We start from the raw sequence: 57,671 nt of genomic DNA, 5'->3' as shown, positions 1-57,671 counted from the left end.
TCGGCGAGCTGCTGGGTCTGGTCGGGCAGACCGGTGAGCTGCTGCTGGGCGCCCGACAGGGCGCCGGCCAGCTGGGAGGCGCCGCCCGACAGGGTGCTCGCCCCGGAGCTGAGGGTCTGGTTCGCGCCGGCGAGCCGGTTCGCCCCGTTCACGACGTCCGTCGTGCCGTCGGACACCTGGTGGGCGCCGGTGGCCAGCCGGGAGGCGCCGTCGGCGAGCTGCTGGGTCTGGTTCGGCAGGTCGGCGGTCCGGGTCTGCAGCTGGCCGAGGCCGTCGGCGAGGCCCTGCTGGCCGGTCGCCAGGGTGTCCATGCCGTCCGCCAGCGTGCCGGCGCCGTCGGCGAGTCGGGAGGCGCCGTCATCGGCGCTCGTCGTGCCGGCGGACAGTTCGTCGGCCCCGTCCGCCGCTGTCGACAGCCCGTCATGCAGAGTCCCCATGCTCGTGAGGACCGTGTCGACGTAGGTCTGGGTGATCTGCTGGCCGAGCGAGCGCTCGGCGGCGTCGGCCAGTGTCGTGCCGACCTGGGCGTCGAGCAGCGGGGAGTCGGCCGCCGTGGTGATCGTCACGGAGGCCTGGGTGACGGCGCCCGCGTCGTTCCCGGCCACCGAGGTGGCCTTCGCCGAGAAGTCCGAGGGGATCTCGACGGCGACCGAGTAGTCGCCGTCGGCAAGGCCCTGGGAGGCGTCGTCTGCGGTGGTGAGCACCCAGTTGTAGTCGTCGCCGCTCGCGTTGACGAGCTCCTTGGCGAGCTGGCGGCCCATCGGGCGCACCTGGCCGTCGACGGTGACCGGGGTGTCGTCGTTCACGACGGCGGCGTTCACCTTGTCCAGTTGGGATCCGGGGTCGTGGAAGGCGAGCACGAGGACGCCCATGAGGAGGGCGGGCACGCACAGCAGCGCCACCCAGGTGCGCCAGGAGGCGCGTCCCCGCAGATTGCCGATCGTTCGTGCTCTCATCGTGAGGCCTCCTCGAGAAGGATGGTGGATCGGGCGGACCGCTCGTCCGCGCCGGCGGTGTCACCGGTGCGCTGCGGCGCCGGGCGGGCGTGCTGCGGCGGCGGCTCCATCGGGATCTCGACCGGGACCGCGCCGGCGGGCAGCACGTGAGCGACCGAACCGGGGTTCGCGCCGGTGAGCAGGACGCAGGCTCCGTCCGCGACGAGCCGGCCGATGAGCTCGCGGGCCCGGGCCGTGCGGTTCGCGCCGATGACGGCGTCCGCGTCGTCGACGGCCGCCAGCGCGACCCCGCGGTGCAGCCCCTCGGCGAGGACGCCGTTGACGTCCTTGCCGCCGGAGGCCAGCACGCTGCGGGACCGGACCGCGGCGTTGCGCTCGGGCAGCAGGAGCCCGGCCACCCGCGCGTCGCCGTCGAAGCCGGCGAGTCGGCCGGTGAGGCCGAGCATCAGCTCGGACTTGCCCGAGCCCTCCGGCCCGGTGAGGACGGCGATCCGGCCGGGGTGCAGGTCGAGGTCGATCGGACGGTTGAGCGCCGCGCCGTTGCGGTCTCGCACGACCATGGCGCGCGTGGCGACGGCCTCGCGGGGATCGGCGGGCCAGCCCTCGAGCGAGAGCTGACGGGCCAGGCCCGCGCCCTCGACGTCGAAGCGGGGCAGCGCCCTGGCCAGCCGCTCGGGCATCGACCAGGCCCGGTGTCCCAGCAGTGTGAGGACCGCCGGGACGAAGGTCATGCGCACGATGAAGGCGTCGACGAAGACGCCGACCGTCAGGGCCGTGGCGATCGGCTTGATGATGCCGGAGCTGCCCTCGGGGATGAACATCGCGAAGACGCTCAGCATGATGAGCGCGGCCGTGCTGACCACCGGGGCCGCCTTGCGGAAGCCGTTGTGGATGGCCTGCACCGGGTCGCCGCTGTGGACGTACTCCTCGGCGGTGCGCGAGACGAGGAAGACCTCGTAGTCCATGGCCAGCCCGAACAGGACACCCATGACGATGATCGGCAGGAAGCAGATCAACGAGCCGGTGAAGTCGGCGCCGAGCCGCGACGCCAGGTGACCGTCGACGAAGATGCTCGTCGTCACGCCGAAGGAGGCGAGGATCGACAGCAGGTAGCCGATGGTCGCCTTGATCGGCACGGCGATCGAGCCGAAGACCATGACGAGCAGGACGAGCGAGAGGCCGACGACGAAGACGCCGTAGGGCAGCAGGGCGCTCGTGAGCTTCGCCGAGACGTCGACCGCGACGGCCGTGATGCCGGTCACCGCGAAGTCGCGGAAGCCGTACCGGTCGGCCATGGCCGGGCCCCGGTCGCGCAGCGCCTGCACGAGGTCGGCGGTGGCGGCCGAGTCGGGGGAGCCGGACGGGATGACCTGGACGATGCCGTAGGTGCCCGACTCGTTGGGGGTGGACATGGCGATGTGCGCGACCCCGTCGATCGTCGCCAGGTCGTCGCCGAGCCTGTTCATGCCGTCGATCGGGTCGGTGCTGTCGAGCACGTTCACCACGACGATGAGCGGGCCGTTGTAGCCGGGGCCGAACTCGTCGCTGATCGTGTCGTAGGTGGTGCGCACGTCGGTGCCGGCCTCGGCGGCGCTCTCCATGGGCAACGACAGCCTCAGACCGGTGGCCGGCACGGCGAGGGCGGCGACGGCCGCGACGACGAGGACGATGGTGACGAGCGGGCGCGCGGTGACGAGGCGCACCCAGTGGCCGAAGAAGCCGTCCCGGCCGGAGCGGCTGCGGCGCGCCCGCGGGGTGATGCGGGTGCCGAAGAAGCCGAGCGTGGCGGGCAGCAGCGTGAGGGCCACGCACACCGCCGTCGCGACGCCGAACGCCGAGGCGACGCCCATGATCGTGAGGAAGGGGATGCGCGCCACGAACAGGCCCACGAGGGCGATGACGACCGTCATGCCGGCGAAGAGCACGGCGGTGCCGGCCGTCGCGATGGACCGGGCGACGGACTCCTCCGGGTCGAGACCCTGCGCGAGGTTGTCCCGGTAGCGGGAGATGACGAACAGCGAGTAGTCGATGCCGACGGCCAGGCCGATCATCACCGACAGCAGCACCGTCGTGCTCATGATGGTCATGACGCCGGTGGCCGCGTAGACGAGCGACTCGGTGACCCCCACGCCCACGAGCGCCATGACGATCGGGACGAAGGCGGCCAGGACGTTGTGCAGGAAGATGATGAGGAAGATCAGCGCGAGCACGACGCCGATCGCCTCGGTGACGGAGATCGTCGGGATGACGTTGTCGAAGGCCGAGCCGCCGACCTCGACCCGGGCGCCGTCGCCGATTCTCGACTGGAGCTGGGCCGCCGAGCCCCGCACGGCGTCGAGTGTCGCCCCGGTCAGGTCGTTCTTCTGCCCGTCGAACTGCACGGTGATGATCGCCGTCGTGTCGTCGTCGGAGACGGCGCCGTCGACCAGCGACGAGAACGGGGAGGCGACCGTCGAGACCTGGTCGAGCGCGTCGATCTCGTCCACGGCGGCGCCCACCGCGTCCTTCACCGGCTGGGCGCTCACCGAGGAGCCCTCGGGCATGGCGACGACGATCTTCGCCGAGGTGCCGGAGACCTGCGGGAAGACGTGGTTCAGCGTGTCGAGGGCGTTCTGCGAGGACGAGCCGGGGATGCGCACCGTGTCGTTCGTGCCCTTCGACAGCGTGTTCATGAGGACGATGCCGGTGACGAGGACGAGCAGCCAGGCCAGGACGACGAGGACGCGTCGGCGGTAGGCCGCGCGGCCGAGGCGGTACAGGTGGGAGGACATGGGATGCGGACCTTCAGGGCGGGGACGGAACCATCGGAACTGATGAAACCATCATTTATGGTAAGCCCCTCAGGATCAAATCGGGCCTCAGGGCACCCCGCGAGACGTCCTGAGTCGACCCGTCAGGGTCCCCTGGGGAACCCCCCTGAGGCTGTCTCAGGGGTCGAAGGGGTCCATTTCGTGAGGATTTGCCCAGAAATTGGCCACTAACAAGGCACGGAGGAAGAAAAACCGCCACTCAGGGGGTACCTTGTTCCCAAAGCCGGGTCCAAGGAGTCCCCGGCACGTTCGAATGGAGAGGATCCATGGCCATTCCGACTCTTTCGCCCGAACAGCTCCAGTCGGCTCGTTCGGCCGCCACGCAGGCCCGTCGCGCTCGCGCGGACTTCAAGAACAGACTGCGCAGGGGCGAGCTCACGCTGGGTCAGGCACTCGACCAGGCGGCGGGGGACGACGTGCTGGCCCACATCAAGGTCGTCGACCTCCTCAAGGCCCTCCCGCGCGTCGGCGAGAAGCGCGCCGCCGCCATCATGGAGCGGCTCGACATCGCCCCCAACCGTCGCGTGCGCGGTCTCGGCCGCCACCAGATCGCAGGGCTCAAGAAGGAGTTCCACTGACCCATGGGCGAGCAGCGATCGGTTGCCGGTGCCACCCCTCACGAGCCCGGCGGCCGCATCGGTGCCGCACGACCGGGGGTCTACGTCATCTCGGGACCCACGGCCGTGGGCAAGGGCACGGTCTGCGGCAGGCTGAAGGCGCTCCACCCGGAGATCTTCGTGTCCGTCTCGGCGACGACGAGGAACCCCCGTCCCGGCGAGACCGACGGCTCCGCCTACTGGTTCGTCACCGATGAGGAGTTCGACCGGCTGATCGCCGAGGACGGGCTCCTCGAGTGGGCCGTCGTGCACGGCACCCACCGGTACGGCACGCCGCGCCGCCCCGTCGAGGAGGCCGTCGCCGCCGGCCGCACCGTCATCCTCGAGATCGACCTCCAGGGGGCCCGCCAGGTGCGCGGCTCCTACCCGATGGCCACCCACATCTTCCTCGCCCCCCCGAGCTGGGACGAGCTGGTGCACCGCCTCGAGGACCGCGGCACCGAGACGCCCGAGCAGCAGCAGCGTCGACTTCGCACCGCCGCCCGCGAGCTCGAGGCCCGGTCCGAGTTCGACGAGGTCGTCGTCAACGGCGAGCTCGATGAGACCGTCGACAGGCTGGTACAGTTGATGCGATTGTGAGCCCCGCGCTCACGACGCAGTTGTTCCCGCGGCTCGCACCCGGTGTCGGGCCGTCACACCAGACGGGCGCCGGCGCGCCCGTCGCGACAACGATTCCCCACGGGGATTCAGACGAGGGTTGCAATCTTGACCAGCATGACTCCTGAGGGCTCGACCACGCCGTCCGTCGACGAGTTGCTCGAGCACGTCGACTCGAAGTACCGTCTTGTGCTCGTCGCCGCCAAGCGCGCACGTCAGATCAATGCCTACTACTCCCAGCTCGGCGAGGGCCTGCTCGAGAACGTCGGTCCGCTCGTCGACACCGCGCCGCAGGAGAAGCCGCTGTCCATCGCCATGCGGGAGATCAACGCGGGCGTCCTGGAGTACAAGCAGATCGACCCCGCTGCCGAGGCGGTCGCCCGGGCCGAGGCGGCCAAGGACCCCGACTTCGACTTCGGGGACCCGCTGGCCGACCTCGATGCCTTGGCCGACCCCGTCCCCGCCCCGACCGAGCCGGGCACGGACCCGGCCTGAACCGGCCCGTCGATCGTGCCCGCCGCGGCGCGCACGACGCGGAGCACCACCAGTGTCCCCGGGCCGTCGACGGGGCGTCATGCCCGGCTCTTCGCCGGGCGGAAAGCAGGCAGCAGCCAATGAGCAGGTCGTTCACCTCCGAGTCGGTCACCGAGGGCCACCCCGACAAGGTGGCCGATGCCGTCGCCGACGCCGTCGTCGACGGCATGCTCGCCCAGGACCCCGCCTCGCACACCGCGATCGAGGTCCTCGTGAGCAACGGCGTCGCCGTCGTCGCGGGGGAGGCCACCACCGAGTCCTACGTCGACATCGCCGACATCGCCCGCGCCCGCATGCTCGAGATCGGCTACGACTCGTTCGACAAGGGTCTGGACGGCGCCACGTGCGGCGTCATGGTGTCCCTCAACAGCCAGTCGCCCGACATCGCCGGCGGTGTGGTGAGCTCCTGGGAAGTGCGCTCCGGCTCGGCCGTCGACGAGGCCGACCGGCAGGGCGCCGGCGACCAAGGCCTCATGTTCGGCTACGCCTGCACCGAGACCCCCGAGCTCATGCCGCTGCCGATCCACTTGGCCCACCGCCTGTCCGAGCGCCTGTCGACGGTCCGCCGCGACGGCGTCCTTGACTTCCTCGGCCCCGACGGCAAGACCCAGGTCACCATCGACTACGACGGGATCGTCCCGATCGCCGTGACGAACGTCGTCGTCTCCACCCAGCACGCCGAGGGCGTCGACCTCGACTCCGTGCTCGCACCGGCGATCCGCCGCGAGGTCATCGACCCGGTGCTCGCCGGCTATGCGGTCGCCTCGGACGACGTGCAGGTCCTCGTCAACCCGTCCGGACGCTTCGTCATCGGAGGCCCCCAGGGCGATGCCGGTGTCACCGGCCGCAAGATCATCGTCGACACCTACGGCGGCATGGCCCGCCACGGCGGCGGCGCCTTCAGCGGCAAGGATCCCTCCAAGGTCGACCGCTCCGCCTCCTACGCCGCGCGCTGGGTCGCCAAGAACGTCGTCGCGGCCGGCCTCGCCGAACGCTGCGAGGTGCAGGTGAGCTACGCCATAGGCCGCGCCCATCCGACGAGCCTGCACGTCGCCACCTTCGGCACCGGCGCCGTCCCGGACGAGCAGCTCGTCGCGGCGGTGCGGCGGGTCTTCGACCTGCGTCCGCGCTCGATCATCGCCGCCCTCGACCTCCTGCGCCCGGTCTACTCGCTGTTCACCAACAACGGCCACTTCGGCCGTGAGCTGCCCGAGGCCACGTGGGAGCGCACCGACCGCGCCGACGCCCTCACCGCCGCCGTCCGGGGCTGACCGGGCCGCGCTTCGCGCGGGGCTCACCGGCCGGCGGCGTCCGTGTCGGCGCCCCCGCCTAGGATCGTCACCATGACGACCACCGACGCGCCGGCCCCGACACGGCGCATCGCACGCGTCGCTCTCGACGTCCACCTGCCCCACCTCGACCGCTTCTTCGACTACACGGTGCCCGAGGCGATGGCCGACGCGGCCGTCGTCGGGGCCCGCGTCCGGGCACGCTTCGCAGGACGCACGGTCGACGGCTTCATCGTCGAGCTGCCCGACGACTCCGCGGTCGAGCGGCTGTCGCCGCTGTCGCGGGTGGTCTCGTCCGAGCCGGTGCTCGACGCCCACCAGATCGCGCTCATCAGGGCGGTCGCCGATCACTGCGCCGGCGCCTTCGCCGACGTCATGCGGCTCGCCGTGCCGCCACGGCACGCCGCCACCGAGGCCGCCGAGCAACACCCGTGGCCCGCGCCGGAACCATCGTACGTGCCCTCCGGGGCCCTCGAGGACGCGCCCGGAGGGCCCCGCTTCCTCGAGGCGCTGCGCCGGGGCGGTCGGTTGCGGGCGCACTGGCAGGTGCCACCGCGCTTCTTCACCGACCGGGACGGGGCCGACGACTGGCGCCGCGGCTTCGTCCAGGCCTGCGTGGCGGCCCTCGACGCCCACCGCGGCGTCCTCGTCCTCGTGCCCGACGTGCACGACGTGCGACGCATGCGCGACGCCCTCACCGCCTGCCTCGGCGACGGCTGCGTCGCCGAGCTCCACTCCGAGTCGGGGCCGGCCGCCCGCTACCGCACCTACTTGGCAGCAAGCAGGGGGCGGGCACGCGTCATGGTGGGCACCCGGGGGGCCTGCTACGCGCCCCTGCACGACCTCGGGCTCATCTGCCTGTGGGACGACGGGGACGACCTGTTCGCCGAGCCCCGGGCCCCCTACCCGCACGCCCGCGACGTCGCCGCCCTGCGCGCCGCGGCCGAGCCGTGCGCCCTGCTCTACGCGTCCTACGCGCGCTCCTGCGAGATCGAGCGCTGGGTCGAGTCCGGCTGGCTGGTCCCTCTGGCCTCGCCCGCCGCGACGACGCGCCGCGTCTGCGCCGTGGTGCGCGTGGCGGCGGACTCGGACGAGGAGCTGCGCCGCGACCCGATGGCCTCCGCCGTGCGGATCCCGCGGCGCGCCTTCGAGACGATCCGCGCCGGTCTTGCCTCGGGCCCGGTGCTCGTCCAGGTGCCCCGCTCCGGCTACCTCGCGGCCCTCGCCTGCGCTGACTGCCGCGCTCCCGTCCGGTGCCGCGGCTGCAACGGGCCGGTTCGGGCCGACCGTCTGCCCGATGGCGGCCGCAGGCTCTCGTGCCGGTGGTGCGGACGCACGATGACCTCTTGGCAGTGCCCGCGGTGCGGATCCGCCCGGCTGCGGGCCCCGCTCGTGGGCTCGCGGCGCACGGCCGAGGAACTCGGCAGGGCCTTCCCCGGGGTCGTCCTCGTCGACAGCTCCGGTCAGACCGTGCGCGAGAGCGTCGGCGAGACGCCGGCGCTCGTCGTGGCGACCCCGGGCGCCGAGCCGGTCGCACGGGCCGGCTACGCGGCCGCCGTCCTGCTGGACGGCTCCCTCATGCTCGGCAGGGCCGACCTGCGCGCAGCCGAGGAGGCGCTGCGGCGCTGGCTCTCCGCCGTCGCGCTCGTCCGCCCCGCGGCAGAGGGCGGCTCCGTCTGCCTCGTCGGCCCCCCGCAGGACGCTCCGGTGCAGGCCCTCGTCCGGCTCGACCCGGCGGGTTTCGCCGCCCGCGAGCTGGCCCAGCGCGCCGAGGCGGGCCTCCCGCCGGCCACGGCCATGTGCGCCGTCGAGGGGCCCGAGCGCGTCATCACCGACTTCGCCCGGCTCGCCGCCTGGCCCGAGTGCGCCGAGGTGCTCGGCCGGGTCGAGCTCCCGCCGTCCGAGCCGGGGGCCGAGCCACTGTGGCGGTTGCTCGTCCGGGCGCCGCGGCGGGCCGGGGGCGAGCTGGCGGCCGCCGCCAAGAAGGCCCTCGCGGTGCGCAGCGCGCACAAGGAGCCGGGGGCCGTAAGGGTGCGCATCGACCCGGTCGACCTGTCCTGACGGCGGGTCCGCCCGGAGCGGCGGTCGGACCGCCCGCCCGGAGCGGAGCCTGGGTAGGCTGTGGCACCGAGCGGGGGAGCGAGAAGGAGGGGCCCATGCGCATCGTCTTCGCCGGCACGCCTGGGACGGCGGTCCCCGGTCTGCGGGCACTGACAGGGGCCGGGTACGACGTCGTGGCCGTCGTCACCAGGCCCGACGCGCCGAGCGGGCGGGGGAGGCGACTCAGGGCCTCGCCCGTCGCCGATGCCGCGCAGGAGCTGGGCATCGAGGTGCTCAAGCCGTCGCGCCCGCGCGACGAGGACTTCGTCGCGCGCCTCACGGCGCTCGCCCCCGATGTCTGCGCCGTCGTCGCCTACGGCGCCCTCATCCCCGAGCACGTCCTGGCCGTCCCGGCCCACGGCTGGGTGAACCTGCACTTCTCCCTCCTTCCCGCTTGGCGAGGCGCCGCCCCCGTGCAGCGGGCACTCATGAACGGCGACACCGTCACCGGCGTCACCACCTTCAGACTCGTCCCGGCCCTCGACGCAGGCCCCATCCACCGCCAGCTGCGCGTGCCCGTCGGCACCGACGAGACGGCCGGCGAGCTGCTCGACCGACTGGCCGTCCTCGGCGCGGACGTGCTCGTCGGCACCATGGCCGACATCGAGGCCGGACTCGCCCCCGTCGAGCAGGACGACGAGGCCGCTACGACGGCCCCGCGGATCGAGGTCGCCGAGGCCCGGCTCGACTGGACCGTGCCCGCCGCCCGGCTCGCGCGCACCGTCCGCGGCACCAGTCCCCATCCCGGCGCTTGGACGCTGCTCGAGGGACGGCGCTTCAAGGTGCTGGCCGCCCGCGTCGACGACCCGGCCTCAGCGGGCCCCCACCCCGGCGCGCTCGCCCCCGGATGCATCGAGGCCGACGCCAGGCACCTGTGGGCCGGCACCGGAGACGGGGCGCTCGAGCTCGTCCGCGTCCAGGACTTCGGCAGGAGGGCCATGAGCGGGGCCGACTGGGCGCGTGGCGCCAGACCAGCCCTCGGCGCCCGCTTCGACGACGGCGGGCGGGAACCGGCATGAACGACCACGGCCGCCCCCGCAGCGGACGCGGGCGGTTCCCGCACAACCCGTCCCGGCACGAAGCCGGACGCGCGCGGGCCCGCCGTCCCCTCGACCGGCCCAGGCGCACCGCGCTCGAGGCACTGCGCGACATCGACCGCGGCGACGCCTACGCCAACCTCGCCTGCAGCCGCGTCCTGGACGAGCAGCGGATCACCGGCCGCGACGCGGCCTTCGTCACCGAACTCGTCTTCGGCACCTGCCGCATGGCCGGCAGCTACGACGCCATCATCGAGAAGGCCTCCGGACGCGACCTCGACGAGCTCGAGCCCGATCTCGTCGACGTGCTGAGGCTCGGCGCCCACCAGGGCCTGACCATGCGCGTGCCCGACCGTGCGGCCGTCGACACGAGCGTCGACCTCGCCGCCCACGTCGTGGGGGAGCGCGCCTGCGGCATCACCAACGCCGTCATGCGCCGGATCGTCGCTCGTCCGTTCGAGCAGTGGTGTGCGCTCATCGCCGGCGCCGATCCGGCCCGCGAGCGCGAACTGCGCACCGGCCACCCGCGGTGGATCATCGACGCCTACGCCGAACTGCTCGACCCAGACGAACTCGAGCCGGCCCTGGCGGCCGACAACGCGGCCGCCGAGCCCACGCTCGTCGTACGCCCCGGCCTGTGCGAGCGCGACGAGCTCGCCGAGGCCGGAGCCGTTCCCACCCGCTGGTCGCCGTGGGGCGCCCGGCGCGCCGGCGATCCGTCCGAGGTCGAGGCGGTGCGCACCGGCCGCGCCGGCGTGCAGGACGAGGGAAGCCAGCTCGTCTGCCTGGCACTGAGCCGCGCCCCGGGCCTGCGCGGACCGCGCTGGCTCGACCTGTGCGCCGGCCCCGGCGGCAAGAGCGCCCTCCTGCGTGGTCTCGCCGACCGCCACGGCGCCTTCCTCGTCGCGAACGAGGCCCAGCCGCACCGGGCCCGCCTCGTGAGGCTCGCCCTGCGCCGCTACGATCGGCGCGGTCACCAAGTGATCGTCGCCGACGGCGGCGAACCGGCCTGGGACGAGGCCGCCTTCCAGACCGTGCTCGCCGACGTGCCGTGCTCGGGCCTGGGCGCCCTTCGGCGACGCCCGGAGTCGCGGTGGCGCCGCGACCCGGCCGACCTCGACGAGCTCGTTCCGCTGCAGAAGGACCTGCTCGACGTCGCCCTCGGCTCAGTGCCCTCCGGCGGGCTGGTGGCCTACGCCACCTGCTCGCCGCATCGTGCCGAGACCGCCGACGTCGTGGCCGGCGTGCGTGACCGGGTCGAGCTGCTCGATGCCCCGGCCCTCATCCCAGAAATACCCGGGGCTGCCGCGGCCACCGATCCCCGCTTCGTCCAGCTGTGGCCCCACAGGCACGGCACCGATGCCATGTTCCTGGCGCTCATGCGCAAGCGATGAGCGATGTCAGGGCCCGGATGGCCCAACCGTGTGAACGGCATCGTCGCAGCCGGGGGAGATCATGTCGGGACGCCAACTGCTGATCGGAGTGATGAACAGGTTCGCAGGGCCGTGACAACTGATGCGGATATGCGGACGGATCTCTGTGCGATGCCATGTGCCGAAGCGATCGAAGAAGCAGAAGCAGGGGACGAACCCGCCACTCCATTGAAAAATCAGGGGGGATTCCATGGATGCATCAATGGCCGCCATGGAACAGGATCGTTTCTGGTTTCGCGGAGTGGGAGGTGCTCGAAGTCGTAGTCGAAGGCGCGGCCGGTGACGTATGAGGCGAACGCGCCGAAGGTTTCTTCGGGGGTCTCGTGCTGGATGGTCGCGATGTTGTTCTTGGCCGCGTTCCAGACGTGCTCGGCCGGGTTGTGGTCGGGCGCGTACGGCGGCAGATGGGTCGGTGTGATGCGTTCCAGCAGCTGACCGGGCTCGTGGAGGCCGGTCGACGCTTTCGCGTGGTGGAATCGGGCGTTGTCCAGGACGACAGCGATCTTCTCTGTCTCGGTTTCTCGTTGGAGTCGTTCCAGCGCGAGGATCGTCTGCTCGGTGTTCTGGTTCCCCTCGATCGGGTACAGTTTGACTTTTTTGCTGGTCAGCGAGAGGGCGCCGAAGAAGGACTGGGACGTCTTCTGCCGGTCCACGGACAGTTTGGTGCGTTGTCCTTTCGGGGGCTGCATGCGGCGGGTCCAGGCCTCGTGCTCCAAGCGGACCTCGTCTGCCGTGCAGACCTCCCAGCCTTGGTCCAACAAGCTTTTGACTTGGGTCTTCACCTCGGTCATGCGTCGGGTGGTGGCTTTCTCGTCGCGGTGCTCGCCGAACGGGTCCGGGCGGTTCGGGGCTCGGCCCGCAGAACCGCAGGAGCAGCCGGTACGAGAAGTCCGACTGGTGTTCCACGTCGAACAGGGTCTTCACGGCGTCACGTATCGCCGGGGCGTCCCAGAACTCGGCGCGGACGCCCGTCCGGGAGGGCGGCTGGGCCAAGATGGCCTTGAGTTCTTCCTTCTGGGTGCGAGTGAGTTTCGCCGCGTTCTGGTTCCCGGCATGGCCGGTCAGCACCGAGCACATCCTGGTGGCCTGCCACTCGGCCAGCCATTCCTGCACGGTCCGCTCCGTGCGCTCAACCATTTCAGCGATGATATCCACATCAACGCCACGGGAGGCGTACAGAATCGCTTCTGCTTTCATCCGAACCAGCACACGATTGTCGGAACGCTTCTTCCACCTGATCAGGACGGCTGTTTCTTCCGGGGTGACCCCGACCTGCATGTCCCGATCATATCCGGAACAGCACAGGAAATCCACGAAAAATACGGTTTCGTTTCATGTCAGCCATACGAAGCAATGAGGTTTATTCATGGGGTGTAGGTGAATATGATCCCGAGTATTGCTGTGATGGTGTCGGTGGGGCGTCTGCAACGGGGTTTGAGGCTGTGCCAGGTTTTGAGGTGGGCGATGACCTGTTCGATCTGCCATCTGATCTTGTTGATGGCCCGGTTGTAGTTCTTGTCGGTTTCTGGTTGGGGTGGTCCGGCTGGTTTCTTGACGGGGGGTGGTCATGTCCCAGTCCGACGTATCCCTTGTCTGCGGTGTGCCGGGTGTGAGAGGACATCTGGTCGGATCATTGCTCTGAGGGTCATCGCTGCTGTCGAGGAGGCCGGATTCGGTGAGGGCCCGCGCGTCGTGGGTGCGGCCGGGCACCGGGTCGGGGGCCAGGCGGGGTGTCCGGTCGGGGAGCAGGCCACCTGGAGGTTGACTCCGGTGGTGTGGTGTTCGCCGGAGTGGAGTTCGGGCTTGTCATGCCAGGCCCAGCAAGGTATGGGGGTGCCGTCGATGATCAACCGGGTGCCCGGCTCGAGGTCGTCTGCGGTGGAGGCGTTCTCGGCCGGGGCAGCGGCGATCGGGGGCGTCTGGGCGGACAGGACTCCGGAGACGGTGGGTTGGGAGATTGCGAACGGTTCGGCGAGGGACTCCTGTCCGAGGTTGTGGCGCAGGCTGGCCAGAACGAGTCGGATGCTCCGGTGGGGGCCGAGCCTGCGTGATCCGGCCGCCGGCGGGTCACCGCCGGTTGCCGCGTGGATCTTCTGGCACAGGTCTTGTATCCGGGCGTGAGTCAGTCGTGTGATGGCATGCGGTTCGCGGTCTGCTCCTTGATTGTTTTTGGTCACGCATTAATCATCTCGGGACAGGCCGCCCTTCGTCTTCTGCGACACGCCTCAGCGAAGTCACCGACAACAGCTCAGATCAACCCTATGAAATACGCCTCAATGTCGATGCGGTGCGAGACGCAATCGAGGTCGATGACTCTTCGATCCCTCTCCGAGGGTGCGGTTTCTGGGGCCTGGCCCCGTGCGGTTTGCTCGTGGGGGGTCGACCGAGTCGTGGTTCGAGTGCTGCTGTGGGGGCGTCTGGGGGCGCACTGGTGGGGCGGGGCGTCTGCAGCGGGTCCTGAGGGCGTGGGAGGCTGATGACAGTGAGCTTCGGCGAGGGAGATCGGCCGGGGCCCGCGGAAGAGTGGGTGGCCCGGTGCGCGGCGGTGTTCCGCGGACACCACCGTCCTGCCACTCGAGGCACGTGATCCGGCTGGTCCGCCTCCCGGCCATGACCCTAGACTTGCCCCGTGACCATGCGCATCACGCCCAGCGTGCTCAACGCCGATCTGTCCGACCTCGCAGGCACCCTCGCGAGGATCCCCAGCAGCGACGCCGTGCACGTCGACATCATGGACAACCACTTCGTGCCGAACATGACCTTCGGCCTGCCCGTCGTCGAGGCCCTGCGTCGGCGCACCGAGCTGCCGATGGACATCCACCTCATGGTCGACAATCCCGACGTCTACGCGCCTCAATTCGCCGAGCTCGGCTGCGAGTCCGTCACCTTCCACGCCGAGGCCTCTGCCGCCCCGATCCGACTGGCCCGTGAACTGCGCCGCCTCGGCGCCCGCGCCTCGATGGCCCTGCGTCCGGCCACCCCGATCGAGCCCTACGCCGACATGCTCGGCGAGCTCGACCAAATGCTGCTCATGACCGTCGAACCCGGCTTCGGAGGCCAGAAGTTCCTCGACCTCGTGCTGCCCAAGATCAGGCGCGCCCGTCGGCTCGTCGCCGCCACCGGCCAGGACATCTGGATCCAGGTGGACGGGGGAGTCGGCGTCGAGACGATCGGTCGCTGCGCCGAGGCCGGCGCCGACGTCTTCGTCGCGGGCACCGCCGTCTTCCGCGCCGACGACCCCGACGCGATGGTGCGTCAGCTGCGCGAGCAGGCCACCGCGGCCTGCTCCCACTGAACCACGACCCCCGGGTCACGGCCACGGCACCGAGCGACTGGGGCTGCGAATCGTTCTCACCTGACGGTGGTTACCCTGGTGCGGTGAACACGCAGAACCCAGCCATCGACCAGGACACCATCACGGCGCTGACCGAGCGCTTCGCTGCCGACCCGACGGCCCGCGTCGCCCAGAACGCCGTCGCCACCACCGACGTCGACACGCTCAGTCTCGACCGGTCCGTCGTCGCCTCGACCGACCCCACCGTCTCGAACCGGGTGGACAGTTGGCACGCAGCCAACCAGAAGAAGTCCGGCCGATGCTGGCTGTTCAGCGGTCTCAACCTGTTGCGCAGCGGCGTCATCGACCGGCTCGATCTCGAGCCGGACTTCCAGTTCAGCCAGGCCCATCTGCACTTCTGGGACAAGCTGGAGAAGGCCAACTGGTTCCTCACCTCGATGATCGAGCTGGCCGACCGTGCGCTCGACGACCGCACCGTGCACCAGATGCTCGCCGACCCGATCGGCGACGGCGGCCAGTGGGACATGTTCGTCGCCCTCGTCACCAAGTACGGCGTCGCGCCCAAGTACGCGATGCCCGAGACCTTCTCCAGTTCGAACACCCATTCGATGAACGCCCAGCTCGAGAAGATCCTGCGCCGTGGCGCTCTCGTCGTCCGCGAGGCCGCCGCACAGGGCCGCGGCGAGCGGGCCCGCCAAGAGATCCTCGAGCAGGTGCACCGCGTCCTGTCCATCCACCTGGGCACCCCGCCGACCAGCTTCATCTGGCAGTACCGCGACAAGGACGGGAACTTCGTGCGCGGCGGCGAGCTCACCCCGACCCAGTTCGCCGCCCAAGTGCTCACCGTCGACGTCGACGACTACGTCTGCCTCGTCAACGACCCGCGCCCGAGCAGCGGCTACAACCGCATGCTCACCGTCGACCGCCTCGGCAACGTCGTCGGCGGACGTCCGGTGCGCTACCTCAACGTCGCGATCGACGTCATCAAGCGGCTCGCCGCCCAGATCATCTGCGACGGCCAGCCGGTCTGGTTCGGCTGCGACACGGTCCCGCAGTCCGACCGGGAACGGGGCATCTGGGACGCCCGGCTGCACGACTACGAGGGGGTCTACGGCATCGACATGTCCACCACGAAGGCCGAACGCATGGTCAGCGGTCAGTCCGCCATGACGCACGCCATGGTGCTCACCGGCGTCGACCTGCTCGACGGCGCACCGCGCCGTTGGCGGGTCGAGAACTCCTGGGGCGACGAGAAGGCCGACAAGGGCTTCTGGACGATGAACGACTCCTGGTTCGCCGAGTACGTCTACGAGGTCGCCGTGCCGCGCCGACTGCTGCCGGCCGAACTCGCCGCCGTCCTCGACACCGAGCCCGCCGTGCTGCCGCTGTGGGACCCGATGGGCGCCCTGGCCTGACCCACTGGGCCACCGCACGGGCGCTGCGGACGGACCGGCCCGCACCATCGTGCCCGACCGGCCCCCGCGCGACCGTCGGCGCGGGGGTCTGGAAGGCGGACCCCCACTGCCTGCGCAGAACCGCCGCTACTGGCCGCGTCGGCGCAGATAGCGCTGGAACTCGGCGGCCAGGGTGTCGCCCGTCGTGTCGGGCAGGTCCTCGGCGTCCTGCTGCTCCTCCAGATCGCTGATGTACTCGGCCACATCGGGGTCGCTGCTGGCCAGCTCGTCGACCCCGCGCTCCCAGGCCTTCGCCAGCTCGGGGATCTCGCCCGGGTCGAGCGCCTCGTCGATGAGGTCCTCGACCCGGTTCAGCAGGCTCAGCGTCGCCTTCGGACTCGGGGGAGTGGCGACGTAGTGCGGCACCGAGGCCCACAGCGTCACGCACGTCAGGCCGCCCCGGTCGCAGGCCTCGGCGAGCACGCCGACGACGCCGGTGGGGCCCTCGTAGTCGCTCGGGGCGATGCCCAGCTCGCTCGTCAGACGCTCATGGCTCGACGACGCGTTGACCGGCAGGGGGCGCGAGTGGGGCGAGTCGGTGAGCATGGCGCCCAGGATGACGACCAGCTCCGGCTCGACGCGGCGGATGGCCTGGACGAGGGCCGAGCAGTAGGCGCGCCAGCGCAGGTTCGGCTCGGGGCCCGCGATGAGCAGCGCGTCGCGGTGCGGCAGATGACACAGCGAGATGTCGGTCGACGGCCAGCTGATCCGCGGCTCGCCGTCGGCGAGCTCGACTCGCGGTCGGGTGGCCTGGAAGTCGTAGTAGTCCTCGGAGTCGAGGCAGTACCGGGGCTCGGTCGGGTAGGTGTCGGCGAGATGCCTGACGACACCGGTGGCCGCGTCGGCGGCGTCGTTCCACCCCTCGAAGGCGGCGATCACGACGGGCGGCTTGCGCGACACAACTGGCTCGGCCATGCCACCAGCGTAATGGCCGGGCCGGCGGCACGAGAGTCCGCCGGCGATTCCCCGACGCCGACGCACGACGCCGGGAAGACGCCGGGAACGCGTCCACCAGATGCGCGACCCGCCGGGCGTTCCGCCCCGCCCGCCTACGCTTGGACGAGTGGATGCGTTGAACCTGCGAGAGGCCCTGGCCGAGAGAGTCCTCGTCGGGGACGGCGGCATGGGCACGATGCTGCAGAGCCGGGAACTGACGGCCGCCGACTTCGACGGCGCCGAGGGCTGCAACGAGATGCTCAACCTCACCCGCCCCGACGTCGTGCGCGCCGTCCACGACGGCTACCTGGACGCGGGCTCCGACGTCATCACGACGAACACCTTCGGCTGCAACTGGGCGAACCTGACCGAGTACGGCCTCCAGGAACGCCTCGGCGAACTCGCCGCGGCGGGCGCGCGCATCGCCCGGCGGGCGGCGGACGAGGCCCCTGGACGGCGCTGGGTCAGCGCATCGGTCGGGCCGGGCACCAAACTGCCGAGCCTCGGCCAGACCGACTTCACCACTCTCGAGAACGCCTACGAGACACAGCTCGACGCGATGATCGCCGAGGGCATCGACGGCATCCGGCTCGAGACCTGCCAGGACCTGCTCCAGGCGAGGGCCGCCGTCATCGCCGCGCGGCGCGCCTGCGCCCGGGCCGGCGTCGACCTGCCGATCACCGTCTCGGTGACCGTCGAGACCACGGGCACGATGCTCGTCGGCAGCGAGATCACCGCCGCCCTGGTGGCCCTGGAGCCACTGGGCATCGACATGATCGGCATGAACTGCGCCACCGGTCCCGCCGAGATGCGCGAGCACCTGCGCGCCCTGGCCTCCCACGCCCGGTGCGCCCTCATGGCGATGCCCAACGCCGGCATGCCCGAGATCACGCTGAGCGGAGCCCGTTACCCGCTGACGCCCGACGAGCTCGCCGACAGCCTGCTGGAGTACACGGAGGACTTCGGCCTGTCCCTCGTCGGCGGCTGCTGCGGCACGACCCCCGAGCACATCGCCGCCCTGCGCCGCGCCATCGGCACCGACCGCCCCGTCGCCGAACGCAGCCCCGAGCCCCTCAACGCCGTCTCGAGCCTGTACTCGGCCACCGAGCTGACCCAGCAGACCAGCTATCTCGCGGTGGGGGAGCGCACCAACGCCAACGGCTCGAAGGCTTTCCGGCAGAGGATGCTCGCCGGCGACCTCGACGGCTGCGTCGAGATCGCCCGTGCCCAGACCAGCCAGGGCGCCCACGTGCTCGACCTGTGCGTCGACTACGTCGGACGCGACGGCGCGCAGGACATGGCCGCGCTCGCCGCGCGCTTCACCACCGACGTGACACTGCCCGTCATGATCGACTCGACCGAGCCGGCGGTCGTCCGGGCCGGCCTCGAGCACCTGGCCGGGCGCTCCATCATCAACTCGGTCAACTTCGAGGACGGCGACCGCCCCGACTCCCGCATCAACCAGGTGATGCCCCTGGTGGCCGAGCACGGGGCCGCCGTCGTCGCCCTGACGATCGACGAGGAGGGCCAGGCCCGCACCGCGCGCTGGAAGCTGCGGGTCGCCGAGCGCCTCATCGCCAAGCTCACCGGCGACTACGGCATGGACGAGGCCGACATCCTCGTCGACTGCCTCACCTTCCCGATCGCCACGGGTCAGGAGGAGACCCGCCGCGACGGCATCGAGACGCTCGAGGCCATCGCCGGGCTCACGAGGCGCCACCCGCGCGTCCACACGACGCTCGGCGTCTCCAACATCTCCTTCGGCCTCAACCCGGCGGCCCGGGTCGTGCTCAACTCCGTCTTCCTCCACGAGGCCGTCGAGGCGGGACTCGACTCGGCCATCGTCCACGCCGCGAAGATCATGCCGATGGACCGCATCCCCGACGAGCAGCGCCGGGTGGCGCTCGACCTGGTCCACGATCGCAGACACCCCGGCTACGATCCGCTGGCGCGGATGCTCGAGCTCTTCGAGGGCGTCTCGGCGGCCGATGTGCGGGCCGGCAGGGCGGCCGAACTCGCCGCCCTGCCCCTACCGCAGCGGCTGCACCGGCGCATCGTCGACGGGGAGACCGACGGCCTGGACGCCGACCTCGACGAGGCCCTCATGACCCGCGACCCGCTCGACATCATCAACAACGACCTGCTGGGCGGCATGCGGGAGGTCGGCGAGCTGTTCGGTTCGGGCCGCATGCAGCTGCCCTTCGTCCTCGCCTCGGCCCAGACGATGAAGCGGGCTGTCGCCCACCTCGAGCCGCACATGGACGCCGTCGGCGGCGTCGACAAGGGCACCCTCGTGCTCGCCACGGTCAGGGGCGACGTCCACGACATCGGCAAGAACCTCGTCGACATCATCGTCTCGAACAACGGGTACCGGGTCGTGAACCTCGGCATCAAGCAGTCCATCGACGCGATCATCGAGGCGGCCGAGGCCAACGGCGCGGACGCCATCGGCATGAGCGGACTGCTCGTGAAGTCGACGATGGTCATGCGCGACAACCTCGCCGAGCTCGACCGGCGCGGCCTCGGCCGGAAGTACCCGGTGCTGCTCGGCGGCGCCGCTCTCACCCGCGGCTTCGTCGAGCACGACTTGGCCGGCGAGTACAGCGGCCAGGTGCGCTACGCCAAGGACGCCTTCGAGGGGCTGTCGCTCATGGCGAAGGTCATGGCCGTCAAGAACGGCGAGCCGGGCGCGGCCCTGCCCGAGCCGCGGGCGCGCCGGGTGCCGGTCTGTCGGCCCGACCGCGCCGACGCCCCCGGACCCGCCCCGCGGCGCTCGGCCGTCACCCGCCCGGTGCCCGGCGGCGTCGAACCGCCGACCCCGCCGTTCTGGGGCACCCGCGTGGCCAAGGGCATCGGCCTGGACGAGATCGCCGCCTGGCTCGACGAGCGGGCCCTGTTCCGAGGCCGCTGGGGCCTGCGCGCCGACGACGACCGCTCCTACGAGCAGGTCGTGGCCAGCGACGGCACGCCGCACCTGCGCGCCTGGCTCGACCGCATCAGAGCCGAGCAGTGGGCGGTGCCGGGCGTCGTCTACGGCTACTTCCCCTGCTGGAGCGCGGACGGCCGGATCAACATCGTCGATCCGCAGCGTCCCGACGAGCCCGATGCCGTCGTCGCCGGCCTCGAATTCCCGCGCCAGAACCGCGAGCCGTGGCTGTGCCTGGCGGACTTCGTGCGCGACCGCGCCGAGGCCGAGCGACACGGCCCCGACACCCTGGGACTGCAGCTCGTGACGATGGGTTCGCGCCTGTCGCTGGCGACCCGGGAGCTCTTCGAATCGGACTCCTACCGAGACTACCTGGAGCTGCACGGCCTGTCGGTGCAGCTGGCGGAGGCCCTGGCCGAGCTGTGGCACCACCGGGTGCGCCTCGAGCTGGGCATCGCCGCCGAGGACGAGGACATCGCCGCCGTGCTGCGCTCGCAGGACTACCGCGGCGAGCGCTACAGCCTCGGCTACGGCGCCTGCCCCGACCTGGCCCAGCGCCGGGTCATCGCCGAGCTGCTGCGTCCCGGACGCATCGGTGTCGAGCTGAGCGCCGAGAACCAGCTGCACCCCGAGCAGTCGACCGATGCGATCATCCTCACGCACCCGCAGGCCGACTACTTCACCGTCCGCTGAGGGCGGACGCCCGCCCTCAGCGGACGCACACGGAACCGGACGGAGGCGTACGGCTCAACTGCCGCACGCCTGCACCGGGTTCGCCGACCAGGCGAAGACCGTCGTCGCCGAGGTGCACAGCTCGCTCGTGGCGGTACCGTTCGTCATCGGGGCGCCGTGCCCGAAGATCCGTGAGGAGTCGGCACCGAACAGGCGCGACAGGGCGCCGGGCGTCGTGTCGGCGATGATCCGCGTGTCGCCGGGGTCGACGCCCGAATCCGTGGCGGCCTGGCGGAAGGCCTCGTCGCGCCCCATCACCGCGTCTGCCAGGTTCTTGTCGACGGCGGTCTGGGCGTCGTACAGATAGGCGCCCAGCTCGTTGCGGATCGTCTCGGTGCTGATGCCGCGCTCATCGGCGACCCACTGGACGAAGACGTCGTACTCGCGGGCGATGTCGCTCGTGTAGACCGCCCGCTCCTCGTCGGTCATCTCGCGGAAGGCGTTGCCGAAGTCCTTCCCGGTGCCCTGGGTCAGGTAGAACTGCTCGATCGAGTCGGCCGACACGCCGCCCGAGAGGATGCCGTTGTCGATCTGCGTGACCCCGCTGTAGTGGGCGAACGGGCCCATGATGACGCCGATCGAGCCAATCATCGTGCCCTGGTCGGCGTAGATGTGGTCGGCCCCGGCCATCGCGTACATGCCTCCGGAGGCCGCCATGCCCGTGACGTAGGCGATGACGGGATGACCGGTGCGATCCCGGTAGCGCTCGGCGGCCTGCGCGATGGCGCGGGCTCCGGGGATCGTGCCGCCGGGGGTGTCCATGAGCAGGAGCAACCCGTCGGCGTCGTCGGCCTCGAGGTCGTCGATGACGTCGGCCACGTCGTAGCCGTAGGTCGCGCTCGTGTACAGCGAGCTCGTGGATCCGCCGGTCGTCTCGATCGCACCGCTCACCTCGATGGCGCGCAGCGTGTGGGAGGCGCCCGCGTCGCCCCAGACGGTCGTCGTCGCCGTCGTGCTCGCGCTCGTGTTGGCCTCACCGGGCCGGATGATGACGAGCATGACCACCAACGACAGAGCGCTCAGCAGGCTCAGCGCGCACAGGACGACGCCGACCCCGAGGGCCGCGCCCAGACCGGCGCCGAAACCCTTCTTGAAACCGGACCTCCTCGGCTCCTTCGCGTACGGGGCGGGCGGGGCCGGGTGCTCGGACGACGGCGGGGCCGCGGGCGGCGGCAGGAGGGCCGGGTCGTCGAGCTCCGCCCCGGACGGGGCCGAGACGTCGCCCGAGTCCGGGGAGGAGCTCCGGTCGGGGCCGGGCGCGGGACGCGTGCTGTCTGATTCGCTCACTGCTTCTCCTTCGGGTTCGGTGCGGCCGGATCGGCATGGCGATTTGTCGTATGACCGCTTGCAGGACGGGTATGGGAAGGGTAGCCGGACCGATGGCGGTCTGGCCAGCGCCCGGGCCGGGCCGATGGGCCGGAGGAGCGCCGTTCCGTGGGCTGGAAGAATGGCGTTCCGTGACCCACTCAGCCGACACGACCGATGCGAACCGTCCGCGCGCCCTCGAGGCGGTGCTGTGGGACTTCGACGGCACCCTGGTCAACACCGAACCGATGTGGTTCGACGCCGAGACCGAGTACGTGACCGGCCATGGCGCGCCATGGCCGCCCGAGGAGGCCCGCGGCTACGCCGGGGCCGCCTGGACGACCTCGGGCGGTGCGATGCGCGACAGGCTCGTCGAGTACGGCGTCGACCCGTCGCTGACCGCCTGGGGCGTCTACGATGAGGTCACCGGCATCGTCGTGCGCCGCCTGCGCGCATCCGGCGGGCCCATGCCCGGCGTACTGGAGCTGCTGGAGCGGGTGCGCGCCGCCGGCGTCCCGAACGCCGTCGTCTCGGCCAGCCAGGCCCGCCTCGTCGAGGCCGGACTCGAGGTGATCGGGGCCGCCGACGCATTCGACGCGCTCGTCACCGGGCCGATGATCGACCACGGGAAACCGGACCCGGACGGCTACCTCCTCGCCGCGCGCATGCTCGACGTCCGCCCGCACCGCTGCGTCGTCATCGAGGACTCGCCGACCGGGTGCGAATCGGGACGGCGCGCCGGGGCGCTCGTCGTGGGCGTGCCGTCGGTCGTGCCGCTGCCGCCGGCCCCCGGTCAGCTGCGCCGCACCACGCTGGAGGGCCTGACCGTCGAGGAGCTGGAGCGGGCCGTCCACGAGCACCTCGCTGAGCCGGCCCCCGTGGACGTCACGGGCCGCGCCCGGTGAAGCCCGCCGAGGACCGCACCCGGTGGCCCTCACCAGGGGTCGCATCGACCCGCGGATCATGTCGTCCGAGGCCTCCCGGGAAGCCGCACCGCCACCGCCTCTGCCGTTCCCACCCCACTTTCGTGTTGCCACCCGGGCCATGTCCGAGGTGGGAACGCACAGGTGAGGTGGGAATGAGGTGGGAACCGGGAACGACGGGATGGGGGCGGGATGGGCCGGGAGCTCCCTCACTCGACCGGGGGAGGCCAACTACTCTTGGCACCCGGTCCCGTTCGCGGGGACCGGTGAACCACGGAGGGGCCCATGAGCATCGATCCAGCAGAACTGTCCGGCGTTCGGCGCGGGCCGCTCCATGCGGGCGAGCGGGTGACGCTGGCCGACATGAGGGGGCACCGCCACACGCTGCTGCTCGAGCCCGGCAGGATCTTCCACACCACGAAGGGCGCCCTGGCCCACGACGACATCATCGGACGCCCGCAGGGCGTCGTCGTGAGCACGGTCGGCGGCCTGGAGTTCACCGTCTTCCGCCCGTTGCTCCACGAGTACACCGTGTCGATGCCGCGCGAGGCCGCCGTCATCTACCCGAAGGACGCGGCGCAGATCGTGCTGTGGGCCGATGTCTTCCCCGGCGCCCGCGTGCTGGAGTCGGGGGTCGGTTCGGGGGCCCTGAGCCTGTACCTGCTGCGCGCCATCGGGCCGACCGGCACGCTGCACTCCTACGAGCGCCGTGATGAGTTCGCCCAGGTGGCGCTCGGCAACGTCGAGGAGTTCCTCGGAGGGCCCCACCCGGGCTGGACGGTCACCGTCGGCGGCCTCGTGGAGACGATCGCCGATGAGCCCGTCGACCGGGCGATCCTCGACATGCTGAGGCCATGGGACTGCATCGACGCCGTCGCCGAGCGCCTCGTGCCCGGGGGTCTGCTGTGCTGCTACGTCACGACGACCACCCAGATGGGCTGCGTCGCCGACCAGCTGCGTCACCACGGGGGCTTCACCGAGCCGACCATCACCGAGACCACGGTGCGCGAGTGGCACGCCGAGGGGCTGGCGATCCGGCCCGGCCACGGCACGAGCGCCCACACCGGCTTCCTCATCGTGAGCCGGCGCATGGCCCCCGGCGTGCTCGCCCCGGTCAGGAAGCGCCGCCCCGCGCCGGGCGCCTACGGCCCTGACTACCACGGGCCGGTCCCGCGCACCGTCGCCGCCGAGCACCTCGAGGCCAACAGGCGCCGCGCCGCCGACGACTCCGACCGGATCGCCCCCGCGGTCCGCAAGGCGCTGCGCCGCCGCGTCCGCTGACGCGCCCGATAGGCTGGCTGCGATGATCCCTCACACCATTCCCCATGATCCGGAGTCGTTCTGGACGCGGGCCAACGAGTCCTTCGCCGATCTCGTCTCCCGCACCAGGCCCGACGCCCTCCCGCACGCCGGCAGGGGCGAGCAGCTCGCCGCCGGCGGCACGACCGTGCTCGCGCTCGTCCACGCCGAGGGCGTCCTCATGGCGGGCGACCGGCGCGCCACCCAGGGCAACCAGATCGCCCAGCGCGACATCCGCAAGGTCTTCGCCGCCGACGAGAGCACCCTCATCGGCATCGCCGGCTCGGCCGGTTTCGCCGTCGACCTGGCGAAGCTGTTCGGCGTCGAGCTCGCCCACTACGAGAAGATCGAGGGCGCCCCCTTGAGCTTCGACGGCAAGGCGAACCGTCTCGGCGGCATGATCCGCGATCACCTAGGGCTGGCCATGCAGGGCTTCGTCGTCGTCCCGCTGCTCGCCGGTTGGGACGAGCGGACGGGCGCCGGGCGGATCGTCGGATACGACGCCACCGGCGGACACTACGACGAGGAGTCCTTCGCCTGCATCGGCTCCGGCGCGGCGTTCGCCCGCGGCTCGCTGAAGAAGCTCCACCGTCCCGGGCTCGACCGGGAGCAGGCCGCGACGGTCGCCCTCCAGGCCCTGTTCGACGCGGCCGACGACGACTCCGCCACCGGCGGGCCGGACGTCGTGCGCGCCATCTACCCGACGATCGCCTCGGTCGGCCCGGACGGCCTCGACGAGTGGACGCCCGAGCGCATCGGCGAGCTCGCCGCCGCCATGCTCGACGAGCGCAGGGCCGCGCCCGGCGGCGCGCACGGAGGAGAGGAGGCCGGCCGATGAGCATGCCGTTCTACGTCTCGCCCGACCAGATGATGCAGGACCGGGCGGATTTCGCGCGCAAGGGCATCGCCCGAGGCCGTTCGGTCATCGCTGCGCGCTGCGCCGACGGGATCGCCCTCGTCGCCGAGAACCCCTCGGTCAGCCTCCACAAGATCTCCGAGATCTACGACCGCATCGGTTTCGCCGCGGTGGGGCGCTACAACGAGTTCGAGGCGCTGCGCGTGCAGGGCATCCGCTACGCCGACCTGCGCGGCTACGCCTACGACCGCGCCGACGTGACCTCCCGCGGCCTGGCCAACTCCTACGCCCAGCTGCTCGGCGCGTCCTTCAGCTCCGGGGCCGACAAGCCCTTCGAGGTGCAGCTGTGCGTCGCCGAGGTGGGCGAGGCCCCCGGGCGCGACCGGTTGTTCGTCATCGACTTCGACGGCTCGATCCTCCAGGCCCGGGACTTCGCCGTCATGGGCGGCCATGCCGAGCCCGTCGTCGAGGCCATGGAGGGCCGCCACGACGCGGACGGCTCCCTGGCCGAGGCGCTGCGCTCGGCCGTCGCGGCCCTGCGCGTCGGGGGCGAGGCGAACGCCGGCGATCTCGAGGTCGCCCTGCTCGACCGCTCGAGGCTGGGCCGGCGCGCCTTCGTGCGCTTGGACGCGGAGCGCATCGCCGGGCTCGTGGGGGACGAGGCCTGATGGCGTCGAAGCACCCCGACGCCCCGGAGCTCAGCCCCACCGTCGTCATCGGTGCGGGCCTCATCGGGGCCTCGATCGGCTGCGCGCTCACCGGGGCCGGCGTCGACGTGCGGCTGCGCGACCGCTACCGCTCCCATGCCGTCGTCGCGGCGGGGATCGGCGCGGGCTCGGTCGGGACTCCGCTGGCCACCACCGTGCGGCTCGTCGTCGTGGCCGTCCCGCCGGCCGTCGTCGCTCCCACCGTTGCCCGCGCCCTCTCGCACTACCGCAACGCCGTCGTCACCGACGTGGCGAGCGTCAAGCAGCCGGTCCTGGCCGACCTGGAGGCGATGGGCACGGACCTGGGCCGCTACGTCGGCTCGCACCCGATGGCGGGCTCCGAGTTCTCGGGGCCGCTCACCGCGAGCCCGCGTCTGTTCGCCGACCGCACCTGGGTGATCGCCGACGGCACCGGCTCGCCGGAGGCCGTGCGGCGGGTCGAGCAGCTCATCGGCATCTGCGGGGCGCGGCTCGTGCGCCTCGCACCGGCCGACCACGACCGGGCCGTCGCCGAGATCAGCCACGTTCCGCAGATCATGAGCTCGCTCACCGCGGCCCGGCTGGCGGACGCGCCGCCCGAGGACCTGCGTCTGGCCGGGCAGGGGGTGCGTGACGTCACCCGCATCGCGGGCTCCGATCCCGGCCTGTGGCGCCAGATCATCACGGGCAACCGCGCCGAGATCACCACCCAGCTCAGGGCCATCCGCGATGACCTCGACCGGGTCATCGACGGGCTGGACGACGTGAGGACCGTCGGCGAGCTCATCGCCCGCGGCCGGGCCGGCGCGGCCGCGCTGCCCGGCAAGCACGGGCGCCGGTCCGACAAGGCGCTGGAGCGGGTCGTCGTCGAGATCCCCGACGCTCCCGGCGCGCTGGCCAGGCTCTTCGTCGACATCATGGGGCAGGGCGTCAACGTCGAGGACCTGTCGATCGAGCACGGCCAGGACCGCGAGGTCGGCTACCTGTCGATCGCCGTCGAGGCCGAGCAGGCCCAGGACCTGCGGGAGACGATGGACGCGAAGGGCTGGTCGCTGCGGGAGTGAGACGCCGCAGGCCCGCTACGACCGCAACCCACCGGGGGACCGCCCGCCGCCGCTCGACGCACCACCTCGACACACCGCATGGGGACGCCCCGGACCGTCGAGCGGACAGGGGCGAGACATCATGCCGTCAGCCACCGACGAGGCGACGGGACGGGCCGAGCGCCTCGCCCCGATCACCGGCCCCGTCCGGGCCCGTCGCCGAGGGCATGCGCAGAGCGCGGCACGGTGCGGGACGCGGCGCACCGAGTCGTCGGGGCGTCGCCGAGCCCGCATTCCTCGTGAAGGCCCGGGGCGGACGCCCCGACCGGTGCGGGCCTCGGCCCCGGCCCGCCCGTCGGCATGCGCCGGGCCGCCCACGGCTCTAGTCTGAGGGCCAGCCGGTACGCCCGACCGGGGCCGGCGGAACCACCGAGCAAGGAGTGCATCCCATGGCCCAGGCACGCGAACTCGTCATCGCCATCGACGGGCCCAGCGGGGCCGGCAAGTCGTCGACCGCCAGGGGAGTGGCCGCCAGGCTCGGGCTGGACTACCTCGACACCGGCGCCATGTACCGGGCGGTGAGCTGGGCCTGCATGGTCGACGACGTCGACATGACGAGCCCCGACGCCATGCTGGAGCGCGCCAGGGGCGCCGAGCTGCTCATGGGCCTCGACCCGACCGACCCGCGCGTCACGGTCGACGGGCACGACGTCACCGCCGCCATCCGCGAACCGGTCATCGCCGACCTCGTGAGCGCGGTGGCCCGCGTCATCCCGATCCGCGAGCTGCTCACCGGCCGGATGCGGAACATCATCGCGGCCTCGGGCCGCATCGTGGCCGAGGGGCGCGACGTCACAACGGTCGTGTGGCCGACCGCCCAGCTGCGCCTGCTCATGGTGGCCGACCCGGTGGAGCGCATCGCCCGCCGCGAGGCCGAGCTTGCCGGGGCGGCCGGGCACGAGCGCGTCGTCTCGTCGATCGTCGACCGAGACCGCAAGGATTCGACCGTGAGCCGGTTCGGGACCCCGGCCGAGGGCGTCACGCTGCTGGACACCACCCGCCTCGGCCTCGACGAGGTCATCGCAGCGGTCATCGCGATGGTGCCGGGGTCCCTGGGATGAACGGTCCCGGGCGGGGGAGCGAGCGGCGACATGCCACGCATGCCGGGTCGCACCGCTTCTCCGACCCAGTAGGTTGGGGGTCATGTCCGAGCCCGCATCCGAAGCAGCAGCGCCCGCCCGCCCGGTCGTGGCGGTCGTCGGACGACCGAACGTGGGCAAGTCGACCCTCGTCAACCGCATCCTCGGCCGCCGCGAGGCCGTCGTGCAGGACATCCCGGGCGTCACCCGCGACCGCGTCAGCTACGACGCCGAGTGGGCCGGCCGCGAATTCGTGCTCGTCGACACCGGCGGCTGGGTCTCCGATGCCCGCGGCATGACCGCCATGATCGCCGAGCAGGCCGAGATGGCCATCTCGTTGGCCGACGCGGTGCTGTTCGTCGTCGACGCCACGGTCGGCACCACCGACGAGGACGAGGCCGTCGTGCGCGTCCTGCGCCGCTCCCGCAAGCCCGTCGTCCTGGCGGCCAACAAGGTCGACGCCCCCCAGTTCGAGGCCGACGCCGCGGCCATGTGGAACCTCGGTCTGGGCGAGCCCCATCCGGTCTCGGCCCTTCACGGACGCGGTTCGGGCGAGCTGCTCGACCACCTGCTCGACGTGCTGCCCGCTCGTGGCGCCGCGGCCCCCTCGGACGGGGAGTCCGGCCCGCACCGCGTCGCCATCATCGGCAGGCCGAACGTCGGCAAGAGCTCCCTGCTCAACAAACTGGCCCGCGCCGAGCGCTCCGTCGTCTCCGACGTCTCGGGCACCACCGTCGACCCCGTCGACGAGCTCGTTGAGATCGGGGGCGAGCCCTTCCGCCTCATCGACACCGCCGGCATCCGCCGCCGTGTCAAGGAGGCCAGCGGCTCGGAGTACTACGCCTGGCTGCGCACCCAGGCGGCCATCGAGCGGGCCGAGGTCTGCGTCGTCGTCATCGACGCCTCCGAGCCCGTCAGCGAGCAGGACCTCAAGATCCTCTCCGGGGTCGAGGAGGCCGGACGCGGCACGGTCATCGTCTTCAACAAATGGGACCTGCTCGACGAGGAGCGCCAGCGCTATCTCGAACGCGAGATCGAGCGCGACCTGCGGGCCTGGTCCTGGGCGCCCACCGTCAACATCTCGGCGCTGACCGGCCGGGGCGTGCAGCGCCTTGCCAGGGCCGTCGATGTCGCGCTGGAGGGCTGGGGGATCCGCATCCCCACCGGCAGGCTCAACGCCTTCCTCGGGCGCATCGTCGCGGCCAACCCGCACCCGGTGCGCGGCGGGAAGCAGCCGCGCATCCTCTTCGGCACTCAGACGCAGAGCCGCCCGCCCACTGTCGTCCTGTTCACCTCGGGCCGGCTGGACGCCGGCTACGTGCGGTTCGTCGAGCGCCGCCTGCGCGAGGAGTTCGGCTTCGCGGGCTCCCCGGTGCACGTCGAGGTGCGGGCCAGGGCCGGGCGCAGGGATCGCTGACCGTGCCCGCCCGGCCGGTGGTGCCCCGCCGGCCGGGTTCGTCCACGCCTCCCGCCTCACGGCTGCGGCGCCCCTCGGACATGATCCGGGGCCGGCGCACGATCGGGGCGGACGATGGGCCCGTCCGGGGCCGGGCGCCGTCGGCGGTGCGCTCAGTAGTGGCTGACCACCGTCGTGCCGACCGGCGCGAAGTCGAAGACGTACGCGGCATCCGATGTCGACATGTTGACACAGCCGTGCGAACCGCCCGGGCCGTCCCAGCCGAACGAGGGCTGCCACGGCGCGGCGTGCAGGGCGTAGTCGCCGTGGAAGTAGCTGACCCACTGCACATCGGGCGCGGTCCACGTCGTACCGTCGGCGTTGGTGCCCCTCATCGTCTGCGACTCGTACTTGAGGTACACCGTGAAGGTGCCGGTGACGGTCTCCATGCCCGGTCTGCCGGGCACCATGAGCATGGTGGCCTGGGCGTCCGCCCCGACGTAGGCGGTGACGGTGTCGTTGCCGAGATCGATGTCGATCCAGCGTTCGCCCGGAGCGGCCTGGTAGGCGAGGTTCTCGGCGCCGGCGGCGATGACCTTGTCCGTGTTCTGCGCCGGGACGGTGTCGTAGGTGAAGGCGCCCGAGTAGGGCCGCCCGGCGCCGAGCGCGTCAAGGAGCTGCCCGGTGATCGCCTCGGCGTTGTTGACCGACTTGCCGTCGGTGCCCTCAGCGGTGACGCGCAGCACCTCGCCCGAGGCGCTCACGAGGCGGGAGCCGTTGACGGGCGCCGTGTTGGTGCTGGCGGCGGCGGAGCCCACCCAGCCGGCGACCGCGTCCCGGTCGAGGCCCGGATCGACGGGACGGCCGTCCTCGTCGGTGGTGACCACCCAGGACGCCTTGTCGGCGGCGGTGGCGGCGATGACGGCGCCGTCCTGTCCGTTCACGGAGACCTCCGGCGCGATGAGGGCGTTCGCCGCGTCGGCCGTGCCGCGGGCCTGCTCGGTGGTGACCGCGGGGTCGACCTCGGTGAACGTCAGCGCCAGCGACTGCCCGCTCAGCGAGCGTCCGGCCTCGGCGGCCGCATCGGCGACGGCGTTCGTGTCGTAGCCCCTGCCCTTCTCGCCGGGGGAGACGGTGAAGGCTTCCTCCTCGTCCGAGAACGAGACGGACGCGTCCCTGGCCGTGGCGCCGTGCTCGGCCACGAGTCCGGCGAGGCGGGTCCGCTGGGCGTCCTCGTCGACGACGATGACGGCCGGGGTGTCCTTCGTGCGGACGAGGGCGGCGAAGCGCGAGACGATCGACTCGTTCGCCTCGAAGGCCCGGTCGGCGGTGGCCTGGGCGTCGATGCTCACACCGAGCTCGGACAGGGGGATGCGCTGGTCCTGGCCGTCCATCGTCACGACGACGGACAGGTCGGCGGCGCGCTGTTCGACCGATTCGCGCACTTGGTCGGCGGTCCTGCCGGTGATCGACCGGCCCGCGACGCTCGCACCGGGCAGGCCGTGGTCGGCCATGCGCAGCGCGTATCCCACGGCGCCCGCGGCGACGAGGACGGCCGCGAGCAGCACGACGAGCGGCACGGTCCGCTTCTTCGGAATGATGGTCACCCGCGCAGTGTAGGCGAGCGCCCGGGCAGGTCGGGGCATTCCGCTCCCCTGGCGCGGCCCCGCTCACCGGCGCACCCATCACCTCACCGATCGGGATGCCCGCTCCCCGGGCGCTCGGACGCGCCCGCCGCCGGGAGGACGTACAGCGGGGTTCCCGCGCGATGCGCCGCCGCCGAGGGGCCGAGGCGGCTCAGGCGGGCGTCTCGGCGATGGCGATGATGGAGCCGCGCGCGAGCGTGTGGAAGAAGACGTTGAAGCCGAGGAAGGCCGGCGTCGCGTCCGGCCCGACATCCAAGTGGTCGACGTCGAGGGCGAAAACGGTGAGGAAGTACCGGTGCGGCCCGTGGCCGGCCGGGGGAGCGGCCCCGATGTACCGGGCGCTGCCCGCGTCGTTGCGCAGCTGGACGGCCCGGTCGGGCAGCCCCGAGCCGGTGTCGTCGCCGGCGCCGGCGGGCAGGCTCGTGCACGTGACGGGGATGTTCGCCACCGCCCAGTGCCAGAAGCCGGAGCCGGTCGGGGCGTCCGGGTCGTACATCGTCACGGCGTAGCTCCTCGTGCCGGCCGGGGCGCCGGACCACGAGAGCTGGGGCGAGACGTCGCCGCCCCCGGTGACGCCCATGAGGCCCGACATCTGGGCGGGCGCGAACTCCTGCCCGTCGTGGACGGTGGTGCTCGTGATGGTCAGGGCGGGGACGGCCCGCATCGTGGCGAAGGGGTCATTGAGAGTCATCTCGGGGTCCTTTCGACGTGGTGTCAACAGGCTAGTCGCCGTGTCTGCGGATGGTGCCCCGGCCCGGGGAACGGCGCACGGCGACCGGCGGCCATTCGGGACTCGAGCAGGACCCGGCCGACGGTCCTGCCGGTGTCATGACGTGGTCACCCACTAGGTGGGGCAAGACTGACCATAGGTAGATGACCACCGGTGTCGGTCGACCCGGACCGTCCGAACGGACCGCGGAAGAACCAGGAGAACGAAGCGGCCATGGTCTGGGGCCGAGCGGTACGCCACACCCGGGCGCGGGGGCCGGCGACCAGGCCACCCTCGTCGAGGAAGGCGCGCCGCAGTCAAGCCCGGGCGCGGGGGCCGGCGACCCGGTCAGTACGGCCGGTGCGGCAGTGCCGCCAGGTGACGGCGCACGATCGCCTCGATGAGCGCCTCGTGCACGCCGATCGGGCGAGTCGTCGGCAGGCCCAGCGCCGCGATCCGCTTCTGGGACAGGCCGGGGAGGAGGACGTTGGTGGCCACGCTGACGTCCTCGGCGCCGGCCGTGCGCAGGCGGGCGAGCGCCTCGGCGGGACTGGGATGGGCCGAGTGGAAGAAACCCACCTCGACCGGGCGGCCGAGCAGCGCCGACAGGCGCTCGGCAGTGGCCCGGGTCCCCCGGTTCGCCCTCTCGTGGTTCGAGCCGGCCGGGGCCAGGACGACGCCGTCGCCGAGCGGGCCGAGCTCGGTCAGACGGTCGCGCAGGGCCGGGTCGAGATCGGGGCCGACATGGGAGGTGGTCCGCGCCCGGCCGTGGGTGCGCTCGATGGCGGTGGGGATGTCGTGGGTGACATGGTGGCCGGCGCTCAGGAAGGCCGGCACGACGATCGCGGGTCCGGCGGTGGGCAGGGTCCGCTCGAGGGTCTCCTCGTGCACGTCCACCCAGCCGACGTCGACCCGGGTGCCGGGCAGCCGATCGCAGACCCGTCGACGCAGGAGCTCCGCGTCCTCGGAACCGGCGGGACTGCGCGTGCCGTGCAGGACGACGACGAGGGCGGGGCGGTCCGCCCCGGCGGAGGGATCGGCGGGGGCGCCGCTCGACGTGGTGGCAGGAATGGTCATGGATCCTCGCGGGGACAGGGTGCTGCGGGGGAATGGCCTCCCGGGGGTCCGCGGGCGGTCCGTCCGGTCAGCGAGCGACACGGTGCCGAGCGCACGGCGGCGGAGTCGACGTGGGGGGCGCCCCACGAGCAGGACGGCTCCGCACTCAGTCACGCGGCCACTCTAATCGGACGCGGCAACGCTGTGGCGAGGTGTTTCTGTCAGAGGTCGGTCGGCGGTACCAGGCCCGGTGACAACGCCTCGACGACCGTGACCCCTCCCACCGGGGCCACCGACGAGGTAACGGGCCAGGTGCGCGGATGGGGCCGGACGGGCCGATGCGGCGGCCCTGCGCGGCATCTGCTGCGGGTCCGTTTCCGCCCCTGGTGGGGCGCCGTCCCCGAACTCTCCCGAAGCCGGTTCCCGTCACAGGACCGGCACAAGAATCGCACAGCTGTGCCGCGCATCATCACCGCCATGCATGAGGCATTCACTCGCCCGATCAGCCGCCGTGCGGTACTCAGCAGCCTGGCCGCGGCCACGGCCGCCACGCCCCTGCTGACAGGATGCTCGTCGTCCGCCTCGTCGCAGGGCTCGAGCTCGACCGGCTCCACCAGGGACTTCTCCGCCCTCGACTTCGACGCCACCGCAGGCGCCGAGCAGAGCACCACCGTCAGCACCGACGCGGGCGACGTCGAGGTCGGCTACACGCAGTACGACTCGATCGTCTACTGCCTCGACCCGGTCGACAGCACCCACCAGAGCCTGACCGTGAAGGTGCCCACCGTGCTCAACGGCACGGCCTGGGACGCGGGCGACGCCCCGATCGTCGTGGCGCTGAACATCGGCGGCTACTCCTCGGCGACCGCCTCCGGGGGAGCGTCCGGCGGGGGAGCACCCGGCCGGGGCTCCTCCGACGCCCCCGGCGGGGGGACCCCGTCCGAGGGCGACAGTGCGCCGGACGGTTCGGTCGGCGGGCCCGGCGCCGGCGGCGTCGCCTCGGGCGCGGGGGACACGGCCGGCTCCGATGGGCAGCCGGTCGACAACGGGGAACTGGCCCTGGCCGCCGGCTGCGTCGTGGTCGTCCCCGGGGCCCGCGGTCGCGACGCGCAGTCCTCGGACGGCACGTGGATCGGCAAGGCACCGGCCCAGATCGTCGACCTCAAGGCGGCGATCCGCTGGATCCACCACAACCGGGGCAGGCTGCCCGGTGACACGGACCACATCATCACGACCGGCTCCTCGGCCGGCGGTGCGCTCTCGGCCCTGCTCGGGGCCTCCGGCGACTCGGAGCTGTACACGAGCCGCCTGGCGGAGATCGGGGCCGCCGACGCCTCGGACGCCGTCTTCGCCTCGGCCGGATACTGCCCGCAGACCGACATCGAGCACGAGGACGTCATCTACGAGTGGACCTTCGGCGCCCAGGCCTACAACGGCGCGGCGGTCGATCGGACGGTCTCGGACGAACTGGCCGCCGGATTCGGCGCGTACGCGGCCGAGCTGAACCTCGAGGGCGTCGGCGACTACGGCGTGCTCACCGCCGACAACTACGGCGACTACTTGGTCACGAACCATCTCGCGCCGGCGGCCACCGACCATCTGGCCGCGCTGTCGGACTCCGAGCGCGCGAGCTATCTGTCGAGCAATCCCTGGATCAGCTGGCAGGACTCCCGGGCGGGCTTCGGCTTCGCCGACTTCCTGGCGCACGTGGGTCGATCCAAGCCCTGCCCGGCCGTCGACCAGAAGGACCTGGCCAGCGCCGAGAACGGCCTGTTCGGAGACGAGACCACCGACGCCCGCCATTTCACCGACTTCGGCCTGCGGCTGGCCACCGGCGACGACTCGGCGACGATCGACCAGGACATTCCCGACAAGCTGACGCTCATGAATCCGATGCACTTCCTGCGCGAGGCCAATCCGGGCCGGGCGAGGAACTGGTTCATCCGGGTGGGAACCTCCGACACGGACACCTCGCCGGTGATCGTCGCGAACCTGGCGGCCATCGCGACCGGGTTGGGCGACAGCGTCGACGCCCTCATGTACTGGGACGCGGGCCACGGCGCGAACCGGGACGCCGCGGCGTTCATCTCCTGGATCGCGGAGCGGACGGGGTTCGCCGTCTACTCGGCCTGACCGGCCCGGGCGCAGGGCCGCGGCCCTGCGCCCGGAGGGGCGTACGGCCCCGGCCGGCCGTGACAGTTCGCACGAGGACCCTGAGCGGGGCCGCGGGCCCGGACAACCCCGGCGCTGCCGTCACCGGGCGGGTCGTTCTTCTGCGAACGCATGTCATCCCCGCGCCCGCGGACGGCGCTCGCGGCCCGGCACCATCTGGTCGGGAGCGCGGGCCGGCGCGTTCCCGGGACGGGGGCGGATCGGTCGGACCTCAGCGGTGGGCGCGGCCGTGCCGGGCGAGCGCGACCACCGAGGCCGCGAGCCCGCCCCAGATGATGACGATGGCGCCGATCATGATCGTCAGGGCGATCGCTGTCATCTCAGTGCGCCTCCTCGAGCTCGTCCGAGTCGACAGGAGCGAAGTCGTCCACCGGGGTGCGCCAACCGATCACGGTGAGCACCGCTGTCGCGACGGCGCACACGAGCAGCATGCCCCACCCGAAGACGGCCTCGAAGCCGCGGGCGTAGCTCGTGGAGTCGTAGCCGCCGTGCGCATAGGCCCACGCGGTCTGGACGAACATGAAGCACAGCAGGGCGGGCACCACGGCGCAGACGAGCACCTGCCACCACGTGCCGATGACCCGCGTGCCGGAGACCGCGTTGAGGTGGCGGCGCAGCAGGCCGGTCCTGCGCAGCACCAGGCCGACGCCCACGCACATGATGATGGCCGAAGCGACCACGCCGATGTTGTTGATGAAGGCGTCCACGACGTCCAGGTCGTACAGCCCCGAGCTCGTGGCGAACAGCACGAAGGAGAGCACCGCGGAGGGGACCCCCGCGAGGAAGGAGGCCTTGACCGTGCCGAGGCCGAACTTCTCGGCGAGACCGGCCGCGACCACCTGGATGATCGAGATGAAGGAGGTCAGGCCGGCCATCGCGAACGAGGCGAAGAAGAGCACCCCGAACAGGGCGCCGCCGGGCATCTGGGAGATGACGGTGGGGAAGGTGATGAACGACAGGGACACGCCGCTGATGCCGTCCAGATCGCCCACGGCGACGCCCTGCTGGTCGGCCATGTAGCCGAGCGTCGCGAAGACCCCGATGCCGGCGAGGATCTCGAACGAGGAGTTCGCGAAGCCCGCCACCAGACCGGTGCCCACGAGGTCGGCGCGCCGGTCGAGGTAGGAGGAGTAGGTGAGCATGATACCGAAGGCCACCGACAGCGAGAAGAAGATCTGCCCGAAGGCCGCCATCCACACCCGGTAGTCGCCCAGGGCCGACCAGTTCGGTGTGAAGAGGGCGTTGAGGCCCTCGGCGGCGCCGGGCAGGCAGACGGCCCGCACGACGAGGATCGCGAACATGACGACGAGCAGCGGCAGGAAGATCTTGTTGGCGCGCTCGACCCCGTTGGTCACTCCGAGGGCGATGACGACGAGGCCGAAGGCCCACACGATGAGCAGCGGGACGACGACTCCGCTCACTGGTGCCGCCGAGTAGTCGACCGCGTCGGTGTTGAGCCCGATGAAGTCGTAGAAGAAGCCCTTGGCGTCCTCGCCCCAGGCCATGGTGAAGGAGAACACCGTGTAGCGCAGGGCCCAGGCCACGATGACCGCGTAGTAGGTCATGATGACGAAGCAGACGAGCACCTGCCACCAGCCGAGCCACTCGAACCGCCGACTGAGGCGGCGGAAGACCGCCGGGGCGCTGCCGCGGTAGCGGTGCCCCAGCGAGTAGTCGAGGAAGAGCACCGGGATGCCGACCATGAGCAGGGCCATGACGTAGGGGACGATGAATGCGCCCCCGCCGTTGGTGTAGGCGACGCCGGGGAAGCGCCAGATGTTGCCCAGCCCGATGGCGGAGCCGATCGCGGCGATGAGGAAGCCCAGCTGGCTTCCCCACTGCTCGCGCGGCGGGTCTCCGGGCGAGGAGGTCGGGGAGGGCATCGTGTCCGCCTTCCGTCTAGGAGGAGGGGGAGGCGCCGGGGCGTCCGCTCGCGCTCTGTGCGCAGTGGCGGGCGGGGCCCTCCCTCGTGCATGGCGCGGTCATTATGCGGGAGTGCGCTCGCGCGGGATGAGATCGTCCGCGATGTGGCCCCGGGGCCGGCGGCGCAGCACCGCGATGCCGGCCGCACGCCGTTCGAGGCCCTCTCCCGTTCGCGCTGGGGGAGCTGCGCGTCTCGACGGCGCCTGATCCCGCGCGTTCCTCCGCCCGTGCAGGGCGGCGAGGGGCGGGGCCCGGGGATGCCGCCCTGAGGCCCTCGGGCCCCTCACACGAACGGCTCGGAGGCCTCGTCCAGGGCGGTCACCTCGTCGGCGGCCAGCTCGAGGGCGGCCGAGGCCAGCAGGGCGGGCAGCTGCCCGGGGATGCGGGCGGAGGCGATCGGCGCGGTGGCGCCCCTGGCCCGCAACCAGGCCAGGGCGACCGCGGCCACCTCCACGCCGTGGGCGTCGGCGATGCGCCGTGCCGTGTCGAGGACGGCGAAGGCGGCCCTCGTGGCGTCCTCGTCGGGCAGATAGGCGCCGATCATGCCCTCCCTGGCCGAGCCCTCGATCTCCTCCGCCGAGTGATACTTGCCGGTCAGCAGACCCGATGCGAGGGAGAAGTAGGGGAACAGCGCCACGTCGGATTCGCGGGCGAGCGGCCCGTAGCCGTTCTCCACGTCGCCCCGGTGCAGCAGGTTGTACTGCGGCTGGAGCGCCACGGGGCGGGCGAGGCCCTCCCGGTCGGCGTATGCGATCCACTCCCGCTCGCGGTCCACGGAGAAGTTCGACAGTCCGACGTGGCGCACCACCCCCTCGCGGACCAGCGCGTCGAAGGCGCCTGCCATGTCCTCGATGCTCTGGGTCTCGTCGTCGAAGTGGGCGTAGTACAGGTCGATGCGGTCCGTGCCGAGACGCTCCAGGGAGGCCCGTGCCGCGGCCGAGACGGTGGCCGGGGAGAGCCCGTGGAACTGGGGATGGGTGGCCACCTTGGTGGCGATCAGGACCCGGTCGCGGCAGCGGCGGGCGGAGAGCCAGCGTCCGATGATCGTCTCGGACTCGCCGCCGTGGTTGCCGGGCGCCCAGTGCGAGTAGCCGTCGGCGGTGTCGATGAGCGAACCGCCGGCCGCGACGAAGGCGTCGAGCACGGCGAAGGAGGTCCGCTCGTCGCTCGTCCAGCCGAAGGTGTTGGCGCCCAGGACGAGCGGGAGGATGTCGATGTCGGTCCGCGGGATCCGCACCATGGAGGCCCCTTTCAACGTGTGGCCTCCATCCTAGGGCGGGCTCCTCGCGGTCGCCCCGTCCCCGGGACCCGCCGTTCCGGAGCCCCCGCCCGGCGAGCGCCCCGCGGGAGCCGATACGCCTCAGCTGCGCAGTGAGAAGACAAGTTCGTGCAAAATATGGACTAACCGGTACATTCAGAAGCTGAGGAGCATACCCTGACCGGGAGCCGGGCCTGACGCAGAGTGGCGGCGGGCCGGCCGTGAGCGAGGAACCCCCATGACCATTTCGTATGCCCAGACGACCACGACGACGCAGATCCTCCAACCCCTCACCGTCCGCGGCATGACGATTCCCAACCGGATCGTCATGCCGCCCATGGGAACCAACTTCGCCACCGCGGGCGGCGAGCTCAGCGACGAGCACATGGCCTACTACCGCGAGCGGGCCCGCGGCGGCACCGGGCTCATCATCATGGAGAACGTCTGCGTCGACCATCCCACCGGTTCGAACGGATACACTCAGCTGCGCCTCGACAACGACCACTGTCTGCCCCGCATGTTCGCCTTCACGGAGATGATGCACCGCTGCGGCTCGATGGCGGGGGTGCAGATCAACCACGCCGGCGCCTCGGCGGACCCGGCCCTCACCGGAGCGGCCACCCTCTCGTCCTCCGATGTGCCCTCCAAACCCGGCGGGCACGCCCCGACGCCCATGACGCTCGAGCAGATCGGACACGTCGTCGAGTGCTTCGGGCGGACCGCCCGGCGCGCCCAGCGCGCCGGTTTCGACATGGTCGAGGTGCACGGCGGGCACTCCTATCTGCTCAACCAGTTCCTCTCCCCGCTCTACAACCACCGCACCGACGAGTACGGCGGCAGCCCCCGGAACCGGGCGCGGCTGCTGGTCGAGGTGCTGCGCGAGGTGCGCTCCCAGGTCGGCGAGCGCTTCCCGATCTCGGTGAGGCTCAGTGCCGACGAACTGCTCGACGGCGGGAACCGGCTCGAGGACACCCTCGCCCTGGCCGCCCACTGCGACGAGTACGTGGACATCTGGAACGTCTCGACCGCCGAGAACCCCAATCTGCAGTACCAGATCGACATGGCCCGCCTGCCCGACGGCTGGCGCTCGACGATGGCTCGCGCCTTCCGGGAGGAGTTCGGCAAGCCGACCGTCACCTCGGGCAATGTGCGCGATCCGCAGGCGGCCGAGCGCATCATCGCCGACGGCGACGCCGATCTCGTCGCGATCGGCCGCGGTCTCATCGCCGACCCCTGGTGGGTGCGCAAGGTGCGCGAGGGGCGCCCGGAGGAGATCCTGCACTGCATCTCCTGCAACATAGGGTGCGCGGACCACCGCATCCGCCAGGGCAGGCCGATCCGCTGCACGATCAACCCGAGCATCCTCGACAACGAGTCCTACCGCGCCACGAAGGTGAGCGTTCCGACGAGGGTCGTGGTGGTCGGCGGCGGTCCGGCCGGGCTGGAGGCCGCCTCGAGCGCCGCCGAGGTCGGCTGCGCGGTGATGCTGCTGGAGCGGGGCGAGCAGCCGGGCGGCAGCGTGCGCCACGCCGCCCGGCTGCCGGCGAAGTGGCGCATCGCGAAGTATCTCGACGAGTCGGTGCTGCGCGCCCGCCGCGCCGGCGTGGACATCAGGACCGGACAGCCGGGGGAGCCCGACAGGGTTCTGGCCGAGCACCCCGATCTGGTGGTCAACGCCACCGGCGGCCTGCCCGTCGCCCCGCCCATCACCGGGCTGCGCGAGCATCTCGACCGGCCGGGCTCGACGGTCAGCTCCATCATCGGCTTCGCCTCCCGCATCGACGAGGTGGCCCGGTGGCGGGGCCGTCGGGCCGTCGTCGTGGGCGCCGGCGCGGTGGGCCTGGACGTGATGGAGCATCTGGTCGACCACGACGTGCAGGTGGTCCTGGTGGAGCGTCTGCCCGCGATCGGCAACGATCTGGACATGGTCACGCGCCTGCAGATGCTCGAGGTGCTGGAGCGCGGCGACGTGGACGTGCGCGTGAGCACGAGCCTGGCCGAGGTGCGTGAGGAGGGCGTGGTGGTGCGCCCGGCCGACGGCGAACCCGAGTTCATCGAGATGGTGCACGGGGTGATCTGCCTCGGCATGAGGCCGGTGACGTCCGGCCTGCCCGAACTGATCGAGCGCTGCACCGGCGTGGGCGTCCCGGTGATGAACATCGGCGACTCGGTGCGTCCCCGTAAGATCATCGACGCGGTGCGCGAGGGCCGTGGTGTACTGAAGGCGCTCAACGAACTCGGCAGACGCGCCGAGGCCTGAGGACGCCTTCGCGCGGTGTTCCAGCGCGACGCCACGCGACGACGGAGGGAAGACGAGAAGCATGGTTGACCAGCCATCCGCACCGGGGCCGGACGAGCCGGATGAGCAGGAGCACCGACCGGCCGTGGTGCTCGTCGGCCCGCCCGGGGCCGGCAAGACCACGGTGGGCACGCTCATCGCCCATGCGTTGGGCCTGCCCTTCCTCGACACCGACGATGAGGTGGAGCGCGTCGCCGGCATGCCCATTCCCGAGATCTTCCTCACCAAGGGCGAGCCGGCCTTCCGGGCGCTCGAGCACGAGACGGTGCTGCGCGTGCTGCGCGAGTTCGACGGCATCGTCGCGCTGGGCGGGGGGGCGATCCTGCACCCCGGCACGCAGGAGGCGCTGCGCCGGCACATGACGGTCTTCCTCGACGTCGACGTCTCGCAGGCGCTGCCCCGGGTCGGGCTCTCGGGCATCCGCCCTCTGCTCATGGGCGATCCGGTGACCAAGTTCAACGCGCTCATGGCCCAGCGCCGCGCCATCTACGAGAGCGTCTCGCAGATCAGGCTGAACACCACCGGCCGCCGCCCGCAGGACTCCGGCGAGGACATCCTGCTGGCGCTCATCAACGCCGGCACGGTCGATCTACCGCCGGGCACCGTGCGGCGCGCCGCGTCCCGGCATGCTCCGGCGAGCGTGGTGAGCGTGACCGGCCACGACGGCTACGAGATCCGCATCGGATGGGATCTGCTGCCCGAGGCCGGTGAGCTGATTCCCCGGGACGCCGAACGCGTGCTGGTGGCCCACGAGGCGGTCGTCGCTCCGAGCGCGGACCGTCTGGCCGAGGCCCTGGAGGCCGGCGGTCGCCGGGTGGTCCGCCACGAGCTGCCCGATCCGGCCCGGACGAAGAGCCTGGACGCCGTCGCCCGGCTCTGGGACCTGCTGGGCGAGCACCGCTTCGGCCGCCGGGACGCGATCGTCGCCGTGGGGGGCGCCGAGGCGATCTATCTGCTCGGCTTCGTGGGCGCCACCTGGCTGCGGGGCGTGCCCGTGGTGAACGTGCCCACCAGCCTGCTCGCCATGGTGGACGCCTCGGTCGGCGGCAAGGCCGCACTCGACCTGCCGCGCGGCCGCGATCTGGTGGGGGCCTTCCACTCGCCGTGCGGGGTGCTGTGCGATCTGGGCCTGCTGGCGAGCCTGCCGGCAGAGCAGCTCCGCTCGGGCCTCGCAGAGATCGTCAAGGCCGGTTTCGTGGGCGACGAGCAGATCCTGAGGCTCATCGAGGCCAATGGCGGCGCCGACGCCCTGGACATCCACTCGCCCGTCTTCCGCGAGCTCATGGAGCGCGCCCTCGCGGTGAAGGCCCGGGTCGTCGCCGAGGACCTGCGCGAGGTCGGGCTGCGCGAGATCCTCAACTACGGACACACCCTGGGCCACGCCATCGAGAGCTGCGAGGGCCCGGCGATGCGCCACGGCGACGCCGTCGCGATCGGCATGGTCTACGCCGCCGAGCTCGCCCACCGGCTGGGCCGTCTCGACGCGGAGGACCTCGCCCGGCACCGCAGCGTGCTGCGCATGGTCGGTCTGCCCACCGGCTACTCCGGCGCGAGCTGGCGGCAGCTGTCGCAGGCGATGTCCTGGGACAAGAAGGTCCGCAACGACGAACTGCGCTTCGTCGTGCTGGAGGGCATCGCGAAGTGCACCATCGCCCGCGCTCCGGACGAGCGGCTGCTGCGCGAGTCCTGGGCGGCGATCCGGGACCGGTGACTCGCCGGCACGGCTGCTGCTGGTCCCGTGCCGAGCCGCTGCGGCAGTGGCGGATGAGCGGAATCGGATGAGCGATGTGGCGGGGACAGGGCCGTTGAGGTAAATTAACTAACGGGTTAGTTCGCGACGTGGCGAACGCTCCCGACCGAGAGGGACCACCCCATGAACGATGAACCCATGAACGACGAAGTCATGCAGACCATCACCGGCCGCACCGAACTGCTCGGGCTGCTCGCTCATCCCATCCGGCACAGCCAGTCGCCGCGGATGCACAATCTGGCCATCGCGAGACTCGGGCTCGACTACGCCTACCTGGCCTTCGAGGTGGATGACGAGGAGCTGCCCGCCGCGGTCGAGGCCATGCGGACGCTCAAGGTCCGCGGCTGGAACGTCTCCATGCCGAACAAGATGAGGATCCTGACCTGCGTCGACACGATCACCCCCGCCGCGGAGCTCATCGGCGCCTCGAACACGGTGGTCAACGAGGACGGCAGGCTCACCGCGTACAACACCGACGGCGTGGGCGCGATGGAGGCGCTGCGCTTCTTCGACCACGCGCCCGAGGGCCGGACCATCACGATCATCGGTGCGGGCGGCGCGGGCACCGCGGTGACGGTGCAGGCCGCGCTGGACGGGGCCGCCGCGCTCAACATCTTCAACCGCAGGGATCCCTTCTGGGACAACGCCGAGCGCACGCTGGAGAAGATCAGCTCGCGCACCGGCGCGGCCGCCGTGCTGCACGACCTCGCGGACCAGGACGCCCTGGCGGGGGCGCTGGCCGAGTCCTCGGTGCTGATCGACGCGACGAACGTCGGCATGGGCGCGTTGGAGGGCAGGACGAACCTTCCGGACGTCTCGATCATCCCGCCCGAGACGTTCGTGATGCACGTGGTCTACTCGCCGGCCGAGACGAGGTTCCTGCGCGATTGCGGGCGGGCCGGCCTGCAGTGCACCAACGGCATCGAGATGATGTACCGGCAGGGCGCCGCCGCCTTCGAGCTGTTCACCGGCCACGACATGCCGCTCGACTACGTGCGCGCGCACATGGGCCGGTGAGCCGAAACCCCCGTCCGATTCCGCCGCGCCGTCCGTGAACGGGGCGCAACCACTCGTCAGAAAGGGGACGCCATGGCCACGAAGGTCCACAACATGGGGGCCGTGCTCACCTTGTACTTCTCCTACCTCGTGTACGCCATGGGCCTCATCGCCGCCAGTCAGCTGGCGGGTTCGCCGGGCGACGGCTGGGGGCTGTCCGCGGCCTGGGGGGTCGAGGCGAAGGATGTGATCTCGGCCCTGTCGGTGATGGCCATCGGCAAATTCGTCAGCTATCCCTTCGCCGGTTTCCTGGCCGACAGGTTCGGCCGCCGCAGGATCGTGCTGGTCGGCATCGCCCTCACCGCGGTCTTCTTCATCCTGCTGCCGCTCTCGCCCAATCGCACCGTCGGCATGCTGCTCGCGGCGGTCTTCGGCGCCGGCAACTCCTTCCTCGACGCCGGCACCTATCCGACGCTCATGGAGTCGAGTCCCTCGAACGCCGGCACGATGAACATCCTCATCAAGATCTTCATCTCGGCCGGGCAGTTCGTGATGCCCCTCCTCGTCACGATGGTGGGCACCCGGCACTGGCGCGTCGTGCCGATCGCCGCCGGCATCTACATGGTGGTGATGGGCATCCTGGCGTTCGTCGTCTCCTTCCCCGACTACAGGAGGATCGCGGCCGAGCAGCTGGCGGCCCAGCAGGCCGCCGAGCAGGACGCGGAGTCCGGGCAGAGCCCCACCCGCGCGCGCTTCGCCGTGGAGGGCGTCGTCTGCCTCGTCTTCATCTTCTGCACCAACGGGATCGTCTACCTGGCGAACCAGGCGCTGCCCCAGATCGGCTCCAACATCGCCCATCTGAGCACTTCCCAGGGCCGCGGCCTGACCCAGTTCTTCACGCTCGGCTCGGTGGTCGCGGTGCTGCTCACCGCCGTGATCTCCTCCCGCGGCGTCAAGTCGATCAACTTCGTGCCCGTCTACGCCGCATTCGGCCTGGTCTCCGTGCTGCTGCTCAACATCGGCGGCATGCACTCCCTGACCGGCATGAGGATCACCGCCTTCCTCATCGGCTACTTCGTCTCGGGCGGCATCATGCAGCTCGTGCTCACCGCGATGTCCGATTTCTTCCCGAAGTCCAAGGGCCAGATCGTGAGCTGGTACTGGATGGCCGGCGCGGTCGGCGGCTTCGTGCTGCCCTATGCGGTCGGTGCCATCGTGCCGAGCACCAAGGACGTCCCGGGCGACGAGGCCACTCGCCTGCTGGCCAGCGGCTACACGAACGTGGTGTGGCTCGCGGTGGCATTCAGCGTGATCGCCTTCGCAACCGCGGTCTTCGTCTTCCTGCGCCATCGCTCGATCTTCCGGGCGATCGAGTCGGTGAGGGCGAAGGCCTGAGCGCCGGACAGGAGGGGAGGACCGATGACCATGAGAACGGTGCGGCTCAAGGACGTGGTGCTGGGGGAGGGCCCGCCCAAGGTGATCGTGCCGATCACCGGGACGACGGCCGACGAGGTCCTGGCCGGGGCCGAGGCCCTGACCCCGCACGAGATCGACATCGTCGAGTGGCGCGTCGACTTCCTCGGGACGGCCCCCGACGTCGGCGCGGCCGTCGCACTCGCCGGCCCGCTGGCCGCCCGTCTGGGCGGGCGGGGGCTGCTGGCCACCTTCCGGACCGCCGACGAGGGCGGTGAGAAGGCGATCAGCGCCCAGGACTACGTGGCTCTCAACTCGGCCCTGATCGACTCGGGGCACGTCGATGCGGTGGACGTCGAGTTCTTCCGCGGCCCGCAGGTGGTGCGCGAGGTGATCGACGCCGCGCATGCCCGGGCGGTGGCGGTGGTGGCGTCCAACCACGACTTCGACGCCACGCCGTCGGCCGAGGAGATCGTCTCCCGCCTCAGGCGGATGCAGGAGGCGGGCGCCGATGTTCCGAAGCTGGCGTGCACCCCGCACGACACCGGCGACCTGCTCACCCTCCTGTCGGCCACCTGGCTGATGTCGGCGCACCACGCCGATCGTCCGATCATCACCATGTCGATGGGTCGTGAGGGGATGCTCTCGCGCATGACCGGCGCCTTCTTCGGCTCGGCCGCCACCTTCGGCATGGTCGGGCGCCCCTCGGCGCCCGGTCAGATCCCCGTCGGGGAGCTCAACCGGATCCTCGGGCTCCTCGGCGAGTGGGCGCCGGAGCACTAGCCCGTGCGCCCGCCGCGGGGCCCGGGCGCAGCCGGGTCCCGCGGCCCCGGCTCGCCCGCCCCGGGTGAGGAATGGAGGCTGAGTCCATGACCGTGCAGCGTCAGGGTCGGCAGATCGGTGTCATGGTGGTCGACGGCCACGAGATCGTCCGGCGGGGGCTCGGCGTCATCCTCGCGGACGCCCGCGGCGTCGAGCTCGTCGGTGAGGCCTCGGGCGTGGCGGAGGCCGTGCGGCTGGCGCCGCCGCTGGCGCCGCAGATCGTCCTGGTCGCGCTGCGGCTGCCCGACGGCACGGGGCTCGAGCTGATCTCGCAGCTGCGCGGCGCGCTGCCGGGCTCGCGCTTCATCGTGCTCACCTCGGTGGACGACGACGAGGCGATGCGCGAGGCCCTCACGGGCGGGGCGAGCGCCTATCTCAGCAAATCGCTGCGGGGCATCGAGGTGGTCTCCGCCATCAAGGGCGTCGCCGCGGGGCGGGCCGTGGCCGGTCAGCGGCTTCCGCCCCGCCGTCGTGGGGCCGCCGATCTGACCGAGGGCCTCACCCCCTCGGAGCGGCGCGTCCTGGAGCTCATCGGCGAGGGGCTGAGCAATCGCGAGATCAGCGATCGGCTGGGGATCGCCGAGAAGACCGTGAAGAACCACATCACCTCGCTGCTGGCGAAGATGGGGCTGCGGCGGCGCACCCAGGCCGCCACCTGGATCGTCACCCGGCGGGCCTCGTCGTGGCGGCGCTGGGCTGAGCCGGCCGATCAGCCTTCGCGGAACTCGACGCCGAAGCCGCCGCGGGGATAATGCCAGCTGAGCGAGCCGGCGGGCATGACGGCCAGGCAGGTGCCGCACTCCAGGCAGGCCGCGTACTCGGCCGAGATCGTGCCGTCGGGCTCCTCGGCGTAGACGTGCGCCGGGCAGGCGGCCACCAGCAGCCGCCCGGTGCCGGTGACCCGCACGATCCGCTGGTTGATCTCGATGTGGCCGAACTCCTCGTCCGTCTGGTAGCTGTTCCTCGCCAGGCGCTCGGCGACGGTGCCCATGATCCGCGTCATCGTTGCTCCCCTCTCACAGCGCCCGCACGGCCTGCCAGGCGTCCCTGGCCAACTCGGTCGGCCTGATCCTCGAGCCCTTGAGGGCCGATGCGGCGATGCCGGCGAGATGCCTGCGGGGCGTGGCGTCTAGGTCGTAGATGCCGTGCAGCACATCGGCGAGGAGGGCTCCGTAGTCGTGGTAGAGCCGGGGGCTGTCCATCAGGGCGGGGAGCTTCGCGTAGAGCTCCATGTCCTGACCCACGAAGCCCCTCCCCAGCTCCTCGCCGTAGCGGTCCATGGACTCCTGGGAGAAGTCCCGGTCGGCCAGCGCCGCCCCGGCGGCCCGCGCCGCAGCGAGTGCGCTGCCGGCCGCCAGATCCATGCCGCGGATCGTCATGCCGGTGTTGAGCGTGAACCCGCCGGCGTCGCCGATGATGAGCAGCCCCGGGCGGGTGAGGTCATGAGCCGCCATCGCCGGACCGTCCTCGATGGTCAGATGACAGCCGTACTCGAGCAGTTCGCCGTCCTTGAGCAGGGGGGCGATCGCCGGATGGGACAGGAAGTGGTCGTGCACGTCCGAGGAGGCCAGCCCCTTGGCCGCCAGATCGTCCAGCCGCAGCACCACGCCCACCGAGACCGAGTCGATGTTCGTGTAGAGGAAACCGCCGCCTGCGCAGCCCCGAGTGGCCTCGCCCACGACCGCGTAGGCGACGCCCTCCCGGTCGTTCAGGCGGAAGCGGTCCTCGAGCAGTTTCCGGGGGAGCCGGACGACGGACTTCACGCCGACGGCCAGGTGCTTGCGCGGTTCCCTGGCGCGGATGCCGGCCTGCCTGGCGATGAAGGAGTTCACGCCGTCGGCGGCGATCACCACGCGGGCGCGGAGCTCGTCCTCGCCGGCGCGCACGCCCACGATGCGGCCGTCCTCGACGAGCAGCGCGTCGACCCTCACCTGGGGCATCACCATGACGCCGGCCTCCTCGCACTGCTCGGCGAGCCAGGCGTCCAGCTTGGCGCGCAGCACGGTCACGGCGTTCACCGGCTCCGCCAGACGCTGGTCCCAGTAGTCGATGTCGACCGATGAGCTCTCGTTGAGGAAGGAGAGCACATTGCGGGTGATCCGCCGCTCGACGGGGGCCCGGGCGGCGAAGTCGGGGAAGACCTGCTCCATGACCCGGCAGTAGAAGACGCCTCCGGACAGATTCTTGGCGCCCGGCTGGTTCCCGCGCTCGATGAGCACCACCTCGTGGCCCGCGCGGGCCAGCTGATGGGCGCAGACGGTGCCCGCGACGCCCCCGCCGATCACGATCGCGTCGAAGACCTCCTCTTCGGCCTCTTCGCCACTCATCTCATGTCCCGCCCTCTGTCCCGCCCTCGGCCCAGTGCCGTGACGAGGGCCGGGAGCACCTCGTAGAGGTCCCCGACGACTCCGTAGTCGGCGTGGGCGAAGATCGGCGCGTGCTCGTCATTGTTGATCGCCACGATGGTCCTCGCCTCGCGGACGCCCGCCATGTGCTGCAGCTGTCCCGAGACGCCCACCGCGACGTACAGATCGGGTTTCACCGTCTGCCCCGAGACGCCCACGTAGCTGTCCTTGGGCAACCATCCCACGCCCTCGGCCACGGGGCGGGAGCAGGCCAGTTCGGCGTCGAGCGAGGCCGCGAGATCCCGGGCGAGCCCCAGGTCGGCCTCGGCCCTGAAGCCGCGGCCGACCGCCACGATGCGCTTCGCGGAGGAGAGATCGGTGCCGGCCTCCGCATCGCTCGTCTCGGCGGTGATGCGCGCCGCGAAGGGCTCGGCCGACTCGTCGAAGGGCTCGGCGGCCTGCTCGCCGGGGAGCTCCGCGCCGCCGGGCAGCACGAGCACTGCGGGCCGGTCGGTGCGGATCCTCTCGCGGGCGATCCCGCCGAAGCGGTCGATCTCGAAGAGGCCATCGGCGACGGCGACGACTCCGGTGAGCACGGGCGCGCCGAGGCGGGCCGCGAGGGCCCCGGCGAGCACGCGCTCACCGGCCCGGTCGGGAACCAGCACCGCATCGCCCGGTCGGGCCTCGACCGCGGCGCAGACCGCCGGCGCTGCGGCCTCGGCGGGCAGTCCCTCGGTCAGCGGGACGGTGAGCACTCGGTCGGCGGCGGGCAGGACATCGATCCCGACGCCGACGATGGTGACGGGGGAGCCGAGCCGGTCGGCCATCGCGACGAGGCCGGCGATCTGGTTGCTGGTGGTGATGATCCACGTGGTCATGGCTGGTTGTTCTCCTCAATCGCTCTTCACAGCAGGCCGTCCGCGCGCAGCGCGGAGACGAGCTCGGCGGCATCGGCGACGATCCTGTTCCGACGGGCCCTGGCGGCCGGGCGCGAGCGCCCCGCGACGGCGAGCTCGACGCTGCTCGGCTCGAGGTCGGCAGCGGTCACGGCCTCGACCGTCTTCCTGCCCGCCGCGAGGATGTCCTTCATGCCCGGGACCTTGACCTGGGCGGCGTCCGAGGCGATGGCGAGCACCGCCGGGCCGGCGATCGCGATGGTGCGGGTGCCTCCCGGGACGGCCTGGACGATGGACCAGCCGTCATCGGTCCGTTCGACCCCGGTCACGTCCTGGAGGCACGGCCAGCCGAGGTGGCCGGCGAGCAGGGCCGACACGAGCTTGGCGTTCTCGTCGATGGAGGCGTCGCCGGTGAGCACCAGGTCGACCCCGTCGATCCTGCGGACCAGGCCGGCCAGGGCCTGCGCGACCCGGGTGCGGTTCCAGTCGGCGCTCTCGTCTTCGGCGAGCACCAGGCCGCGGTCGAAGCCGCGCGACATGGCCGCCTTCTTGGCCATGGATCCGTTGACGGCGGCGGTGCCCACGCTGACGCCGACGAGCTCGCTCCCGATCGCCGTTGCCAGCTCCCGACCCACCTGGATGGCGACGGGATCGTACTCGCTCAGTGCGGGCTTGGCGCGCGACCAGTCGACAACGCCCTCGGCGTCGACCGATGCGTCCTGCGGATTCGATGCCCATTTGTAGGCGACGACGATGGTCATGAGCCTTCTCTTCTCCTAGACGGGGTGATCGGGACTGCATCGTCCCGCTGCGGCACGGCCCGGGCCCGCTCGGTGAGAACCGCACCACATTATTAACCAACTGGTACAATTATATCTGCGGAACTGCTTCGGTGTACGGTCTTTGGTCCTAGACGGAGTCCTCCCGCCGGGCCCCGCCCGGTTCCCGGCGCAGAGCCCACCATCCCCCCTCACCAGCGGGATCGGGCTCCGATCAGGCCGCATGCGATGGTTCCGGGCGCGCAGCGGCGCCCTGGCCGATACGGGGAGGGAGGGCCATGACGCACGGCAGCCCCCGGGCCCACGACACCGGGGGAGAGGAGTACTCGATCCCCGGTTTCGCGGAGCTCACACCGCCCTGCTCCCATGCCTGCGGTGCCCATGAGCCGGTGCGCGAATGGGTGCTCGCCCTGCAGCGCGACGACGAGGACTCGATCCACCGCGCCTGGGCCCGCATCGTCGCCGCCAACCCGCTGCCCGCCGTGCTGGGGCGGATCTGCTACGCCGACTGCGAGCGCGACTGCAATCGCGGCGCGCTCGACGGCGCCGTGTCGATCCGCGAGCTGGAGGGCCGGGTGGGCGACTACGCCTTGGCGCGGGGCTGGGCGCTGCCTCCGGCGCCGCGCCCGCCCGGAGCCCGGAGCGCCCGGATCGCGGTGGTCGGATCGGGCCCCTGCGGGCTGTCCGCCGCCAGCCGTCTGGCCCGTGCCGGTCACCGGGTCACGCTGTGGGAGGCCCAGCGCGAACTGGGCGGCCTGCTGCGGCGCGGCATCAGCGGGGAGCGCCTGCCGCGCTCCGTGCTCGACGCCGAGATCGACCGCATCACGGCCCTCGGCCTCGACGTCCGGACCGGTCGGCCGCTGCGCCGGGTTGAGGACGTCCTGGCCGACTCGGACGGGGTGATCTGGGCGGCAGGTGCCTCGATGTGCATGGCGCTGGTCGCCGGTCGCACCCTGTGGCGCCAGCCCCTGCACACGAGAACCCGGCCGCGGCGCACGGCCTCGCTGTCGATCGGGCGGGGACTGCGCGCGGCCGATGCCCTGGACGCCCAGCTGAGCGGCACCGAGGGCGTCCCGCCCGGGGCCCAGCCGGTGGTCGATGGGCGGCGGATGAACACGGGGCATTTCGGGACGCGCGCCCCGGTGCTGCCGAGCGGGCAGGCGACGGGCGGCGCCGCGGGGCGCCGCCCGGACGATCCGCTGTCGGGGCTGGCGGAAGTGGCCGCAGAGGCCAACCGGTGCATGTCATGCGGCAGCTGCATGGCCTGCGACCTGTGCCACGACGTGTGCCCCTTCTACGCCATCGAGCTGCTCGATTCAGGCGGCTACGGGATCATGGCGGACGACTGCGAGGGCTGCGAAATCTGCGTTGCCGAGTGCCCGACCGGAGCGCTCGTCATGCCCGCACCGGAAATCGACACCGCGCCCCGGGTCATTCGCCCGCGGCTCGACTGAGAGCAACCGATCGAACGATCCCGGCAAGAGCCCGGGCTCATTCAAAGGCACCTCATCGCCATCGATGACACCTTGCCGCAGCCATGTCGCTGGGCAACTTTAATGATCATCAGTATACTCCGGGGGCGCGGTCCGCACGATCGGCCGTCCCGCACGGCGAACCACGGCAATCGCGGCATCGCGAGGCCCGGGCCGTGCCCCGGCCGGCAGGACACGCGCCACGGATCATCAGCCACCAGGAAGTAAAGCTCCCATGTCATCGTCCACCATCAATGGCCGCAGACTCCGCCGGGATCCCGTTCTGACCAGGCAGGAGATTCTCGAGGCGGCCACCGAGGAGTTCGCTCTGCACGGCTTCTACGGGGCCCGCACCGAGGACATCGCGGAGCGCACGAATACCTCCAAACGGATGATCTACTACTACTACGGCTCCAAGGAGGCGCTGTACGCGGCGGTGCTGCTGGAGAACTACCTGAGGATCCGGAAGCTGGAGGCCGATCTGGGGCTGTCCGAGATGGAGCCGGTCGACGGGCTGGTCCGGCTGATCAGGGCGACCCTCGACCACTACGAGAGGAATCCGAATCTGGCGCGCATCGTGGCGCTGGAGAATCTGCTCGAACAGGGTCAGGTCGCGGCCCGGATCCCCGATTTCCAGAGGCTCAACGCGAGCGCGCCCGGGACCATCGCCGAGCTCCTGGAGCGCGGCCGGGCCACGGGCGTGTTCCGCTTCGGCACGGGCGCGCCCAGCGCCCTGGACGTGCACCAGGTGCTGTCGGCCCTGGCCCTGAACCGCATCGAGCACCGGGCTACCTTCCGGACGGCCTTCGGGCGCGACCTGCTCGGGGGCAGGGACAACGCCCATGTCCGGGCGCTCGTCGAGGAGACCGTGCTGCGCCTGGTGCTGAAGGACCCCGAGGGCTATCTCGCCGGGCACTGAGCACCGCCCTCAGCCCGCCAGGGCCGCCGGCCCCCCGAGCGCTCCGTCGCGAGCATCGCCACGATGCGTTCGCGCAGCACCCGCTTGGCGACCTTGCCGGAACTGGTGGTGGGGATCTCGTCGAGGTACTCGACCCGCTCGGGGATCTTGAACTTGGCGATGCCGCAGGAAACGAAATGGTCGTGCAGATCGGCCACGGTGAGTCGGGGCCGATCGCCTCGGGACACGAGGAAGGCGCAGGCCCGCTGGCTCATGACCTCGTCGGGCATCGCCACCACGGCGGCCGACAGGACGGCCGGATGGCACATCAGCACGCGTTCCACCTCGGCCGCGCTGATGTTCTCCCCGCCGCGGTTGATGACGTCCTTGCACCGACCGGTGACCCGGATGTACCCGTCGTCGTCCATGATCGCCAGATCGCCGCTGTAGTACCAGCCGTCCTCGTCCATCGCGGCGGCCGTCAGATCGGGCCGGCCCAGATAGCCGCAGAACACGGCCGGGCCGCGGGAGGCCTCCTCGCCCTCGACGCCGGGCGGAACGGGCCGACGGGTGACCCGGTCGACGATGCGGATCTCGGTGCCCGGGCAGGCCCTTCCGTCGGTGTTGAGCACCCGCTCGTCGCTGTCCTGGAAGGTGGTCATGGTGTGCGGCGCGGACTCGGTGGCGCCGTAGACGGAGTGGACGCGGATGCCCAGATCACGGGCGCGCTCCACCAGCCGCCGCGGCACCGGCGAGCCGCCGCAGCACAGGAAGCGCATCCGCTCCAGCCCGGTGCCGTCGGTCTCGCAGGTGCACAGCATGGAGTCGATCACGGACGGGACCGACATGCCGCAGGTGGCCCCGTGACGGCTCGCCATCGCCGCCATCTCCGGGCCCTTCGTGCTGTCGCACAGCAGCGAGACGCCCCGGGTGAGCATGGGCATCACGACCCCGTGCATGAAGCCGGTCGCGTGGCCCACCGGCGCGGGCATGAGCATCCGGTCCTCGGGCCCCAGACGCAGGGCGTAGGAGAAGCCGATCTCCGAGGCGATCAGATTGTTGTGGCTCAGCATGACGCCCTTCGGCTCGGACTCGCTGCCCGAGGTGAACAGGACCGCGGCGAGGTCCTCGCCGTGGGCCGGCAGCCAGTCGTCCTCGGTCAGCGGTCGGGCGGCGCCCACCGCCTCCGGGAGATCGCCCGCGGCGACGGGCGGGTCGTGCACGAAGAGCACCTGCCGGAGACTGTCGGTCTGCTCCACCAGTTCGGCGCCCAGCACGTGGTGGTCCGTCGAGCGGAAGGCCGCCGGCATGAGCATGACCCGGGTGCCGCAGGTGTCCACCGCGTGACGCAGTTCGCTGAGTCGCAGGTTGGCCGGGAGCGGGTTGATCACCGCCCCCGCCTTCAGCACACCGACGAAGACCGGCAGGAACTCGGCCCAGTTGGGCAGCTGGACGGCGACCACCTCGCCGCGGCGCACCCCCGCTCCGACGAGCCATCCGGCGAATCGGGAGGACAGCTCGTCCACCTGAGCGTAGGTGAAGCCGGTGCCCTCGCGATCGATGACCGCGGTCGCATCGGGGCAGGCGAGCGCCGCGAGCCGCCACCAGTCGAGCAGGCCGTGCTCGCCCCACCAGCCGCGGGCGCGGAAGTCCTCCCGGAGCCGCGCCGGCACGGCGGCGAAGCCGGGCTCGTGACGTCTCGGCGTCCTCGGCACGGTGATCCCCTCCTAGTGCGCGCGGGGCCGGCGGCACCCCCCGCCGGGCGGCTCAGAGCCTGCTGACGTATTCCTTCTTGAGCTGGCGGGCGATCACCACGGACTGGATCTGGTTGGTGCCCTCCATGATCTGGAAGACCTTGGCGTCGCGCATGAGCTTCTCGACCGGGTACTCCTTGGTGAAGCCGTTGCCGCCCATCACCTGGACTGCGTCCGAGACGACCTCCTGCTGGAGATCGGTGACGAACTGCTTGGTGATCGCGCCGTCCTTCTGCACGTCCAGACCGAGGTCGACTCGGCGCATCGTCTGCTGCACCAGCGCCCGGCAGGCCACGACCTTGGCCGACATGCGCGCCAGGATGTCCTGCACCATCTGGAACTCGAAGACCGGCCGGCCGAACTGCTCGCGCTGCAGGGCGTAGACGGTCGCCTCGTCGAGCGCCCGCTGCATCATGCCGACCGCGATGGTGGCCATGAAGGGGCGGGAGACGTCCAGGCCCGACATCGCGATCTTGAAGCCGTCGCCCTCGGCGCCCACCAGGTGATCGGCCGGCACCCGGACGTCGTTGAGGATGAGATCGCAGGTGTTGGAGGTGCGCAGACCCATCTTGTCCTCGTGCTCGCCATGGCTCAGCCCCTCACGGCCGGCCTCCACGAGGAAGGTGGAGATGCCGCGGTGCCCGGCCTCGGGATCGGTCTTGGCGGAGATCAGGTAGATGTCGGCGATGCCGCCGTTGGTGATCCAGCACTTCTGTCCGTTGAGCACGTAGTCGTCGCCGTCGCGCACGGCGCTGGTCCGGATGGCCGCCGCGTCCGAGCCGGCGCCCGGCTCGCTGATCGCGAAGCAGCCCAGACCGCCGTCTGCGATCGTGTCGGCGAACAGCCGCGCCTGCTCCCCGGTGCCGGCGAGCATGACGTTGCGGAAGGCGACGAAGGTGGAGACCAGGGTGATGGCGTAGCCGGCGTCCACCTTGCCGAGCTCCTCGAAGACCATGGCGCCGGTCTGGAAGTCGATGCCCGAGCCGCCGTACTCCTCGGGCAGCTCGAGCATGTGCAGTCCCAGCTCGAAGGCGGACTGGAAGTCGGCCGCCTCGCACTGGGAGTCGCGATCGCGCTGGGCGACGTGGGGGGACACCTCGCGCCAGACGAATTCCCTGATGGAGTCGAGCAGCAGCTGCTGCTCGTCGGTGAGTGGCTGGTTCATGATGCCCTTTCTTGCTGGTGCTGCTGGTGGGAGGACCGTGGGCCGATGCCCGCGTTCCCGCGGTGGCCGGACCTTCGGGGGAGGGCGGGAGCGGCGGCGCGCAGGCGCGCGTACTCCTGCTCGTCGAGCGGGGCCGCCCCGTGACGTCCGAGCTGCGGTCCGGGGACGCGGGAGGTCTCCGGGGACAGGGCCGCAGCGAGCGCGGCGAGCCCTGTGATGCCCAGGGTCATGGCCCCGATGACGAGCACGATCACCGCCTGGCGGGTGCCGGGCGGGCAGAGCGCCGCGAAGACCATCGCCATGAGGGAGGAGGCCGCGGTGCCGATGTTCTGCCCGATCGCCATGCCGGTGACCCTGGTGGAGGCCGGGAACTGCTCGGGGAAGAAGGCGGGGAAGACGGCGTTGTAGCCCTGGTAGAGGGTGCCCCACATGAGCAGCGCCAAGCAGATCGTCAACCACAGGATGCCCTGGGTGATGGCCCACAGGTAGAGGAAGGAGAAGGCCCCCGAGCTGAGCGCCCCGCCGATGATCAGGGGGCGGCGGCCCAGACGATCGGACAGTCGCGCGGCGACGGGGATCACGAGCACCGCCACGCAGTTGCCGAGCACCGGGATCCACAGATAGACCGAGGCCGGCCAGCCGATGCCGTAGGCCTGCTGGGTGGCCAGAGAGGCGCCGAAGACCGTCGCCGTCACCGGGACGATGTTGGTCAGCGACATCGCGAAGACGCGCAGCACCGTTCCCGGGCTCTGGGTGAGGACGCGGCGGATCGGCGGCACCGCGGGGGCGTCGGCGGTCCTGGACTCCACCGTGCGCAGCCGCACGGAGAAGCCCACCACGATGAGCAGGGCGCTGAGCAGGAAGGGCAGACGCCAGCCCCAGGCCCGGAAGGCCTCCCGGGGCAGCAGGGCGGACAGCGGGATGAACACCAGCGCGCCGAAGATCTGCCCGATCTGGGCGCCCTGGAGGGTCACCGAGGCGCGTGAGCCGCGTACGCCGAGCGGGGTCTGCTCGATGATCAGGGTGGACGATCCGGAGATCTCGCCGGCGACGGCGAAACCCTGGACGAGTCGGCACAGCACCAGCAGCAGGGGAGCGGCGATGCCGATCCGGTCGTAGCCGGGCAGCAGTCCCACCGCGAAGGTGGCGGCGCCCATCAGCGCCATGGTGAGAATGAGGGTGAAGCGCCGCCCCACGCGGTCGCCGAGCCCGCCCAGCACGAAGGCGCCGATGGGGCGCGCCACATAGCCCACGCCGAAGGTGCCGAGCGAGGCGATGATCGCCTGAGCGGGATCGGTGGGGGAGAAGAAGAACTCCGGGAAGACGATCGCCGCGGCCTGCGTGTAGATGAAGAAGTCGTAGAACTCCAGGGCCGAGCCGATGGCTCCGGAGCGGGCCGCGATGCGGCCCCGCTCCGGAGCGGGGCCGCGCTCCGCGGCGCCCGGCGCCCATGGACGAGGCATTCGTGCCCATCCTCCCTGTGCCCCGAAGACCGGTGCCCCCGGGATCGATGTGGTGCGGGGCGCCGGCCGGCGCACCCCGCGGTCGGCCGGCGCCCACGGCTCAGGCGAGCGGCGTGGTCGCCAGGACTCCCTCGGAGGCGAGGATCTCGCCGATCCGCTGCTCGCTGTACCCGAGCTCGGCGAGCACCGTCTCGGAGTCGGAGCCCTGGGCCCGGGTGAGCCTGAGCTCGGGATCGCCCTGCGAGCTGAAGCGCACCGGGTTGGTCGGGATCATCCGCTCGTTCCCGCTCGGGCAGGTCACCGTGCGCAGCACGTCGTTGGCCCTGGCCTGCTCGTCGACGTAGATGTCGGTGGGCAGCTGGCAGGTCTCGATCGGCACGTCGTTGTCCAGCATCAGCTCGATCCAGTGGGCGCGGTCCCGCGTGGCGAAGGCCTCGTCCATGATGTCGACCACCTCGCCGTTGAGCCCCTTCGCGTTGAGCTCGTCGCAGTTGCTGTAGCGGCTGTCGCCCACCAGATCGTCGCGGCCGAGGAGCCTCATGAGCTTGTCGAAGTCGCGATCGTACTCCGGCGCGCACAGCGTCATGAGCAGGCCGTCGCCGGCCGCGTAGGTGTTGTTGAAGGGATTGATCACCTCGCGGCGGTCCTTCGGGTACTCGTTGCCGTACTGGGCCGAGATCATCGCGGTGTTGAGCATGAACGCGCCCGAGTGGAACAGGGAGGTCGTCACGTAATCGCCCCGGCCGCTGCGCTCCCGTCCCAGCAGCGCCGCGAGGATCCCGGCCGCCAGCACGAAGGAGACCTGGAAGTCGCCGTAGCCGTTGGGCGGGATCATCGGCCGGCTGCCCCGGTTCACCGTGGTGCCCAGCACGCCGCCGCGCGACATGCACGCGGTCATGTCGAAGCCGGGCGCGTCCTTGAGCGGGCCCTTGGCGCCGAAACCGAGCACCTGGGCCATCACCAGGCGGGGGAACCTGACGTGCAGGGTCTCGAAGTCGTAGCCGAGCTTGACCAGCGATCTGACGCGGGTGGAGGTGAGGAAGACGTCGGCGTCGGTGAGCAGCCGGTCCATCACCTCCCGGCCCGTGTCCTTGCGCAGGTCCACCGTGATGAAGCGCTTGTTCATGTTGGACATGTCGAAGCCGAGGTTCTCGTCGTCGGTGTACGGCGTGCCGAACACGGCGCCCTGGGTGCGCCCAGGATCGCCCTTGGGCGGTTCGACCTTGATCACATCGGCACCCCACTCGCCGAGCACGCGGGCCACGGTGGGGGCCGCCAGGAAGGCCGTCATGTCGACGACCCTGATTCCACTGAGCGGATTCATGCCCATGTCACTGCCTTCTCGGGGGAGCATCGCGGTCACGGCCTCCACAGATCCCCGCCGGTGTCGATCAGTCCGCGGGCGGCAGTGGTGCGCTGCACGGTGGGCGGGCCCTCCTCGAGCCACATGGCGCGGCAGTCGCGGTAGAGGCGCTCGACGGGGCCGTACTCG

At 71.5% G+C, this 57,671-nt stretch carries 45 protein-coding genes and 3 pseudogenes (2 of these 48 running past the window's edge); 27 read left to right on the top strand and 21 right to left on the bottom strand.

Annotated features, from left to right (window positions below):
* Both K336_RS0101195 and K336_RS13510 read right to left on the bottom strand, forming a co-directional pair.
* Window positions 1-956 carry the 5' portion of a YhgE/Pip domain-containing protein gene (locus tag K336_RS0101195; RefSeq protein WP_028706071.1) on the bottom strand. It extends 1,279 nt beyond the left edge of the window, so only the first 956 of its 2,235 coding nucleotides appear in the window; the start codon lies at window positions 954-956; its stop codon lies beyond the left edge, outside the window.
* Window positions 953-3,727 carry an MMPL family transporter gene (locus K336_RS13510; protein WP_081660466.1) on the bottom strand — a complete coding sequence of 925 codons (2,775 nt, stop codon included), beginning with the start codon at window positions 3,725-3,727 and terminating at the stop codon, window positions 953-955. Before K336_RS13510 ends, K336_RS0101195 begins: the two co-directional genes overlap by 4 nt.
* Window positions 3,728-4,032: 305 nt before the next feature.
* Between K336_RS13510 and mihF the strand changes: the two genes are divergently transcribed.
* The 7 genes from mihF to K336_RS0101155 all read left to right on the top strand — a co-directional run bounded on the left by mihF (window position 4,033) and on the right by K336_RS0101155 (window position 11,334).
* Complete coding sequence (mihF, locus tag K336_RS0101185) at window positions 4,033-4,344, top strand: integration host factor, actinobacterial type (protein WP_028706070.1); 312 nt, start codon at window positions 4,033-4,035, stop codon at window positions 4,342-4,344.
* A gap of 3 nt (window positions 4,345-4,347) precedes the next feature.
* Window positions 4,348-4,962: a guanylate kinase gene (gmk, locus tag K336_RS0101180; protein WP_021798923.1), complete on the top strand. Its 615-nt coding sequence runs from the start codon at window positions 4,348-4,350 to the stop codon at window positions 4,960-4,962.
* Between the two features lie 126 nt (window positions 4,963-5,088).
* Window positions 5,089-5,475: a DNA-directed RNA polymerase subunit omega gene (gene rpoZ / locus K336_RS13505; RefSeq protein WP_021798925.1), complete on the top strand. Its 387-nt coding sequence runs from the start codon at window positions 5,089-5,091 to the stop codon at window positions 5,473-5,475.
* A 119-nt stretch (window positions 5,476-5,594) separates the two neighbouring features.
* Window positions 5,595-6,785, top strand: coding sequence for a methionine adenosyltransferase (metK, locus tag K336_RS0101170; protein WP_021798929.1), 1,191 nt, complete (start codon window positions 5,595-5,597; stop codon window positions 6,783-6,785).
* 72 nt (window positions 6,786-6,857) lie between these two features.
* Window positions 6,858-8,864, top strand: coding sequence for a primosomal protein N' (locus K336_RS0101165; RefSeq protein WP_051245282.1), 2,007 nt, complete (start codon window positions 6,858-6,860; stop codon window positions 8,862-8,864).
* Between the two features lie 95 nt (window positions 8,865-8,959).
* Window positions 8,960-9,922: a methionyl-tRNA formyltransferase gene (fmt, locus tag K336_RS0101160; protein WP_028706067.1), complete on the top strand. Its 963-nt coding sequence runs from the start codon at window positions 8,960-8,962 to the stop codon at window positions 9,920-9,922.
* The gene (locus tag K336_RS0101155) at window positions 9,919-11,334 is read left to right on the top strand and encodes an RsmB/NOP family class I SAM-dependent RNA methyltransferase (RefSeq protein WP_021798456.1); all 1,416 of its coding nucleotides are present in this window, start codon (window positions 9,919-9,921) and stop codon (window positions 11,332-11,334) included. Before fmt ends, K336_RS0101155 begins: the two co-directional genes overlap by 4 nt.
* A gap of 215 nt (window positions 11,335-11,549) precedes the next feature.
* On the opposite strand, the pseudogene K336_RS16685 reads toward K336_RS0101155, so the two are convergent.
* A pseudogene (locus K336_RS16685) lies at window positions 11,550-12,212 on the bottom strand (transposase); the annotation flags it as partial.
* 58 nt (window positions 12,213-12,270) lie between these two features.
* Between K336_RS16685 and K336_RS19190 the strand changes: the two are divergent.
* Window positions 12,271-12,750 (top strand): hypothetical protein, encoded by a 480-nt coding sequence (locus K336_RS19190; protein ID WP_155944938.1) that lies wholly within the window; start codon window positions 12,271-12,273, stop codon window positions 12,748-12,750.
* Here the strand turns inward: K336_RS19190 and K336_RS20030 are convergent.
* Window positions 12,738-12,920: pseudogene (locus tag K336_RS20030) on the bottom strand (transposase); the annotation flags it as partial. The gene K336_RS19190 and the pseudogene K336_RS20030 overlap by 13 nt on opposite strands.
* 1,088 nt (window positions 12,921-14,008) lie before the next feature.
* Between K336_RS20030 and rpe the strand changes: the two are divergent.
* Together rpe and K336_RS0101130 are read left to right on the top strand one after the other, a co-directional pair.
* Window positions 14,009-14,668, top strand: coding sequence for a ribulose-phosphate 3-epimerase (rpe, locus tag K336_RS0101135; RefSeq protein ID WP_192962712.1), 660 nt, complete (start codon window positions 14,009-14,011; stop codon window positions 14,666-14,668).
* A gap of 83 nt (window positions 14,669-14,751) precedes the next feature.
* On the top strand, window positions 14,752-16,083 hold the full coding sequence (locus K336_RS0101130; RefSeq protein ID WP_021798461.1) for a C1 family peptidase: 1,332 nt from the start codon (window positions 14,752-14,754) through the stop codon (window positions 16,081-16,083).
* A gap of 126 nt (window positions 16,084-16,209) precedes the next feature.
* On the opposite strand, the gene K336_RS0101125 is transcribed toward K336_RS0101130, so the two are convergent.
* Window positions 16,210-17,037, bottom strand: coding sequence for a PAC2 family protein (locus K336_RS0101125; protein WP_021798459.1), 828 nt, complete (start codon window positions 17,035-17,037; stop codon window positions 16,210-16,212).
* 157 nt (window positions 17,038-17,194) lie between these two features.
* Here K336_RS0101125 and metH point away from each other — a divergent pair, with 157 nt between their 5' ends.
* Window positions 17,195-20,677 (top strand): methionine synthase, encoded by a 3,483-nt coding sequence (gene metH / locus K336_RS0101120; protein ID WP_028706062.1) that lies wholly within the window; start codon window positions 17,195-17,197, stop codon window positions 20,675-20,677.
* Window positions 20,678-20,731: 54 nt separating this feature from the next.
* Here the strand turns inward: metH and K336_RS13495 are convergent, their stop codons facing one another.
* Window positions 20,732-22,003, bottom strand: coding sequence for a S49 family peptidase (locus tag K336_RS13495; RefSeq protein ID WP_021796289.1), 1,272 nt, complete (start codon window positions 22,001-22,003; stop codon window positions 20,732-20,734).
* Window positions 22,004-22,173: 170 nt separating this feature from the next.
* Between K336_RS13495 and K336_RS13490 the strand changes: the two genes are divergently transcribed.
* From K336_RS13490 to der, 7 genes and pseudogenes are all read left to right on the top strand, one after another.
* Window positions 22,174-22,926 (top strand): HAD family hydrolase, encoded by a 753-nt coding sequence (locus K336_RS13490; RefSeq protein WP_021796292.1) that lies wholly within the window; start codon window positions 22,174-22,176, stop codon window positions 22,924-22,926.
* A 342-nt stretch (window positions 22,927-23,268) separates the two neighbouring features.
* Window positions 23,269-24,225, top strand: a pseudogene (locus K336_RS13485) (tRNA (adenine-N1)-methyltransferase); the annotation flags it as partial.
* A gap of 22 nt (window positions 24,226-24,247) precedes the next feature.
* Entirely contained in the window at window positions 24,248-25,081 is an 834-nt protein-coding gene (prcB, locus tag K336_RS0101100; RefSeq protein ID WP_021796321.1) for a proteasome subunit beta, read from the top strand.
* A complete protein-coding gene (gene prcA, locus K336_RS0101095) occupies window positions 25,078-25,767 on the top strand; it encodes a proteasome subunit alpha (RefSeq protein ID WP_021796303.1) in 690 nt (229 codons plus the stop codon). The genes prcB and prcA overlap by 4 nt, the downstream gene beginning before the upstream one ends.
* Window positions 25,767-26,849, top strand: coding sequence for a prephenate dehydrogenase (locus K336_RS0101090; RefSeq protein WP_021796312.1), 1,083 nt, complete (start codon window positions 25,767-25,769; stop codon window positions 26,847-26,849). The genes prcA and K336_RS0101090 overlap by 1 nt, the downstream gene beginning before the upstream one ends.
* Before the next feature lie 428 nt (window positions 26,850-27,277).
* Complete coding sequence (cmk, locus tag K336_RS0101085) at window positions 27,278-27,949, top strand: (d)CMP kinase (protein WP_028706061.1); 672 nt, start codon at window positions 27,278-27,280, stop codon at window positions 27,947-27,949.
* A gap of 82 nt (window positions 27,950-28,031) precedes the next feature.
* Window positions 28,032-29,384: a ribosome biogenesis GTPase Der gene (gene der, locus K336_RS0101080; RefSeq protein WP_028706060.1), complete on the top strand. Its 1,353-nt coding sequence runs from the start codon at window positions 28,032-28,034 to the stop codon at window positions 29,382-29,384.
* Between the two features lie 152 nt (window positions 29,385-29,536).
* Here the strand turns inward: der and K336_RS0101075 are convergent, their stop codons facing one another.
* The 3 genes from K336_RS0101075 to K336_RS13480 all read right to left on the bottom strand — a co-directional run bounded on the left by K336_RS0101075 (window position 29,537) and on the right by K336_RS13480 (window position 32,795).
* Window positions 29,537-30,970, bottom strand: coding sequence for a L,D-transpeptidase family protein (locus K336_RS0101075; RefSeq protein WP_162142542.1), 1,434 nt, complete (start codon window positions 30,968-30,970; stop codon window positions 29,537-29,539).
* A 190-nt stretch (window positions 30,971-31,160) separates the two neighbouring features.
* Window positions 31,161-31,700 (bottom strand): YbhB/YbcL family Raf kinase inhibitor-like protein, encoded by a 540-nt coding sequence (locus K336_RS0101070; RefSeq protein WP_021796285.1) that lies wholly within the window; start codon window positions 31,698-31,700, stop codon window positions 31,161-31,163.
* 366 nt (window positions 31,701-32,066) lie between these two features.
* Entirely contained in the window at window positions 32,067-32,795 is a 729-nt protein-coding gene (locus tag K336_RS13480; RefSeq protein WP_051245280.1) for a sirohydrochlorin chelatase, read from the bottom strand.
* Between the two features lie 456 nt (window positions 32,796-33,251).
* Between K336_RS13480 and K336_RS0101060 the strand changes: the two genes are divergently transcribed.
* A complete protein-coding gene (locus K336_RS0101060; RefSeq protein ID WP_081660490.1) occupies window positions 33,252-34,907 on the top strand; it encodes a subtype B tannase in 1,656 nt (551 codons plus the stop codon).
* A 250-nt stretch (window positions 34,908-35,157) separates the two neighbouring features.
* On the opposite strand, the gene K336_RS18280 is transcribed toward K336_RS0101060, so the two are convergent.
* The 3 genes from K336_RS18280 to K336_RS0101045 form a co-directional block, all read right to left on the bottom strand.
* Complete coding sequence (locus K336_RS18280; protein ID WP_123826403.1) at window positions 35,158-35,265, bottom strand: methionine/alanine import family NSS transporter small subunit; 108 nt, start codon at window positions 35,263-35,265, stop codon at window positions 35,158-35,160.
* Between the two features lies 1 nt (window position 35,266).
* Window positions 35,267-36,829 carry a sodium-dependent transporter gene (locus K336_RS0101050; RefSeq protein ID WP_028706057.1) on the bottom strand — a complete coding sequence of 521 codons (1,563 nt, stop codon included), beginning with the start codon at window positions 36,827-36,829 and terminating at the stop codon, window positions 35,267-35,269.
* Window positions 36,830-37,152: 323 nt separating this feature from the next.
* Window positions 37,153-38,109: an aldo/keto reductase gene (locus K336_RS0101045; protein ID WP_021796288.1), complete on the bottom strand. Its 957-nt coding sequence runs from the start codon at window positions 38,107-38,109 to the stop codon at window positions 37,153-37,155.
* A gap of 256 nt (window positions 38,110-38,365) precedes the next feature.
* On the opposite strand from K336_RS0101045, the gene K336_RS0101040 reads away from it, so the two are divergent.
* From K336_RS0101040 to K336_RS13470, 6 genes are all read left to right on the top strand, one after another.
* On the top strand, window positions 38,366-40,387 hold the full coding sequence (locus K336_RS0101040; protein ID WP_051245279.1) for an oxidoreductase: 2,022 nt from the start codon (window positions 38,366-38,368) through the stop codon (window positions 40,385-40,387).
* 61 nt (window positions 40,388-40,448) lie between these two features.
* Window positions 40,449-42,137 carry a 3-dehydroquinate synthase gene (gene aroB / locus K336_RS13475; RefSeq protein WP_021796283.1) on the top strand — a complete coding sequence of 563 codons (1,689 nt, stop codon included), beginning with the start codon at window positions 40,449-40,451 and terminating at the stop codon, window positions 42,135-42,137.
* Between the two features lie 177 nt (window positions 42,138-42,314).
* Entirely contained in the window at window positions 42,315-43,193 is an 879-nt protein-coding gene (locus K336_RS0101030; protein WP_021796296.1) for a shikimate dehydrogenase, read from the top strand.
* Window positions 43,194-43,265: 72 nt separating this feature from the next.
* Window positions 43,266-44,567, top strand: coding sequence for an MFS transporter (locus K336_RS0101025; RefSeq protein ID WP_028706055.1), 1,302 nt, complete (start codon window positions 43,266-43,268; stop codon window positions 44,565-44,567).
* A gap of 24 nt (window positions 44,568-44,591) precedes the next feature.
* Window positions 44,592-45,368 carry a type I 3-dehydroquinate dehydratase gene (gene aroD, locus K336_RS0101020; RefSeq protein WP_021796304.1) on the top strand — a complete coding sequence of 259 codons (777 nt, stop codon included), beginning with the start codon at window positions 44,592-44,594 and terminating at the stop codon, window positions 45,366-45,368.
* Between the two features lie 86 nt (window positions 45,369-45,454).
* Complete coding sequence (locus K336_RS13470; protein ID WP_051245277.1) at window positions 45,455-46,159, top strand: LuxR C-terminal-related transcriptional regulator; 705 nt, start codon at window positions 45,455-45,457, stop codon at window positions 46,157-46,159.
* Here the strand turns inward: K336_RS13470 and K336_RS0101010 are convergent.
* Genes K336_RS0101010 through K336_RS0100995 form a run of 4 tightly spaced genes read right to left on the bottom strand, consistent with a single transcriptional unit; the run spans window position 46,117 to window position 49,409 of the window.
* Complete coding sequence (locus K336_RS0101010; protein ID WP_028706053.1) at window positions 46,117-46,410, bottom strand: ferredoxin family protein; 294 nt, start codon at window positions 46,408-46,410, stop codon at window positions 46,117-46,119. The two genes, K336_RS13470 and K336_RS0101010, sit on opposite strands and share 43 nt — an antisense overlap.
* 13 nt (window positions 46,411-46,423) lie before the next feature.
* Entirely contained in the window at window positions 46,424-47,734 is a 1,311-nt protein-coding gene (locus K336_RS0101005) for an FAD-dependent oxidoreductase (protein ID WP_028706052.1), read from the bottom strand.
* Window positions 47,731-48,630 carry an electron transfer flavoprotein subunit alpha/FixB family protein gene (locus K336_RS0101000; protein WP_028706051.1) on the bottom strand — a complete coding sequence of 300 codons (900 nt, stop codon included), beginning with the start codon at window positions 48,628-48,630 and terminating at the stop codon, window positions 47,731-47,733. The genes K336_RS0101005 and K336_RS0101000 overlap by 4 nt, the downstream gene beginning before the upstream one ends.
* A gap of 26 nt (window positions 48,631-48,656) precedes the next feature.
* Complete coding sequence (locus K336_RS0100995; protein WP_028706050.1) at window positions 48,657-49,409, bottom strand: electron transfer flavoprotein subunit beta/FixA family protein; 753 nt, start codon at window positions 49,407-49,409, stop codon at window positions 48,657-48,659.
* 296 nt (window positions 49,410-49,705) lie between these two features.
* On the opposite strand from K336_RS0100995, the gene K336_RS0100990 reads away from it, so the two are divergent.
* Window positions 49,706-50,881 (top strand): NAD(P)-binding protein, encoded by a 1,176-nt coding sequence (locus tag K336_RS0100990; RefSeq protein WP_028706049.1) that lies wholly within the window; start codon window positions 49,706-49,708, stop codon window positions 50,879-50,881.
* A gap of 253 nt (window positions 50,882-51,134) precedes the next feature.
* Window positions 51,135-51,818, top strand: coding sequence for a TetR/AcrR family transcriptional regulator (locus K336_RS13465; protein WP_021796287.1), 684 nt, complete (start codon window positions 51,135-51,137; stop codon window positions 51,816-51,818).
* On the opposite strand, the gene K336_RS13460 is transcribed toward K336_RS13465, so the two are convergent.
* The 5 genes from K336_RS13460 to K336_RS0100960 all read right to left on the bottom strand — a co-directional run.
* Window positions 51,800-53,512 (bottom strand): AMP-binding protein, encoded by a 1,713-nt coding sequence (locus K336_RS13460; protein ID WP_051245276.1) that lies wholly within the window; start codon window positions 53,510-53,512, stop codon window positions 51,800-51,802. The two genes, K336_RS13465 and K336_RS13460, sit on opposite strands and share 19 nt — an antisense overlap.
* Window positions 53,513-53,564: 52 nt before the next feature.
* Window positions 53,565-54,716 (bottom strand): acyl-CoA dehydrogenase family protein, encoded by a 1,152-nt coding sequence (locus K336_RS0100975; RefSeq protein WP_021796284.1) that lies wholly within the window; start codon window positions 54,714-54,716, stop codon window positions 53,565-53,567.
* Window positions 54,713-56,179, bottom strand: coding sequence for an MFS transporter (locus tag K336_RS13455; protein ID WP_081660463.1), 1,467 nt, complete (start codon window positions 56,177-56,179; stop codon window positions 54,713-54,715). Before K336_RS13455 ends, K336_RS0100975 begins: the two co-directional genes overlap by 4 nt.
* 100 nt (window positions 56,180-56,279) lie before the next feature.
* The gene (locus K336_RS0100965; RefSeq protein WP_021796298.1) at window positions 56,280-57,509 is read right to left on the bottom strand and encodes a CaiB/BaiF CoA transferase family protein; all 1,230 of its coding nucleotides are present in this window, start codon (window positions 57,507-57,509) and stop codon (window positions 56,280-56,282) included.
* Between the two features lie 29 nt (window positions 57,510-57,538).
* Window positions 57,539-57,671 carry the final stretch of an acyl-CoA dehydrogenase family protein gene (locus tag K336_RS0100960; protein WP_028706047.1) on the bottom strand. It continues 1,049 nt past the right edge of the window, so 133 of the gene's 1,182 nt are visible here — the last part of the coding sequence; its start codon lies off the right edge, out of view — the gene reads right to left on this strand; the stop codon is at window positions 57,539-57,541.

The organism is Propionibacterium acidifaciens DSM 21887, assembly GCF_000426605.1.
GTDB classification, from domain to species: domain Bacteria; phylum Actinomycetota; class Actinomycetes; order Propionibacteriales; family Propionibacteriaceae; genus Propionibacterium; species Propionibacterium acidifaciens.
This window is presented reverse-complemented; position numbering and strand designations above follow the sequence as displayed.

What these genes read in the sequence shown, in the direction of transcription:
- cmk (WP_028706061.1), top strand. Translation starts at nt 27,278, where the DNA reads ATGGCCCAGGCACGCGAACTCGTCATCGCCATCGACGGGCCCAGCGGG.
- K336_RS0101010 (WP_028706053.1), bottom strand. Translation starts at nt 46,410, where the DNA reads ATGACGCGGATCATGGGCACCGTCGCCGAGCGCCTGGCGAGGAACAGC.
- K336_RS0101125 (WP_021798459.1), bottom strand. Translation starts at nt 17,037, where the DNA reads ATGGCCGAGCCAGTTGTGTCGCGCAAGCCGCCCGTCGTGATCGCCGCC.
- fmt (WP_028706067.1), top strand. Translation starts at nt 8,960, where the DNA reads ATGCGCATCGTCTTCGCCGGCACGCCTGGGACGGCGGTCCCCGGTCTG.
- K336_RS0101000 (WP_028706051.1), bottom strand. Translation starts at nt 48,630, where the DNA reads ATGACCACGTGGATCATCACCACCAGCAACCAGATCGCCGGCCTCGTC.
- rpe (WP_192962712.1), top strand. Translation starts at nt 14,009, where the DNA reads ATGCGCATCACGCCCAGCGTGCTCAACGCCGATCTGTCCGACCTCGCA.
- K336_RS0101030 (WP_021796296.1), top strand. Translation starts at nt 42,315, where the DNA reads ATGAACGACGAAGTCATGCAGACCATCACCGGCCGCACCGAACTGCTC.
- K336_RS0100965 (WP_021796298.1), bottom strand. Translation starts at nt 57,509, where the DNA reads ATGGGCATGAATCCGCTCAGTGGAATCAGGGTCGTCGACATGACGGCC.
- K336_RS0101165 (WP_051245282.1), top strand. Translation starts at nt 6,858, where the DNA reads ATGACGACCACCGACGCGCCGGCCCCGACACGGCGCATCGCACGCGTC.
- K336_RS0101060 (WP_081660490.1), top strand. Translation starts at nt 33,252, where the DNA reads ATGCATGAGGCATTCACTCGCCCGATCAGCCGCCGTGCGGTACTCAGC.
- prcA (WP_021796303.1), top strand. Translation starts at nt 25,078, where the DNA reads ATGAGCATGCCGTTCTACGTCTCGCCCGACCAGATGATGCAGGACCGG.
- K336_RS13470 (WP_051245277.1), top strand. Translation starts at nt 45,455, where the DNA reads ATGACCGTGCAGCGTCAGGGTCGGCAGATCGGTGTCATGGTGGTCGAC.
- K336_RS13510 (WP_081660466.1), bottom strand. Translation starts at nt 3,727, where the DNA reads ATGTCCTCCCACCTGTACCGCCTCGGCCGCGCGGCCTACCGCCGACGC.
- metK (WP_021798929.1), top strand. Translation starts at nt 5,595, where the DNA reads ATGAGCAGGTCGTTCACCTCCGAGTCGGTCACCGAGGGCCACCCCGAC.
- K336_RS0101025 (WP_028706055.1), top strand. Translation starts at nt 43,266, where the DNA reads ATGGCCACGAAGGTCCACAACATGGGGGCCGTGCTCACCTTGTACTTC.
- prcB (WP_021796321.1), top strand. Translation starts at nt 24,248, where the DNA reads ATGATCCCTCACACCATTCCCCATGATCCGGAGTCGTTCTGGACGCGG.
- mihF (WP_028706070.1), top strand. Translation starts at nt 4,033, where the DNA reads ATGGCCATTCCGACTCTTTCGCCCGAACAGCTCCAGTCGGCTCGTTCG.
- K336_RS0101070 (WP_021796285.1), bottom strand. Translation starts at nt 31,700, where the DNA reads ATGACTCTCAATGACCCCTTCGCCACGATGCGGGCCGTCCCCGCCCTG.
- K336_RS0100975 (WP_021796284.1), bottom strand. Translation starts at nt 54,716, where the DNA reads ATGAACCAGCCACTCACCGACGAGCAGCAGCTGCTGCTCGACTCCATC.
- K336_RS0101040 (WP_051245279.1), top strand. Translation starts at nt 38,366, where the DNA reads ATGACCATTTCGTATGCCCAGACGACCACGACGACGCAGATCCTCCAA.
- K336_RS0101155 (WP_021798456.1), top strand. Translation starts at nt 9,919, where the DNA reads ATGAACGACCACGGCCGCCCCCGCAGCGGACGCGGGCGGTTCCCGCAC.
- K336_RS13480 (WP_051245280.1), bottom strand. Translation starts at nt 32,795, where the DNA reads ATGACCATTCCTGCCACCACGTCGAGCGGCGCCCCCGCCGATCCCTCC.
- der (WP_028706060.1), top strand. Translation starts at nt 28,032, where the DNA reads ATGTCCGAGCCCGCATCCGAAGCAGCAGCGCCCGCCCGCCCGGTCGTG.
- K336_RS0101090 (WP_021796312.1), top strand. Translation starts at nt 25,767, where the DNA reads ATGGCGTCGAAGCACCCCGACGCCCCGGAGCTCAGCCCCACCGTCGTC.
- gmk (WP_021798923.1), top strand. Translation starts at nt 4,348, where the DNA reads ATGGGCGAGCAGCGATCGGTTGCCGGTGCCACCCCTCACGAGCCCGGC.
- K336_RS0100995 (WP_028706050.1), bottom strand. Translation starts at nt 49,409, where the DNA reads ATGACCATCGTCGTCGCCTACAAATGGGCATCGAATCCGCAGGACGCA.
- aroB (WP_021796283.1), top strand. Translation starts at nt 40,449, where the DNA reads ATGGTTGACCAGCCATCCGCACCGGGGCCGGACGAGCCGGATGAGCAG.
- aroD (WP_021796304.1), top strand. Translation starts at nt 44,592, where the DNA reads ATGACCATGAGAACGGTGCGGCTCAAGGACGTGGTGCTGGGGGAGGGC.
- K336_RS0101050 (WP_028706057.1), bottom strand. Translation starts at nt 36,829, where the DNA reads ATGCCCTCCCCGACCTCCTCGCCCGGAGACCCGCCGCGCGAGCAGTGG.
- K336_RS0101045 (WP_021796288.1), bottom strand. Translation starts at nt 38,109, where the DNA reads ATGGTGCGGATCCCGCGGACCGACATCGACATCCTCCCGCTCGTCCTG.
- K336_RS18280 (WP_123826403.1), bottom strand. Translation starts at nt 35,265, where the DNA reads ATGACAGCGATCGCCCTGACGATCATGATCGGCGCCATCGTCATCATC.
- K336_RS13465 (WP_021796287.1), top strand. Translation starts at nt 51,135, where the DNA reads ATGTCATCGTCCACCATCAATGGCCGCAGACTCCGCCGGGATCCCGTT.
- K336_RS0100990 (WP_028706049.1), top strand. Translation starts at nt 49,706, where the DNA reads ATGACGCACGGCAGCCCCCGGGCCCACGACACCGGGGGAGAGGAGTAC.
- K336_RS0101005 (WP_028706052.1), bottom strand. Translation starts at nt 47,734, where the DNA reads ATGAGTGGCGAAGAGGCCGAAGAGGAGGTCTTCGACGCGATCGTGATC.
- K336_RS13455 (WP_081660463.1), bottom strand. Translation starts at nt 56,179, where the DNA reads ATGCCTCGTCCATGGGCGCCGGGCGCCGCGGAGCGCGGCCCCGCTCCG.